The following is a 56,565-nucleotide window of genomic DNA, read 5'->3' on the forward strand; positions in this document are numbered from 1 at the left end:
ACGCGCGCGCCCATCTGGGGCAAGCTGCCATCGGCGGCGCGGCAAAAACGCTGCAGGATGGTTTTGATGATCGACGTGTGATCGTATACCTCGTGGCTGACGCTGCCCGGCGCGATCAGCGGCGACACCAGCAGCATGGGCACGCGTACGCCGTACTGACGAAACGCAGGGTCGTCGTCGACGGCGGGGCCAGGCGGCACATGGTCGAAAAAGCCGCCGTGCTCGTCATAACTGAGGATCAGCAAGGTGCGCGCCCAGGCGGGGCCGCGCGACAGGGCCTGGTAGACCTGCGCCACCAGCGCCTGGCCGGCGCGGATGTCGGCCGGCGGGTGGTCGTCGTTTTCAAAGAAATGCGGATCGATCCAGCTGACCGAGGGCAAGGCGCCCGCCAGCGCATCGCCGATGAAGCCATAGCGGCGCGCGCTCGATCCGAACGGTTCGTACAGCTCGGACGAACGGTAATGGTCGTCCGTCAGCGCCAGGCTCCAGGGCTTCCAGGCGGAATAAAATTTCCAGCTGACCTGGGCGCGGTCGAGGTGGCGCACGAAGGATTTGTTCGTGTACAGGGGCACGCGCTTGCTGTCGCGGCTGCCGGCCGCCTTGCCGCTGACCGCATACAGGCGGTTGGGCCAGGTGGCGCCAGGAACGGAGCTGTAGCAGCGGTCGCAGACGCAGAACTGCTGTGCCAGGAAATCGTACATGGGCAGGTCGGCCCCATTGTAATAGCCCATTACCAGGTCGATGTCGGGGTCGCCCGGATGCGTTTGCGCATAGTCGTCGACAAAGCCGCCATTATTGTTTTGCAATTGCTGCGCCACCGACGTGCCCGTATGCGACGGGTCTTGCTGCGGGCCAAAGGCCGTGCGCCGCAAATGGTGCACGGGATAGCTGACGCCCGCATGCACGTTGGCATGGCTGGCCTGCAAGCCATCGATATCGGCGCGCCCGCCTTCGAGGCTCAGGTAGCCAAGCATGTGATCAAAGGAACGGTTTTCCATCATCAGCACGACGATATGATCGATGCGCGCCAGGTTACCCAGGCCATGCGCATCAAAAGCACCCTCACCAGCTGCGGCAGCAATCATCGGAACTCCCCGGCCGCGCACACGGTCGCAGCGACCCTGGTTCGACCAGGCCAGGCCAGTATGGTTCAGCTATGGGGGCCCGGCCTTGATGCACAACAACTCAATACGGCACGCGGTAGCGGTAACCCTTGAAACTGAAGATGGCCGCTTTCGGCTGCAATTTTTCCAGTACCAGGCCGGGCGCCAGTTCCTCGCCTTCGTGGCGCAGGACCTTGTCGATCAGCAACAGGCGGTCCGCCGGATTCTTCGAATAGATATAGCCGCCGATGGCGACCGGGGGGATTTGCCGCTGTATCGGCTCGGGCAGGTCGCGCATGCCGGGCACGGCATCTTCGGCTGCCGGCGGCGGCACGGACGGAGCCGGAGCCGGGACGACGGGAAGCGCCTGGCCTGGCGTTTCCTGCTTCGGTTCCGCCACAGGCCTGGCATGGTGCACAGGCGCGGCCGTGGCCGCTGGCGGCACGGGCGTGACTTGCGTGACGGGGGCCGGCGCGGATACAGGTACAGGGACAGGGACAGGGACTGCCGGCGGGACGATTGCCGGCAGCGGCGCGGGCACAGCCTGGGCCAGCACCGCAGGAGCGGCCGCAGGTGCAGCCGTGCCTGCCTGCCAGGGCTGCCAGAACAGCAGGGCGGCGGCCACGGCCACCGTCACGCCGCCCAGCGCCAGCCAGACGGGCGCGCGCCGCCCAGCGCCGGACGCGGCCGCATCGTGCAGCTGCACTTGCGGTGCGTGGATCGAGGGCAACTCGCCCAGTTGGCGCTCGGCCTGCGATTTTTTCAGTGCTTCAAGTATGTAGGACATCTTTATTTCCCCGCCACCATCGCCGTCGCAGCGGGCGCCGCCACGGCAGGAGCTGCGCTGCTCAGGCGCGGCTCCGCATTGTCACCCAGCTGCATCAGGCGTATATATGTTTTCGGACCCGCCAGGCCATCGGCCCGCAGGCTCTGGCTTTGCTGGAAAGCGCGCAGCTGGCTTTGCATCTCGGCATCGAGCGGCAGATTGGCGGCCGGCGCCGGCAAGCCCCGCTGTTGCGCCAGCCGCTGCGCCAGCCAATCCACGTCGGCGCCGCGCGCGCCCAACGGGACTTCGTCGCGCCAGCTGCGCGGGGCGCGCCAGAAGGTCGTGAAACTGCCATCGCTGCGCTGCGCCAGCTGAGCCAGCGGCAGGCTTTGCTGTTTGCCATCAAGCATCAAGGTGGCGGTGTCATCCTGCAGACGCGTCAACAGCGCCAGCTGTTCCGTGCCACCCGCATCGCGCAAGGCCAGCATGGCGGGACGGTCCAGCACGCGCAGCTCGGCGATGCCGCCCCGGCTGTGCAGGCAGCGCAGGCCGGCGCGGGCGCCCGCCTGGCAGGCGTCGCCGGCCGGCAATTGCTCGCCCCACAGGCTGGCCAGGTGGCGCAGCACGGCGTTGCGGTCCGGCACGCTGGCGGTCGCGGGCGCGGGAACAGGTGCAGCAGCGGGCACCGCCGGCGCCACCGCGACGGGTGCTTTCGCCACGGCCACTGTGGCAGGCGCGTGCGGCATGAAATGCCAGGCCAGCGCGGCCGTGAACAGCGCACCAGCCAGCACGCCGCCGGCCACGTGCGGCCAGCGCAAGCCCCGTCCGGCAGCCGGCTTGCCCTCTTCCGCAAACACTTCCTCGGCGGCACGGCGCAATATCTGGCGCGTCACCTGCGGCTGGTTTTCCACGTAAGCGCCCAGCAGCGCGCGGTCGCACAGCAGGTTGATGCGGCGCGGCACCCCCTTGCTCAAGGCATGGATGGGCGCCATCAAACGGGGCGCGAACGGCGTCTGCGCAGTGCTGCCCGCCACGGCCAGGCGGTGGCGGACATAGCTGGCCGTCTCGTCCTCCGTCAGCGAACCGAGGTGATAACGGGCGATCACGCGCTGCGCCAGCTGCTCCAGCTCTGGCCGGGCCAGCATGGCGCGCAATTCCGGCTGGCCGATCAGGATGATCTGCAGCAGCTTGCGCTCGCTCGTCTCCAGATTGGTCAGCAAACGCAACTGCTCCAGCACGGCGGCGGACAGGTTTTGCGCTTCATCGATGATCAGCACATTGTTCTTGCCCTGCGCATGGCTGGCCAGCAGGTGCGCATTGATGGCGTCGACATAGCCTTTCACGCTGGCCACGCCGGGCGCCACGGCGATGCGGAATTCCTCGCAGATCGACAGCAGCAATTCCTCGACAGACAGTTTCGGATTGAAGATATACGCGAGCTGGCAGTTTTCCGGAATCTGCTCCATGAAGCAGCGGCACACGGTGGTCTTGCCGGCGCCGATTTCGCCCGTCAGCAGCACGAAGCCGCCGCCGCTGCCCACGCCATACAGCAAATGCGCCAGCGCTTCGCGGTGGCGTTCGCTCATGAACAGGTAGCGCGGATCGGGCGCGATCGAAAACGGCGATTGCTTGAGCTGGAAATAATGCGTGTACATGGAGACCCTGCGGATGAAACGATCAAAATGCGCGGCGGCAAGCCGAGACCCTCAGCGGGTGCGGGCGGGCGGCAACGGCTTGTATTTGGCGCAATAGACTTTCGCCTTGCTACGGAAGTAGACGATTTTACTGCCAGGCATTGAACCACGGACAGGAAAGGCAGAATTGTCGAGTTTATTGAAGCGCAGGCCCGAGGCGCCGCGGATGGCCGGCTCCAGCTTTTCCGGCGTCGCGTCCGCCACCACGCCCATGAAGACGAGGGGACTGGTGTCGTCGCTGACGATCACGTCGGTAATCGGCGCGCCCCACAAGGTGGCGTCCGTGCGGAACCAGTAAGCGCCCCCTTCATGCTTGTAGGCGGGGCCGAAGGCCGTCAGCAAATACGCATAAAAAGCTTTGTTGTCGATCTGGTCGATGCACAGCACGGCATTGCCCACCACCTGCCCGAACGTGGACGGCGCCGGCTTTTGCTGCGCCAGCACGCCGGACACGGGCAGGCCAACGGCCAGCAGGGCGAACGCCGCCAGCAGGGCCGGCGCACGCCACGGGCGCGTCAATGAACGGCGCACGCGCATGATCAGCGCTTGCGCTCTTCTTTCTTGACCTTCTTGGCTTCCTTCTTTTCCTTCATGGTCTTGGCCGGTTCTTTCTTGGCTTCTTTCTTGCTGTCCTGTGCCTTGCTCATCATCTACTCCATGCCTGGGCGGAAATGCCTGGGCCATTATGACACTCCCCCATGAAAATGCCACGTCATTTCCCCAATGCAACAGACAGACCGCACCCGGCAAGCACAGGCAGCGCATGCACTTATTTGCAAAAAGACGTTTGCATTTTTGTTTTATTATGTTTTAATACACGAAATTTATAAATAGATATCATTCCGGTGCACTATAAGCAACGCCGGAAAGCATACAAACTGGGGACAGGACATGGGCCGGCATACGGCGGGACCATGTGTAATCGATTGACAGCCCTCGGCGGAAATAAAGAATATGATGAGAACAATGATCTTGCTGGGCGCGGCCCTGTCGCTCTGGACCGCTGGAAGCACGCATGCGGCGGGCACGGCGCCGGTTCAGAAGGCCAGCTACCAGGCGGCACCCGCCACCCTGGCCACGCGCCTGGCCAGTTTCCAGTCGCAAGACGCCAGCCTGCACGCCCCCGCTTCGCATGAACCGGGCACACATTCGCTGCTGCTGGTCACCATCGTGCTGCTGAGCCTGCGCATGCGCGCCAGGGCCACCACGAGCAGCGAAAAATTCAGTAACTGACGTGAAAACGGCCGCGCAAGGCGGCCGTTCCAGTCACACGTCAGCGTACGATCAGTGCAGGCACAGACGGCGGCGCGTCTTTTCGATCAGCGCCGCATCGTAGGGATACAGGTTCTCGATAAAGAACAATTCCGTTTCCGCCTCATCTTCCAGGCACATTTCGATCATGACCGGGCCATCGCTTTCGCGGCCCAGGAAATCCTTCGGCCAGCGGTTCTTGCGGTGCGTGCGCATCATTTCCATGCCCAGCGCGGCCAGCGGCGCCGACACACCGGCGGCCAGCGCCTCTTGCTGCCAGTCGTCCCAGTACTCGCTCTTTGCTGCCTTGTCGTTCATCATGCTCTTCCAACTCAGGTGTAAAAGCCGGACTTTACTCTTCATGGCGCCCCTTGCCAAGCATGCATGCAAGCAATACCGCATCGCCAACAACAGACCAGTTGGAAAAAATTGGCATTAAACAAGGCCAATTTCAATACCATTCACGAAACACAAAAACTCCTTTATTAACAATCGCTTGCAATCACACCCTCGGGCATGGCGCGTCATCGCGCAACGCATTTATTAATACCACTTAAATACCTGTTGACAAGCCATCGGGGCGACAATATAGTGCCTTCAGCTTTTTCGCCGCCCGACAAATAAAAGAACCGAGACAGGCGCACTCAACCAAATGCGGGACTGCACAACATGATCGAATACATAATCGGCGTCGACGGCGGGGGAAGCGGTACCCGCGTACGCCTGGCGCGCCTCGACGGCCAGGAACTGGCACAGGGTCAAAGCGGCCCATCCGGCCTGGGACTGGGCATCGAACGGGCGTGGACCTCCGTGGCGCATGCCGTCACCCTGGCCTTCCGCACGGCCGGCCTGGAACAACCCTCCTTGCAGCGCATGGCCATCGGCCTGGGCCTGGCCGGCGTGCACAACAAGCAGTGGGCGGCCAGCTTCGTCGAACACAATCCCGGCTATGCCGCAGTCGCACTCGAATCGGATGCCCTGACCACCCTGCTGGGCGCGCATGCGGGCCAGCCGGGCGCCATCGTTGCCATCGGCACCGGCAGCGTGGGCGAAGTGCTGCACGCGGACGGCAGCCGCCATGAAGTGGGCGGCTGGGGCTTTCCTTCCGGCGACGAGGCGGGCGGCGCCTGGATCGGTATGCGCGCCATCAACCATGCGCAGCAAGTGGTTGACGGCCGCGTGCCCGGCAGCGCCTTCGCCACGGCCGTCATCGACGCCTGCGGCGGCCAGCGCGACGCCATGCAAGTGTGGCTGGCCGCCGCCAGCCAGACCAATTTCGCGCAACTGGCGCGGCTGGTGCTCGAACACGCGGCCAGCAACGCCGTGGCGCGCAGCATCCTGACCGACGCGGGCCAGCAGATCGCCCTCATCGCCAGGGCGCTCGATCCGGCCGGCGCCTTGCCCGTGGCACTGTGCGGCGGCCTGGCGGCGCCCTTGTCGAGCTACCTGCCGGCGGAACTGTTGCAACTGGTCGTGCCGGCACAGGGCGACTCGGCCGCAGGCGGTCTGCGCCTGATACGCAAGCACTTGCAGGAGCAATGACCATGCTGGCCAAACTGTCCGCCTTCAAACCGAATCCCGCCAGCGACACGCCGCTCTACATGCAGCTGGCGAACATGCTGTCGGACGGCATCGCCAGCGGCGACTGGCGCGCCAACCAGGCCTTGCCTTCCGAGCGCGTGCTGTCGGAGCTCCTCGAAATTTCGCGCGTGACGGCGCGCAAGGCCATCGACATGCTGTGCGACCGGGGCATGCTGACACGCAAGCGCGGCTCGGGCACCTACATCACGCCCAAGCTGGAGCAGCCGCTGTCGCGCCTGACGAGCTTTTCGGAAGAATTGCGCCAGCGGGGATTTACGGCAGGCTCGCGCTGGCTGCAGCGCGACATCGGCTCGGCCGCGCCGCTGGAACTGCTGTCGCTGGGACTGTCGCCGCACATGCCGGTGGCGCGCCTGCGCCGCCTGCGCACGGCCGACGAAGTGGTGATGGCGATCGAGACGACCACCATCCCCGCACTGTACATGCCGGACCCGCAGCAGGTGACCGATTCGCTGTACGGCTACCTGGAGTCGCGCGGCACCATCCCGATGCGCGCGCTGCAGCATATCCGCGCCGTCAACGCCACGGCGGAACAGGCCAAGCTGGCCAATATCAAGACGGGTGAAGCCATGCTGCACATCACCCGTGTCAGTTATCTCGACAACGGCGCAGCGGTGGAACTGACCCACTCGTATTGCCGCAGTGATTATTATGAATTCGTAGCGGAGTCGCGCAGATGAGCAGCACTATCAAAGGCAATATCCTTACCCCCGGCGGCTGGATCCACGGCGCCATCGCCTTCGGCGAAAAAGTCGACAGCATCACCGGCGATTCCGTCCACCCGTCGGGCAACAGCGACGACTATATTCTGCCCGGCTTCATCGACCTGCACGTGCACGGCGGCGCCGGCAAGGACATCATGGAAGGCGGCGAAGCCGTCTACACCATCGCGGCCATCCATGCGCGCCACGGCACCACCAGCCTGCTGGCCACCACCATGACGGCGCCGCCGGAAGACATCGACATGGCCTTGACGGCCATCGGCATCGCCGCCAGGCACCGCCGCCCGAACACGGCGCGCGTGCTGGGCGCCCACCTGGAAGGCCCGTACATCAATTCCGGCAAGCTCGGGGCGCAGCCGAACTACGCGCGCGCCGCCACGCTGGCGGAAATCGAGCGCCTGCAAACCCTGGCCAAGCTGCGCGTCATCACCGTGGCGCCGGAAATCGCCGGCCACCTGGAGCTGGTGCGCGCCCTGGCCGACGCCGGCGTGCGCGTGCAGATCGGCCACACGCTGGGCTCCTATGAAGACGGCGTGGCCGCACTGGAACACGGCGCCATGGGTTTTACGCACCTGTTCAACGCCATGAGCGGCCTGCATCACCGCGAGCCGGGCATGGTCGGCGCCGCCCTGGCGCACGCCGAATACGCGGAGCTGATCCCCGACCTGCTGCACGTGCATCCGGGCGCCATCAAGGTGGCCCTGCGCGCCATCCCGCGCCTGTACTGCGTCACCGATTCGACGGCCGCCACCGGCATGCCGGACGGCGAATACATGCTGGGCCGCCACGCCGTGCAGAAATGCATGGGCGGCGTGCGCCTGCCCGACGGCACGCTGGCGGGCAGCACCCTGACCCTGGACCAGGCGCTGCGCAACCTGGTGGGACTGGGACTGGACCTGGCCGACGCGTCCAAGCGCGTGTCGACCAACGCCGCCGATTACCTGGGCCTGGAAGAACGCGGCCGGCTGGCCCCCGGCACTTACGCCGATCTGGTGGTACTCGATCGCGATCTCAAACTCAAAGCTGTGTATATAGAAGGAGAAATCTGTGACCTCAATGATGCTTAAAGAAGCCGTTTCCGCCGCCGAATGCGTCGCCCTGCAACTGACCAGCGACACGGAACGCTACGCGGAACTGGGCCGCAAATTGAGGAGCACCTCGTTCTCGACCGCGCTGACCATCGCGCGCGGCAGCTCCGACCACGCCTGCAACTACGTCGCCTACCTGATCATGGCGCGCCTGGGCCGCGTCGTGGCATCCCTGCCGATGTCGCTGGTCACCCTGAACAAATCGCCGCTGGTGACGCGCGATACCCTGGCCATCTCGATCTCGCAATCGGGCCAGAGCCCGGACGTGGTCGAACCGATCCGCTACTTCCGCGATGGCGGCGCCACCACCGTGGCCCTCGTCAACGACATCGATTCGCCGCTGGCGCACGCCGCCGAATGGGCCATGCCCCTGCGCGCCGGCAAGGAACAAAGCGTCGCCGCCACCAAGAGCTTCATCACCAGCCTGGTCGCCGGTGCGCGCATGGTGGCCCAGTGGCAGAACGATCCCGAGCTGTTGGGAGGGCTGGAAGCGCTGCCCGAAGCGCTGCTCGAAGCGACCCGCGTCGACTGGTCGCCCGCCATCGACGTGCTGGCGCCGGCCCGCAACATCATGGTCGTGGGACGCGGCATCAGCTTCCCCGTGGCGCTGGAGTCGGCCCTGAAATTCAAGGAAACCTCGGCCCTGCAGGCCGAAGCCTTCAGCGGCGCCGAAATCAAGCACGGCCCGATGGCCCTGATCGAAGACGGCTACCCGCTGCTGATTTTCGCCACGCGCGGCCCGACCCAGGCCGGCCTGCTGCAGCTGGCCACGGAAATGCGCGGCCGCGGCGCCAAGGTCCTGCTGGCGGCACCCGCCGACGTGGCCGAACGCGACCTGACCCTGCCCGTGGCGGCCACGCCCGATCTCGACCCGATCGTCGCCATCCAGTCCTTCTATGTGATGGCGGCAAAACTGTCGGCCGCGCGCGGCATGGACCCGGATGCGCCGCGTCACTTGAGCAAAGTAACAAAAACAAACTAAGCAATACCCAACCCGAAAGCGAAGACTGGGGTCGGACCCTGAGGGTCCGACCCCGGCACTTGCGGGGCCACTGGCAGGGATAATAATAATGATCAAGAGACTGTTGGCAGTGTTTGTCTGCGCGGGTCTGCTCGCGCCGCAGGCATGGGCTGCCGAGAAAATCGAATTCTGGACCTTCAGCATGAAGCCCAAGTTCACGCCGTATTTCAATGCGGTGGTGGCGCGCTATGAGGCGCAGAATCCCGGTGTCAAAATCGAATGGATCGACTTCCCGTGGGACGTCATCCAGACCAAGCTGGTCACGCGCATCGTGGCCGGCACGCCGCCCGCCCTGGTCAGCCTGAACGTGCCCTGGGCCGACGAATTTGCGCGCGACGGCTTGCTCACACAAGTCGATGGCCTGATCGCGCCTGCGCGCGCCAGCTACATTCCCAGCGCCCTGGACGACTTGCGCTTCAAGGGCCGCACCTACGGTTTTCCCATGTACAGCAATGTCGCGGTGATCGCCTTCAATACCGTCATTTTCAAACAGGCCGGGCTCACGCGCGGCCCCGCCAGCCTCGATGAACAACTGGCGTTCGCGCGCCAGATCGCGCAACGCACGGGCAAGGCCGGCATCGCCCCCGCCCTCTCGAAGATCGACGGCCTGTTCATGCAGCAGGGCCTGGCCGTCATCACCGACAACCGCGCCGTCTTCAATTCGCCGCAGCACGTGGCGCTGGTGCAGAAACTGGCCGACACCTACAAGGTCGGCGGCCTGCTGAAGGAAAGCCTGTTCGCCGAAGACAATTTTCCCGCCGTGATCGACGCCTACAAGGGCGGCCGCCTGGGCATGCTGCTGGCGCCGCCCACGGCCATGCAGCGCATCCGCGGCGACGCGAAAGATATCTACGCCATCACCGACGTGGCGCCCGCGCCGCTGGGTCCCACCGGCATCGCCGACGGCGGCTGGCTCGTGCACTTCGCCATCCCGAAAGGCGTGCCGGCGCGCCAGCTGCCCTCGGTGGGCAAGTTCGCGCGCTTCCTGACGAACGACGAAAACCAGCTGGCCTTCGCGCGCCAGGCCAGCGTCTTCCCCACCACCGTGAAAGCGGCGGCCGACCCGTTTTTTCTGTCCACGCCGCAAAACGCGGGCGCGGCCGAAAAGGCCGTGGCCGCCGGCGCCCTGTCGATGGGCCACTCGCGCACGCTGTACGTGGCCGGCATCGACGACTACGACGAACTGCGCCGCTCGCTGGTGAAGGCCGTCGAGGCGGGCGTGACGGGCAAGCAGGACGTGAAGCAGGCGCTCGACCAGGCCGTCGCCATCTGGAACCGCAAGCTGGCCACCCTGCCGCGCCACTAAGGACACCATGAAACTCGCCCACCGCCATACCGTGCAAGCCTGGTTGTTCCTCGCCCCGGCCCTGCTGCTGCTGGCCGCCTTTTCCTTCTGGCCCGTCGGCTACGGCTCCGTGCTGGCCTTCACCGACTACAGCCTGATACGCGAGACGCGCTTCGTCGGCCTCGATAACTTCCGCTACATTTTCAACAACGAGATGTTCGTCTCGGGCCTGAAAAACTCGCTGATGTTTTTGCTGATGGTGCCCTTCGTGCAGGTGGGCGCCATCACCCTCGCCGTGCTGGTGAACAACCGGCTGCCCGGCATCCGTTTGTTCCGCGCCGCCTTCTACGTGCCCGTGGTGACCACCGTGTCCGTGGTCGGCATCATGTGGGGCTTCATGTTCCACGAACAGGGGGCGCTCAATTACGTGATGATGACGTTAAAACTGGTGAACGCGCCCGTGGGCTGGCTGACGAACGACAGCCTGGCCCTGTTTGCCGTGATGTTCGTCACCCTGTGGCGGGGCCTGGGCTGGTACATGGTGATGTACCTCGCGGCCCTGCAATCGATACCGTCGGACATGCAGGAAGCGGCCATGCTCGACGGCGCCAACCGCTGGCAGCGCTTCTGGAAGATCACGGTGCCGATGCTGCGCCCGACCATCATGCTGTGCTCCATCCTGTCCGTGCTGGCGGCCTTGAAGGCGTACCAGGAAGTCGACGTGCTGACCCAGGGCGGCCCGATGAATTCCACTTTCACGGCGCTGTATTACGCGTATGACCAGGGCTTGAAGCACTTGAAACTGCCGCGCGCGCTGGCGGCCAGCTTCGTCGTCTCGCTGTTTTGCATCGCCATCGCCCTGCTGTGCCTGCGCTACCTCAAACCGAAGCACCGCTGACAGGGCAATGACCATGACAACCCGTTCCCGCCCCCTGAAAAAGCGCCTGCACATACTGGGCCACTATGCCGTGCTGTGCGCGATCGCCCTCGTCTGCGTCTTCCCGTTCTGGTGGACCCTGGTGACGGCCATTTCCACGCAAGGCAATATCTTCGCCTTCCCGCCCACCTTCTGGCCGAAGGCGCCGTCCTTCGAGAACTTCATCGAAGTGTTCAACGCGATTCCCATCTGGTCGTTCTTCAAGAACTCCGTGCTGATCGCCGTGTTCACCGTGTTCTGGAAACTGCTGCTGTGTTCCCTGGCCGCGTATCCGCTGGCGCGCCTGAAATTCCGTGGCCGCAAACTCGTGTTCGGCCTGATCCTGGCCACCCTGGTGCTGCCGTCCGAGGTGAACTTCCTCGTCAACTTCATCACCATCACGCAAATGAGCCTGGTCGACACCTACACGGGCGTGATCCTGCCCAACGTGGTGACGGCCGTGGCCATCTTGCTGCTCAAGCAGGCGTTCGAGGAAGTGCCGCAAGACCTGATCGACGCGGCGAGGGTCGATGGCGCGTCCGAGTGGGTCATCTTCAGCCGCATCATGCTGCCCCTGATTACGCCATGGCTGGCCACCGTCGGCATCCTGACGGCCGTCGAATCGTGGAACGAGTACATCTGGCCTTCCATCGTCATGAGCAAGCCCGATGAATTCCCCCTGTCGGTGGGCGTGCTGTATTTGCGCGGCACCTTCGGCAGCAGCACGCGCGTGATCGCGGCCGGCACATTGATCACCATCGTGCCGACCCTGCTCGCCTTCCTGTTTACCCAACGCTTCTTCATGCGCGGCATGGACGGCGCAGTCAAATGAAAACGTCTCTCGATAAGGAAGCCTCCATGCACGACACGCGCATCAGCACCAACATCAACAAAAAAGTACGCAGCCCGATCAGCTGGGTGCCCACCTTGTACTTCGCCCAGGGCTTGCCGTTCTACGCCGTGGCCCTGGTGGCCGGCCTGATGTTCAAGAGCATGGGCGTGCCGAACGACCAGATCGCCCGCTGGACGGGCCTGATCGGCTTTGCCTGGGTCTTCAAGTCGCTGTGGAGCCCCTTCCTGGAACTGGCGTCGAGCAAGAAGACCATGGTGGTGCTGTTCCAGTTCCTCGGCGGCCTGAGCCTGGGCCTGATCGCGCTGGCCCTGCAGACGCCGCTGTGGTTCGCCGCCTGCGTCGCCGTGCTGTTCGTCGCCGCGCTGGCGTCTTCCACGCACGACATCGTCTGCGACGGCCTGTATATCGCCAGTCTGTCGGACAAGCAGCAGGCGGCCTACGCGGGCTGGCAAGGCGCCTTCTTCAACGCGGGCAAATTCATCTCGCTGGGCGGCCTGGTGATCCTGGCCGGCTACCTGGAGAAAAAAATCGGCATCCAGCCCGCCTGGTCGGTCATCTTCCTGATCATCGGCGCCATGATGCTGTCGCTGGCCGCCTACCACCTGTGGGCGCTGCCGCAGGTGCGCAACGCGGCCGTGGCCGACAAGAGCGTGGCGGGCATCAGCCGCACCCTGTGGGACGTGCTGGTGGACTTCCTGAAAAAGCCCGGCATCTGGGGCATGATCGCCTTCATCATCCTGTTCCGCGCGGGCGAGGCGCAAGTGCAGACCATCGGCCCGCTGTTCCTGCGTGAAGCGCGCGAACTGGGGGGACTCGGCCTGTCGACGACGGAAGTGGGCGCCGTGTACGGCACGGCCGGCACCGTGGCCTTTTTGCTGGGCAGCATAGGCGGCGGCTACTTCACGTCGTGGCTGGGCCTGAAGCGCGCCATGTTTTTCCTGATCCTGGCCATGAACTTGCCGAACCTGGTGTTCTACTACCTGAGCCACAGCATGCCGACCGACCTGACCCTGATCACGGCCGCGCTCAGCGTGGAAATGTTCGGCTATGGCTTCGGCTTCGTCGGCCTGATCCTGTTCATGATGCAGGTGGTTTCTGTCGGCAAGTACCAGACGGCCCACTATGCGTTCGCCACCGGCGTGATGCAGCTGGGCTTCGTGCTGTTCAAGATGATCAGCGGCGACATCCAGACGGCGCTCGGCTACAAGACCTTTTTCCTGTGGGTGCTGGTGTCGGCCGTGCCCGTATTGATCCTGTCGCGCTTCATGCGCATCGGCCCGAAGGATACCTCCGACCCGTCTGACGCCGGCGCCACGTCCGCGCCGGCCAGCGCCAGCTAGGAATCGCACAACCCATGGCACACATCGTTTTAAAGAACATCGTCAAGCTGTACGACGACAAGCACCCCGTCATCCACGGCATCGACCTCGATATCCGCGACGGTGAATTCGTCGTCTTCGTGGGGCCGTCCGGCTGCGGCAAATCGACCCTGCTGCGCATGATCGCCGGGCTGGAAGACATCACGGACGGCGAGCTGCATATCGGCGGCCAGCTGGCCAACGATATCGCGCCGGCCGAGCGGGGCCTGGCCATGGTCTTCCAGAGCTACGCCCTGTATCCGCACATGACGGTGTACGAGAATATGGCCTTCGCCCTCTCCCTGGCCGGACATAAAAAGGCCGAGGTGCGCGCCGCCGTCGAGCGCGCGGCCGACATCCTGCAGATCACGCCACTGTTGAAACGCAAGCCGAAGGACCTGTCGGGCGGCCAGCGCCAGCGCGTGGCCATCGGCCGCGCCATCGTGCGCAAGCCCAAGGTCTTCCTGTTCGACGAACCGCTGTCGAACCTCGATGCCTCGCTGCGCGTACAGATGCGCGTGGAAATTTCGCGCCTGCACCAGGAATTGAAGACGACCATGATCTACGTCACGCACGACCAGGTCGAAGCCATGACCCTGGGCGAGCGCATCGTCGTCTTCAACGGCGGGCGCATCGAGCAGGTGGGCAGTCCGCACGAGTTGTATAACAATCCCGGCAACCTGTTCGTCGCCGGCTTCCTCGGCGCGCCGAAGATGAACTTCATCGCCTGCGAGGCCGTGGCCTGCGGCCCCGGCTCGGTGGCCGTGCGCCTGCCTGGCGGCGCCGTGATCGACATCGAGGCGCAAGGTGACGCTGTGGCGCCGGGCAACCAGCTGACCCTGGGCGTGCGGGCCGAGCATGTCAGCCTGCAGGATGGGGCAATGGCGAACAACAACGTCGTCGACGCCACCGTCAGCCATGTCGAATACCTGGGCGACGTGGCCATCGTTTACGCCAGCATGCGGGGCGTGACCGAGATGCTGGCCGTCAAGCTGCCGGCCGAGGAAGGCTTGCGCCAGGCGGGCGACGCCATGCGCCTGCATCTGCCGCCGCAGCGCTGCCTGCTGTTCGATGCCAAAGGGCAAGCCCTGGCGCGCACGTTTGGCGCTCCAGCCCAGCCGTTTATGTGACAATAGCCGTTGTTTACCATGCTGCCGCCCTTTGACTTGTGCGGTCAGGATGGCAGAATACGTGTTTTTTTAGATTCCCTGCCCCCGGCAAATGCCGCCGCACCCTGTTGCGGCAACCAGTACCGGAGCGTATTTTTGTTATTGATTGAAGGATAACCCATGTCCCAATTCCGTCTTGCCCGTCTTAGCTTGCTCCTGGCCGCCATCGGCCTCAATGTCCTGCCAGCCCTGTCGCACGCGCAGGATGCCAAGCCAGCCGCCGCCGCTGCCGCGCCAGCCGATTCGGTACGTCCCGAAGTGTTCAAGCTGCTCGATCCGGTTGCCGTGAAGGCATCGATGGATGCGAAAAACTACGCCGACGTACAAAGCCGCATCGACCAGGCTGCCGCCATTCCCGCCCTGACGCCGTATGAAACGTTCGTGCTGAACCGCCTGCGCGTGGCGCTGGCGTCGACCACCAACAATGCACCGATGGCCATGACGGCGCTGGAAGCGGTCATCGAATCAGGCAAACTGGACAAGAAAGCCCAGGGCGACTTCATCCAGGCGCTGGCCAACTACCACTACAACGCCAAGGATTATCCGAACGCCATCAAGTGGTTCACCCGTTACCAAACGGAAACAGGCGACGTGACCACCATGCGCCCGTACATCATCCGCGCCTACTACTTCAGCAATGATTTCGCGCGCGCGAAACAGGAACTGATGGCCGACCTGACAGCCAAGCAGCAAGCGGGCAAGACGCCGACCATCGAAGAATTGCAATTGCTGGCCAACACGGGTTCGAAAAGCAAGGACCCGGCCACCTACCTGGTCGCCATGGAAAACCTGGTGCGCTACTACCCGTCGGATGACTACTGGAGCGATCTGCTGAGCCGCACGCAAGGCAAGGCCGGCTATTCCGACCGCTTCGCGCTCGACGTGCTGCGCCTGCAATTCAAGGCCGTGGGCACCATGCCGCCGCAAGATTACAGCGACATGGCTGAAATCGCTCTGCAGAACGCCTTCCCGACGGAAGCGAAAAAAGTGCTGGACGCGGGCTTTGCCAAAGGCGTACTGGGCACGGGCGCGAATGCCGCCAAGCACAAGAAACTGCGCGACCAGGCCAACAAGGCTGCCGCCGACGATGCGAAGAACATCGCCAGCGGCGAAGCGTCGGCCATGAAGAGCAAGGATGGCACGGGCTTGATCAACCTCGGCTACGCCTTCGTGACGATGGACCAGTTCGACAAAGGTATCGACCTGATCCAGAAAGGCATCGCCAAGGGCGGCCTGAAGCGTCCTGAAGACGCCAAGCTGCGCCTCGGTTATTCCTACGCCATGGCTGGCAAGAAAGATGACGCCATCAAGGTCCTGGAAACGGTCAAGGGCGGCGACGGCGTGGGCGACCTGGCACGCTACTGGATCCTGTGGCTGAACCGTCCTGCCACGGCAACGGCGGCACCGGCAGCAGCGGCACAGTAATTCCCGTTCCCGCCAGCATGCGCAAGGCAGTTCCCGGCTCACGCCGGGGCTGCTTTTTTTTCGACCTTTTTCACTCCCCCATGCCGCCAGCCACCGCCTCCGCACCTGTACCTGAACGATTGACCAGCCTGGACGCGTTCCGCGGCTGCGTGATCGTCGTCATGATCTGGGTCAACTATCTGGCCGGCATGCCCGGCATCGCCTGGTGGCTCGAGCATGCGGGTCCTCGCGCCGACGGCATCACCTTGCCCGACCTGGTCTTTCCCGGCTTCCTGTTCATGGTCGGCATGGCCATACCGCTGGCCTTGCAGCGCCATTGCGGCCACGTCACGCCCGCCCTGCTGGGACGCCTGCTGTGGCGCTCCGCCAGTCTGATGCTGGCCGGCGTGGTACTGGCGAATGCCTACCGCTACGATGCGCAGGCGGCGCCGCTGCCGCACGCCCTGTATTTCCTGCTGTTTTACGTCGCCATGATGCTGCTGTGGCGCCAGGGCGCGTGCAAGCTGGCGCTAGCCGTGGGCGGCGCGCTGATGCTGTTCCTGCTGGCGACGTTCCGCGGAGAGCTGAACAGCGAATTTTCCAGCACCTGGCTGCAGCCGTCGTGGTGGGGCATCCTCGGCATGATAGGCTGGTCCTACCTGCTGTGCAGCCTGCTGTACCTGGCGTGCCGGGGCAGCGGCACGGCGCTGATGGGCGTGTTTTCCCTGCTGATCGTGCTGTACATGGGGGGCACGGCGGGCAGCCTCGATTTCCTGCCGGCAGGCGTCAACGCCTTCGTCAACGTGCCGCAGGTGCTCGGTTCGACGGCCGCCAATGTGCTGGCCGGCACCCTGGTGGGCCAGCTGTTCCTGCGCGGTGCCGCCCTGCGCCATGGGCAGCGCATCCGTTTCATGGCGTGGTTCGCGCTGGGCTTGCTGGCGGCCGGCCTGCTGCTGCGGCCGTATCACCACATCAACAAGATCGCGGCCACGGAATCGTACACACTCGTGTGCAGCGCCCTCATCCTGGCCCTGTTCCTCATGTTTTATGTCGTCATCGACGTGTGGCGCTGGCGCGCCTGGGCCGTGGTGCTCGTGCCTGCCGGCACCAACGCCCTGTTCGCCTACATCGTGCCCGACCTGTGGCAGCAGCTGGCGGCCGTGCTGCACCTGCCGCGCTTCTGGTGGCCCTGGCTGGAAACGGGCGGCGCGGCCGGCCTGTGGAATGCCGCCGCCGTCACCGCCCTGATGCTGGCCTTCACCGCGCTGGCCACGCGCTACGGATTAAAACTGAAGTTCTAGACCTTGATATAGATCTTGCACTTGTCCATGGCATAGGCGATCAGCCAGCACAGCAGCATGAAGCTGACGGCAAACAGCAAGGAAGCCATGCGCGCCGGCGCCCAGCCCGTGAACCAGTGCTGGTACAGCCACTGGTACAGGTTGCCGCCGCCGATGCGCACGGTAAACGCGATGATCACCAGCACTTCCGACACCAGGTAGATGAACAGGGTGTTCTTGCCGAAGACTTCAAAAAAATACGTCCAGCCCGTGCTCTTGCGCACGTCGATGACGAACATCAGCAGCGCCAGCAGCAGCAAGTCCAGGCCGATGCCGAGCATCACATAAGAGCTGCTCCACAGCTTCTTATTGATCGGAAACACTTCATTCCAGCACAGGGCCACGGCCACGCAGATGACGCCGGCCACGGCCAGTTGATACAAGCTGGAGCGCAGCCGTGCCGGCGCCGCCTGGCGCACGAAGCTGCCCGCCAGGTAGCCGGCAATCACATTGACGATGGACGGCAAGGTGCCGAGGATACCTTCCGGGTCGAAGGCGATGCCTTCGCCGTGGTACAAATGGCTGTCGCCCAGCAGGATCAGGTCCAGCTTGGCCGGCGCATTGCCGTGCAGGCTGTAGTCGCCAAAACAGGCCAGGATGGCCCAGTAGCCGAGCAAGGCGCAGGCGCTGAAGACGAGCGCGCCGCGCGTCTTCCCGTAATGCAGGATCAGGGCGGCGGCCAGATAGCACACGGCGATACGCTGCAGCACACCGGGAATACGCGTGTGCGACAACGGCGACCAGGCGAACTGGCCCGCGTCGTCGATCTTGAAGAAGGGAAACCAGTACAGCAAAAAGCCCAATAGAAAGATCAGCGCGCTGCGCTTGCACAGCCGGGCCAGCACGGCGCCGTGTCCCAGGTGTTCATACTTGCCCAGCGCAAAGGCCAGCGCATTGCCGACGACAAACAAAAAGCTGGGAAAGACCAGGTCCGTGAGGGTAAATCCATGCCATTCGGCATGCAGGAAAGGCGCATACACGGCGCCCCAGTCGCCAGGCGTATTGACGACGATCATCAGGGCGACGGTCAGGCCGCGCAGGACGTCGAGGGCGAGGTAGCGTTGAGAAGCAATAGTCATGGTCAAACAATTCAAAAAGATAAAAACCAGCTTCCCGCTTGTGGCGGAAAGCCGGTAAAAAAAACTACAACTTGGCGCGCAGGCCAAAGTAAAACTGGCGGCCATTCGAATACAGGGCCGTCGGCTGGTCCTGGTTGGCGCCGTAATACTTGAGCACCGGATTGTTCAGGTTCAGCACATCGAAGGTCAGCGAATAGCGCTCGTCGATCTTGTAGTTGAGCGATGCGGCCAGGTTGCCCACGCCATGCACATACTGGGGCGAGCTGCTGAACAGGCCGGCCAGGAAGCTGGAGCGGTAGGTATAGGCCAGGCGCGCGCTCAGCCGCTCGTCCTCGTAATAGCCTTCCAGGTTGTAGGTGCCGCGCGAGCTGCCGACCACGGCGGCGCCATCGTCGGCCTTGCCATTCGTATAGGTGTAATTGCCCACCACGCCGAAACCGCCCCACAAGCCCTGCTGGTAACTGAGTTCCACACCCTTGTTCTTGGCGCCGATATTCGTCGGCGACTGGATCACATAGGTGTTGAATTTCTTGAAGGTATTATTGTAGTAGCTCACGGGCGCCGTACCAAACGTCACGTACGATTTCATGTCCATGTAGAAGGCCCCCACGGACAGCATGGCTTTCGGCGCGAAGTACCATTCCAGGGTGGCGTCGTAGTTGGTCGAGCGTATCGGTTTCAAATCCGGATTGCCGCCCGTTCCCGTCAGCAACTGGTCGTTCAGGTTGACGGCGCCCACCAGGGCGCTGTAGTCGGCGCGCGCCATGGTTTTCGCCACCGCCGCGCGGGCCACCAGGTCCTTGCTGAGGTCAAACTTGATGTTCGCGCTCGGCAGCACATCCGTGTAGCTGTGCTTGACGACGGTGGGCGTGTAGGTGCCAAAGATGTTTTCCTGGCCGATCGGGTTCTCGCCGCCCGGCACGTTCGTCACCGTCGTCTGCTGCGTGCGTACCACGCGTACGCCCACGTTGCCGCGCCACTTGTTGCCTGCCAGGTTGGCCATGATGTAGGCCGCGCTATCCTTTTCCTTCACGTCCAGTTCAGCCGGCCAGTTGCGCGAATTCGGGCCGCCCGTATTGTCATACTTGTTGGCCCACGCCACCAGGTCGGCCGGATCGAGCTGCCAGTAGCGTCCCTGCGCATTGCCGCCCAGGCCCTTGCCATAGTCGCCCGGGTAGGTGCCGCCATTCCATGTCGGCAAGGGCGCATTCGTCGTGCCGTCGCACACGGCGCAGCTGCGGTTTTCCGGCCATGACACATTGCGGTGGTGTTCCGCGTAGCGCGCGCCGAACTTCAGCGATTCCAGCACGCCGTAATCCATGCTCAGCTCGCCATCGGCCTGGCCGTATTTTTCCGTGTCCAGGGTTTCCACATGCGAACCCCAGGCCGATGCCGTTACCGCATTCGATAACTTTGAAACATCGAGACCGGGGAAATTCAGCCTGGCCGGCGACAGGCCGTTCAGCTGGTACGACACGCCCACACCGGTCAAGCCCGCCTCATAGCCGAGGTCGACGGGTGTTTCGCCTATGCCGCGCGTGTAGCCGAGGCTGCCCGTGATGCGCAGGCGCTCGCTGGCGCGGTAGCTGCCGTTGAAGTCGATGTAGGCGGTGGACGAGTTCGAGCCAGGGCGGTAGATTTGGTCCACCAGGGCCGGATACAGCTGACCGTTGTACGGCGTGGTGGCATTCGCGGCAGGAAATTGCGACGCGGGAAAATCGGCTGCCACCAGGGTGTTGTTCTTGACCGTAAACGCGCTGGGAATCACGCCCACATGCTTGCCGTCATTATCGACGGCATTCAGATTGGCGCCCGGCTGGTTATAAAAGCTGCGGTTGTAATTGGCCGCGTCCAGCTTGGAATAGAAGCCATTGACGTCCAGCATCAAATCAGACGTCGGCTTGAATTGCAGGTCGAGGCTGCCCCCCTGGCGCTTGCGTACCTGTTCGAACAGGGCCGAGTTGATGCCCAGCGGTGCCAGCACACCGGCCAGTTCCGGATGTTTCTGCGCGGCAGGGCTGTCGGCGTCGATGGCGCCATACCCGAAGAATTCCTGCCCGTCACGGCGTTCGTGGCGCTTCTCGGAAAACACCTGGAACAGCACGCCCATAGTCTTCGCTTCGTTCTTCCAGTTAAACAGGGCGTTCATCTGAGGGTCGGTCTTGCCCGGCAAGTCCGCATAGATGGCTTGCACGGCCAATTCCGCCGTGAACGGCTGCTTGAAACTGAGGGGCTTGCGCGTCTCGATATTGATGGAGCCGGCCACGCCGCCTTCCACCAGGTCCGCCTGCGCGCTCTTTTGCACGGTGACGCGGCTGACAATTTCCGACGGCAGCAAGGCAAAGCTGACGCTGCGCCCCACGGTGCCCACCTGGTCCGTGACAAACCAGTCGCCCGTACCCACGGCGTGGCCGTTGATCAGGGTTTGCGTCAGGCTGGGACTGGTGCCGCGGATGCTGACCCGGTCATTTTCCGAGAAGCCGCCCTCACCGCCGGCCGACGAGGAAATGTTGACGCCAGGCACACGCTGCACGGCGTCAGCCACGTTCTTGTCGGGCAACTTGCCGATGTCTTCCGCGCTGACGACGTCGATCACTGAATCGCTGTTGCGCTTCTGGCTCAGCGATTGCTCCAGCGAGGCGCGGATGCCGGTCACGACCACTTCCTGCATGGGGGCTTGCTGCGCCTGGGCAGCCATGCTCATGGACAGCAAGGCTGCGGCGGCGGCGATGGGATGTAATACGGGATGCAAACGGCTGTTCATAGACTCCTCGTTATGGATGCCCGCCGCGCTGGCGGGACGGTTTTATGGATGAGTACAGACGGCAAACGACGGGGTGCAGCAGAAAGCGACAAAGATCAGCGGGAGCGCCGAAAAAAAAGGCAAGCCCCTGAAACAGGAACTTGCCTTGAAAGACCGAGGAAGACCGGGCCTGACGCGGGTGCATCAGGCCGGATCGTCTTGCTTACAGCTTGCCGCGCAGGCCCAGATAGAAGGTACGGCCATTGCTGTAGAACGCGCGTGGCTGATCCTTGTTTTCGGCGTACATCTTGATGGTTTCGTTGGTCAGGTTAAGCGCATCGAACGTGATCGTGAAGTGCTCGTTGATCTTGTAGTTGAGCGAACCTGCCAGCGTGCTGCTGTCGTCGACGTGCTGGCTGGCGCCACGGTCCACGCCGGCCTTGTAGGCCGAGCGATAGTTGTAGGCCAGGCGCGCGCTAAAACCGTGTGCTTCGTAGAAAGCGGTCAGGTTATAGGTGTTTTTCGACGCGTTCAGCAATTCGCTGCCATCGTTCAGCTTGCCGTCGGCGTAGGTGTAGTTGGCCAGCACGCCGAAATCACCGAACACCGGTTGCTGATAGCTCAACTCGACGCCCTTGTTCTTGCCCTTGGTGTTGTAGGACTCGGTCACCTGGAACACCCTGTCAGCACCAACCTTGGTATTGAAATAGGTGGCGTTGACGTTACGTTGCGCCACGATCGAATTCAAATCCATGTAGAAGATGCCGGCCGAGACCGCCGATTTTGGCGCGAAATACCACTCGGCGCTGACTTCGGCATTGTTCGAACGCACAGGATTGAGGTTAATGTTGCCCTTGGTACCACTCAGGGAATCCTCATTCAGCGATACGGCGCCGCCCAACGCGCTATAGTCAGGGCGCGCAATGGTCTTGGCCAATGCCGCGCGCACAACGAGATCGTTGCGGACATCAAACTTGATGTTGGCGCTAGGCAGGAAGTCGTTATAGCTGCGATCATAAGTGTTTTGCGAGTAGGCGCCAAATGCGGAACCTGTGATCGGACCGCCGCTGGCATTCACCGTCGTGGACTGCTTGGTATGGACGGCGCGCACGCCGAAGTTACCGCTCCAGTTATCGCCGGTCAGATTGGCCATACCGTAGACTGCCTGGGTTTTTTCCTGCAGCTTGAATTCATCGCGCCAGTTGTGGCGAGCGACGCGGTCAGGATTGCGGTTGCCCGGAATCGCCGCCCATTTTGCCAGGGCATCGCCGTCATAGCGGAAATAGTTGGTAGGCAAATTGCCGCCCAGGTTGGAAGCGAAATTACCCGGATACAGCGTACCGTTCCAGATGGGGCCGGCACTGTCCAGACCTGTCGCGCCAGGACCCGTTTCAAATGGGTGCTCGGCGGTACGTTTATGGTCGGTGAAGCGCGCGCCAAACTTGATGGAATCCCAAATGCCGCTCGACAGGCGCAATTCGCCATCGATCTGGGTATACAGTTCCTTGTCGACCGACTGCGATTCCCCGCCACCGATCCACGCCGTGCCCAATGGCGCCGTGGTCGTGCCGCCCGGATAGGAAACGGTAGCCGGACTCATGCCATTGAGCGCATAGTTCATGCCGCCATCGACCTTGTTTTGGTAGTACACATCATCACGGTCGTAGCCCACGCCGTGGGTCTTGCCCAGCTTGCCGGTGAAGGTCAGGTCCTTGCTGGCGCGGTACTTGAAGTTGAAGTCCAGATAGTACGTTTCACCGCCTGCGTCCGGACGATAAATATTGTCGACCTCGCCGGCATTCTTCGTGAAGTTCGCCGCCACGAGCGTATTATTGCGCACCGTGTAGGACGTCGGCACCATCCCCGCATTGATCGAGCCACTCGGCGCGGCCAGGTGGTTGGTATTCGAATGCGGCGCCTTCAATTGCGAATAGAATCCATTCAAATCCAGCGTCAGATCCTTGTTCGGCTTGAACTCGATATCAAACGCACCACCCTCACGGGTTTTCTTTTGCTGGAAGAAACTCGCGCCTATGAAGGTAGGGGCCAGTACGCCCACCAGATCAGGATGCGCCTGCGCAGCAGCCTTGTCGGCAGAAATCGCCGTGTAACCGAGGATTTCCTGGCCATCACGACGCACTTCCGACTTTTGCGAGAAACCCTGCACCATGATCCCCAGCGTATTGTCGTCGTTTTTCCAGTTCACCATACCGGAGAATTGGGGCTGGGTTTTCTCCGACAGGTCATTGTAGTTGGCCTGAATCGAGCCTTCGGCCGTAAACTTGTTCTTGAACTCCAGCGGGCGGCGCGTGATCACGTCGATCGCACCGGACACGCCGCCTTCCACCAGATCAGCGGTGGCGCTCTTTCTCACCACTACCGAGCTCACCAGCTCGGATGGCAGCAAGGAAAAACTGCTGCTGCGGCCCACGTTGCCGCCGAATTGGTTCAGCACGAACCAGTCGCCGGTGCTGATGGCGTGGCCGTTGAACAGGGTTTGCTGCAAGCTGGGGCTGGTGCCGCGCAGGCTGACGCGGTCGTTTTCGCCGAAGCCGCCTTCGCCGCCGGCCGACGATTGGGTATTCACACCTGGCAGGCGCTGGATCGCGTCAGCCACGTTACGGTCTGGCATCTTGCCGATATCTTCGGCGGTGACTACTTCCACCACGGAATCCGCATTACGTTTTTGCTTCAGCGATTTTTCCAGCGAGGCACGCACGCCGGTCACCGTCACCACGGTGGCCACGTCTTCGGCGGGCGCTTCCTGCGCCTGCGCCGAAAAGGACAGACCGGCGACCATCACGGCAACGGCCGCAGCGATCGGCGTACGGCTACGCGAACCGGATTTCACGACGGCAGCTGCAGGTGTCAAATTGCGTTTCATGTACTCCCCCTTGATTTAGGCTCCAGGATTGGAACCTTTTCATTTTTAACGTAGGTCTTCTTTCCAGCCCGCCTACTACTGCGGCATGCTGCAGACCCTTCGGCACAACCACTTACAAAACCAATTCAACGCCAATATACTACTATCCAATACCAGAACACTACCAGTTGCAACTTTTTTTTTATAACGTTGTTTGAATCACACAGACCACTTCAGCGAAATCAATTTGTAGCCCGTATGAGCGGGGTAAATACCAGCGAGGGCAGGCATAAATTGCCGCCCTGATAATTCAAATTGGTTTTATAACGGTCTTTTTTGGTATTATCCAGCGACATAAAACAGATACAGAGCGCGTCTGCAACGCGCCGTAACGGAGACCTTCAGCGTATGACAACCCTGGCTCACATCATGCAAGGCCTGGGGCAGACGAGTAGCCTGCCCCTGTACCAGCAACTGCAGCGCGCGCTGCGCGAAGCGATCGACAAGCGCATCCTCGGCCCCGACGAAGCCCTGCCGGCCGAGCGCCAGCTGGCCAGCGACCTGGCCGTCTCGCGCATCACCGTGCGCAAGGCCATCGATGGCCTCGTCAACGAAGGCTTGCTGGTGCGGCGCCCCGGCTCGGGCAATTTCATCAATACGCGCATCGAGAAAAACTTCGCCAAGCTGACCTCGTTTTCCGAGGACATGCGGGCGCGCGGACGCACGCCGCGCAGTGTGTGGCTCAAGCGCGCAGAGGGCACCGTGACGCCGGAAGAGGCCTTGCGCCTGCGGCTGTCGCCGGGCGCGCCCGTGTACCGCTTCCACCGCATCCGCTATGCGGACGAAATACCGATGTGCCTGGAATACGCGACCATCGTCGCCAGTTGCCTGCCGGCGCTCGACGCCGTCGACGTATCGATGTACGACGCGCTGGAACAGGCGGGCAACCGGCCCGTGCGCGCCCTGCAGCGCCTCAGCGCGCTGTTGCTGACGGGCGAGCAGGCCAGCCTGCTGCAGGCGGAGGAAGGCGACGCGGGCTTGTCGGTGGAAAGGCTGGGCTTTTTGCGCGATGGCCGCGCCGTGGAGTTTTGCCGCTCCTACTTCCGCGGCGATATGTATGACTTCGTGGCTGAATTAAGTACCAATTAATACCAATCGCCGCATTTCACGAATACCAGATAACACCATTTATTGCAGTGCAATATATATGCCGCCATCACGCCTATTATATGCACGGCCATGGCGAATGAATCGGCGGCGATTATGTGACCTGCGTACGGAGAATATAAAAAGGGCTGCGCAACGCGTTTTTGCGCATTGCAGCAAAATCTGACTTTTCCCATCACGCAGAAGGCATGGCGCGGCGTCCCGCGCACAGCAACATTACGCCCAGCGCCACGCAGAGCCAGCCGAACAGCGGCCCCAGCCAGCCAGCCCAGGTGGCGACGGGCGAGTGCGCCGGCAGCGGCGCCAGCAAGGTGCTGCCCGGCATGGCGCTGCTGGCCCGTTCCGCCAGCACGCGGCCATACGCGTCGCTGACCGTCAGTACCCCCTCGCGCGCCGCGCGCAGCACGGCATAACCGTTTTCCACGCCGCGCACCACCGTCATGCGCGCGCCCATCCAGCCGTCCAGCTGAAAATCCCAGGCCGGCACCAGCATCGCCTGCACCCCGGCCGCGCCATACGCCTGCCCCAGGGGCGCGAAATGCATGTCCTTGCAGATGGCCAGGCCCATGGCTTGCCCCGCCACCGGCTGCACGGCATACGCGCTGCCGGCAAGAAAATCGCGCTCGGGCGGCGCCAGATGATGTTTTTGATAGCTGACGGGCGCGGCGCCATCGGGCGCGAACAGCCAGGCCAGGTTGCGCCGGCCGGCAGCATCCTGCACGCCGATGCCCAGGGTAATCCACGCACCCGTCCCGCGCGCCAGCGCCTGGAAACGCTGCCGCACGGCATCCGCCTGCGCGGGCGCCAGCACGGCTATCTTTTCCGGCAACAGCACCAGCCTGGCGCCCTGCCCGGCCAGTTGCACCACGTGGCGCGCGTACTGGTCCCAGACGGCTTGCGCGCGTGCCGGCGGCGTGGCCGGGCCGATGAAGTCGTCGATGGCCACCAGTCCCGCCAGTGGCCCGCTTGCTGCCGGTGCGCCCTGCACGCGCCAGGCGCCACCGCCAAACGCAGCCGCCAGCAGCAGCAACGTCGCCCCCGCCGCTGGTGCATACGCACGTCCGCCGGCCAGCAGCAAGGCCAGCGCGGACGGCGCCAGGCACAGCAGAAACAGCAGGCCAGGCACGCCGGCCAGGGCCGCTACCTGCAATATGGCAACATTGTCCGCTTGCGAATACGCAAGGCTGCCCCAGTTACCATCGGGCAGCAAGGCCGCCATCAGGGTATCGATAGCCACCCACAGCACGGGGTACGCCAGCACCGTCCACGACGCCCGGTAACGCAGCACGAGGCGCCGCGTGGCCAGCACTACCAGCAGCCACAGCAGTGCCTTGACGGTGATCACGGCCAGCACGGCCGGCAAGGGCATGAGCAGGCGAAAATAACTGAAGTTGGATGACAGACCCAGCACGGTGGCCAGGAAGGTCATCCAGGCCGCATCGCGGCGCGACGAGCGCAGGGCCAGCCACAGCACGGGCAACGGCGCGCACCAGGCCAGCGGGCCCAGCGGCTGTGGCCCAAGCACCCAGTACAGGGGCAGGCCCGCCGCCAGCGCGGCGGCGGTTTGCGACAGGCGACGGCGCAGCGCGGTGGTGCCGGCGAACAGGATGGGCGCAGACAAGGTATCGGGCATGCTCATGCTTTCAGGGGAAGCCAGATTTCCACGCCACCGACGCCGCTGGCGGGATCGAATTGCCGGTCGTAGCGTTCAAAGTCGGGCGCGTCGGCCACTTCCAGCCCCGACTGCGGCAGCCACTCGTTCCACACGGTATGCCAGGTGGCGCGGATGGTGGAAATGTGGCCGCGGTGATGAAACACGGCGTAGCGCTGCGGCGCGATGCGCAGCCGCGCCCAGCCGTCGGGAGCCTGGGAAAAGTCGGCCACCGGCATGGCGCACAGGTAGTCGAAATTGCCCGCGTCGTCATTGTTGCAGCACACGCCATACACGAGCTGACCGGGCGCCACATGGGGCAGGAAGCGCTGCCACAGGGCGGGAATGCCGGCAGACGATTCCGCGCAATACCGCTCAACGAGGCCCGCCACCAGCAAGGCGGGGCCCTGCTCGAAACGGGGCGGCGCCAAAGGCACGCCCGGCGCCACATCCATTTTGATGGCGTCCACCAGCGCCAGGTTGGCGACGTGGCGCTGGGCCCGCACCGTTTCCGGCGTGACGTGGAACTGGTCGCGGAAGGCCCGCGTAAAGGCTTCATGGGAACCGTAGCCGGCCTCCAGGGCGACGGCAAGGATGTCTTGCGCGCCCTGGGCCAGCGCGCGCGCCGCCTCGCTGAGCCGGCGCGCCCGCACATAGCGCATCACGGAGTGGCCCGTGGCCAGGCCGAACGCGCGCGTCAGATGGCAGGGCGAGGCGCCGCCCACGTGGGCGATATCGCCGAGCGAGAGATCGTCCGCATAATGCGATTCGATATACCAGAGTGCCTTGGCCAGATAGTGCATGAACGCTTCCCGTTGAACGAGCAGCGACTGTAGCATTTTCAGCAAGCCGTGGCTTGACCGGAATTGCGCAATACGCGCTTACTTTCTGGTGCGCTTTTCGTGGACCAGCTGGCCGCTGCTGATGCGCGCCAGCTCGGCCATTTCCTGGGCCAGGAAGGCCAGCAAGTCGTCGATGCTGACAACGCCGGAAAGCGCGCCCAGGCTGTTGACCACGGGCAGGCGGCGGATGCCGTTGACGCGCATGCGTTCGATGATGTCGTAGACGTCTTCGTCTTCGCTGGCGGTGAGCAGCTGCGCGCTCATGATGTCGCCCACCAGCAGGCTGGCGGGGTCGAGACCGAGGGCGATGACGGAAATGACGATGTCGCGGTCGGTGAGGATGCCGATGGGGACGCGCTCGCCGTTCGGCTGTTCGGCCACGATCAGGTCGCCCACGTGGTGCTGGCGCATCAGCAGCGCGGCGTCTTGCACGCTGGTGTCACGCTGGCAATGGATGGTATGCAGGGTACAGATGTCGCCGATGCGCATGTCGCCGCTCCGTTTGAGGCAGAGTGTCCACGCTACGCCAGCCCGCCGTGGCGGGTTTGAGGCAAATCAATTGAAACGGTCTTACTTTTCTTCTGGGGGCGGCAAGAAGCAGGCTTCGACGATCTGCAGGTCGTTATCCTTGGCAAATTCGCGCACGAAGTGAAACGCCATCGGCTCGATCTCGCGCAGCTTGGTGTTGACCACCACCGACTTGACGCCATTGACGACGGTCGGGCGCACGTAGGGCGAATACTGGAGGTGCGCATTGCGCCCGCCGCCGTCGGGATTGAAACAGGACATCACTCCGCAAAGGCGCTCGGCCCAATCGCTGGGTCGGAATTGCTTGCCATTGCTGGTGAGACCAAGGATGAAGAACTCGTCTGAGAGTTCCCCTGTTTTTTGAGATAACTCGGCCATGTGGCTTGTCGGGACTGGATTGCGTGAATGGCCCCGGCGGGTAAGCCGGGCTGGTAGTCAACTACGTTTGCTGCGGTAAGCCAGTATTATATCTTATAGAAGACTTGGGTTCTACCTCCATCTGCCCTGGCGATGCAAACAGGGGCCGGCACGCCTTGCGCGCCAGCCCCTATTTTAACCTTGTTCCACGCGCAAGGCGCATGGATGGCGCATGTGCGCCCGCGTCAGCCGAGGAAAACGGCGCCCGACATCAACAGCAGCAACAGCATCCACAGCAGCAAGGCGCGCCAGACGAGGCCCACCGTGCTCTGCAAGGCGCGCGCGCCCGGCTCTTCGCCCGGCAGGATATCGCTTTCGCTGTCGCTGTCGTCGACGGCCATGTCGGGCGTGACGAGCACGCGCGCGGCCGTTTCCGCTGGCGTGCCCAGGCGTACGCCCATGGCGCCGCCGCCGGCCGTCAGGATGATGCCGATGGACTCGTCCTGCCAGCGCTGGGCGAAATTGCGCCAGGCGTAGATGGCGTCCTCGAAATTGCCGACCACGGCAAACGCCACGGCCGTCAGGCGCACGGGGATCCAGTCGATCCAGTAAAAGGCGCGCGCGGCGAACTGGCCGAACGCTTCATTGCGCATGTGCTCGGGCTCGTTCCAGGCGCGCGCCAGGTATTCGGCCACGCGGTACATCACGGCGCAGGCAGGACCCAGCGGCATGAGGAACCAGAAGAACACGCCAAACACATTGCGGTGCGTGGTGATCAGGGCTTTTTCCACGGCGATGCGGGCGATCTCGCTCGCTTCCATGCCCACCGTGTCGAGCTTGGTCCAGTCGGCCAGCAAGGTGCGCGCGGTCGCTTCGTCGCCGGCGCTCAGGGCCAGCTGGATCGAGGTGAAGTAATGGCTGTAATGACGGAAGCCCAGGGTCAGGTAGACGATGAGGACGTTCCAGGCAAAGGCCAGCAGGGTCAGCTGATAGTGGAGCAAGATCCAGTACACGCCCGCCGTCGGCACCATCAGCGCACCGATCATGAGGAACCAGCCCATGCGGCCGTGGCTGGCGTGGCCGGCATTGAACCAGGTCTCCATGCGCATCGCCAGGCTCTTGATTTCGGCGTAGATCGGATTGTCCGCGCGCAAAGGTTTGAGCTGCTCGATCAGCAATGCGCAAAGTATGGAGAGAAATGTCATCAAACGTCCTTTTTGTCTTTTTCAGCAATACCGCAATGCCCGCTACGATAGCGCAGTGCCGTGCTGGAATCAAACTTATTACGTGCGCGGCGCCATTTTACGCGCGCAGCAGGTGAAACAGATTGCGCAGCATGCCGGCCGTGGCGCCCCAAATGTAGAAACGCTCGTACGGCATGGCGTAGAACGAGCGCCGTCCGCCCGGCAATTCCACCGACAGGCGCTGATGGTTGATGCCATCCATGAGGAAGGCCAGCGGCACTTCGAAGATTTCCGCCACCTCGGACGGGTCGGCGCGCAGTTCGAACGGCGGCGTTACCAGGCCCACCACGGGCGTGACCTGGTAGCCCGTGCCCGTCAGGTAGTCGGGCAGGCAGCCCAGCACTTCGATGTGCTCGCGCGCCAGGCCCACTTCTTCTTCCGTTTCGCGCAAGGCCGTGGCCACGGGCGAGCCATCGAACGGCTCGCTGCGACCGCCGGGAAAGCTGACCTGGCCCGCATGACTGCTCAGATGGTCCGTGCGCATGGTCAGCAAAATGGTCAAGCCCTGCGGCCGCTGCACCAGGGGAATGAGGACGGCGGCGCGCACGGGCACGGCGCGGGCGGAGAGGAAATCCTGGGTGATCTCGGGCTGCCAGTCAGGCTGTTCGGCCAGGCGCTGGCGCAGCCAGTCCGGCGTCAGGCGCACGGCGTCCAGCGCCGCCTCGCCGGCGATCGAATCGATGGCGAGTTGTTTTGGATCAAATGCGATGGTGGCCATGGCAGCTTGTCCCATTAGCAATTCAGAATAAAAAAAGGGGCACCAATACGGTACCCCTTTTCCCAACGCAGACGCTGATATTACGCGCTTGCTTTCGCCACAACGCGGCGGTTTGGCAATTTTTCTTTGATACGCGCCGATTTACCCGAACGCTCACGCAGATAGTACAGCTTGGCGCGGCGAACATCACCACGGCGTTTCACTTCGATCGAAGCGATCAGCGGCGAGTACAGTTGGAACGTACGCTCAACGCCTTCGCCGGACGAGATCTTGCGAACGATGAAGTTCGAGTTCAGGCCACGGTTACGACGGGAGATAACGACGCCTTCGTAAGCCTGGGCGCGCTTGCGCGTACCTTCGACTACGTTGACGCTGACGATAACGGTATCGCCTGGTGCGAATTCAGGAATGGTTTTACCCAGACGAGCAATTTCTTCCTGCTCTAATTGTTGAATCAAGTCCATTTTTATAACTCCGAAAACCATCATGCCGGCGCACTGTGGATAGCAAGTATCCGCCCGGTAGAGGATGGGTAACACAATATGGGCAACATGCCCGGCACTACTGGCCACCCTGCCGGCCGTCCGGAGACGGCTTACAGGCTGGCCAAGAATTTTTCGTCGGTCTTGCTGAGCAAGCCGGCGGCGCGCGCACTGACCAGCAGGTCAGGCCGCTTTGTCGCGGTCGCTTCCAGCATGCGCTGGCGGCGCCACTTGACGATCTCGGCATGATTGCCACCCATCAAGACGGGCGGCACGGCCATGCCTTCGTATGTTTCCGGCCGCGTGTAGTGCGGCGAATCGAGCAAGCCATTGACGAAGCTGTCCTCGATGGCCGATGCCTCCGTGTTCAAGACACCGGGCAACAGGCGGATCACCGCATCCATCAGCGCCATGGCGGGCAATTCACCGCCCGACAGGACGAAGTCGCCGACGCTGATTTCCTCGTCGACGCACCGGTCCAGCAAACGCTGGTCCACGGCTTCATAGCGGCCACACAGGATCACCAGGCCAGGCTCGGCTTTCAACTGCATGACGCGCGCGTGCGTCAGCGGACGGCCTTGCGGCGACATGAACACCACGCGGGGCGCCGCCAGTCCCAATTCGGCCTGGCGTTGCTTGGCGGCATTAATTGTCGCTTCGAGGGGACGGGCCATCATCACCATGCCGGGGCCGCCGCCATACGGGCGGTCATCCACGGTGCGGTGATTGTCGGTCGTGAAATCACGGGGATTCCACAAGGACAAGCCACATTTCCCCTGCTCGAAGGCGCGCCGGGTCACACCCGACTGCGTCAGCGCGGCAAACATTTCCGGGAACAGGGTCACGACATCAAATTGCATCGCTCGCCATCCTGAAAACATTGCCCGGCGCAAAGTTATGCGCAGGCGGTTTAATAATCGAGGCCCCAGTCGACCGTGATCTTGCTGGCAGCCTTGTCAACGTTAATGACAAACTGGCCAACAAACGGGATCAGGCGCTCAGGCGCCTTTTCAACGGTCTCATCGGCACTGGCGACGGGCGTAACGCGCAAGATTGACTGCGGACCATTGCTCATCATGTCGTGCACTGTGCCGAGGCACTCGCCTTGCAAATTCTCGACTGTCAGTCCGATCAGATCGGACCAATAAAACTCATCGGCCGACAGCGTCGGGAAATGGCTACGCGGAATTTGCACAGACACGCCTTTCAGCGCTTCTGCGGCATCCCGCCCGACCACACCCACCAGCTGGGCCACGACGTCGCCGCCGTGTAACTTCGCTTGCCTGACTTGAACATCATGCAAGGTCGGTTTATCAAACCACCAGGTTTTGACGCTTAATAATGCATCCGCATCGTCGGAGAAAGGAGTGATCCTGACCCCGCCAGCAATGCCATAAGCACCGGAGACATAGCCTACCTGTACCAGGTCATCGGGGACTTTCACCCCGGATGCAGTCTTGACCGTCAAACCAGTGATCTAATTAAGCTGCTGCTTTGTTGTTGCTGGCTACCAGGCGAGCAACGGTTGGCGACAATTGTGCGCCAACGCCTTGCCAGTAGGCCAGACGGTCTGCGGTGATACGCAGTGGAACTTCGCCACCTTGCGCCATCGGGTTGTAAAAACCGATACGCTCAATGAAGCGACCATCGCGGCGATTGCGCGAATCAGTAGCGACGATGTTGAAGAACGGGCGCTTCTTGGCGCCTCCACGAGCTAAACGAATAACGACCATAATATTTCCAAAAAGTGTGCTGAGGCGGAAAAAGCCGCAAATTATAGCGCGCTTTACCGCCAGGCAGCAAGCGTTATGATGACGGGCGTGTAATTTGGGCTAATCAAACATTATGACCAGTCAGGGCCGAAGACGCAATAGGCGTCTGCGTCTATCGTGCCGGCCATGGCTTGAACTCAGGCGAAATCATTGCATAAACGCCACAGGAAAGTGCTATCGTTGTGCGAGGCAATGACCGATACTGGCAATCTTTACTGATGAGCAATTCTGGAGTCCCATGACCACCGCTACCATTTTGCAACAGTCGCACAAGAACAAGGCATTCACCACCCTGCTGGCCTTTTTGCTGGGCACGCTGGGCGCACACCGCTTCTACCTGCACGGCGCCAAAGACCGCTGGGGCTGGCTACACCTGGCCGCCCTGCCCGCCAGCGCACTGCTGCATCAGCTGTTTCCCGAGGCGGACTGGTTTTATCAGATATTGCCGCTGACCCTGTCCGCGCTGGGCGGCTTCCTGGAAGCGCTGATCCTGGGCTTGATGCCGGACGACAAGTGGGACGCCCGCTACAATGCCGCATCAAGCCGCCTGTCGGACACGGGCTGGCCCCTGGCCGTGGTGCTGGTCGCTACCTTGATGCTAGGCGCGGGCGTGCTGATCGCCACCATGGCGCGCCTGTTCGACTTGCTGTACACAGGCGGCGCCTACGGTTAATTTCCGCATGGAAATGACATCTATCCGTCGCCCCGCACGCACATGTAAGTGTTGGTAAGCAATCATGATTTTCCTCTATACTGCATTCACAATGCCAACATTACCGGCACATTCAACACACCCCAGGAGAAGATCATGATTCGTCGCCCACTCATCCTCGCAGTCGCCGTCACGGCCCTGTTCAGCACATCCGCCTTCGCGCAAAACCTGTCGCCGAAGGCGCAATACGCGTACGACACGAAGCAAGCCAACACGCGCTATGCGGACGACAAGAAATTGTGCGCAGAAGAAAGCAGCTCGAAAGCCCGCATGCAATGCCTGCGCGACGCCAAGGGCGAATACGACCAGGCCATCATCAATGCCAAGGCCGCGCAAAAGGCGGGCAACTCCTACGCCAGCCAGCCTTCCAAGCAGCCGCAGCATCAGATTTGCGCCGATTGCGGCAAGGTGCTGGCAGTCAACGTCACTGAAAAAGCCGGTGAAGGCGGCGCACTGGGCATGATCGGCGGCGGCGTGGCCGGCGCCCTGCTGGGCCGCCAGGTCGGCGGCGGACGCGGCAAGGATCTGGCCACCCTGGCCGGCGCCGCTGGCGGCGCCTACGCGGGCAAGCAAGTCGAAGGCCACATGAAGAACGCCAAGACCTGGACCGTCACCGTGCAATACGAAACGGGCGCCAAGGCCGATTTCGCGTTTGACCAGGATCCTGGCCTCGCGGCTGGCGACTTGGTACGCAATTCGGGCAACGGCATCGCCCGCCGCTAAGAACGCAGAGTAAATCCGGGGTCAGTCCCTGTGGGATCGGAATGCGCGCCATTGGCGCACATTCCCCCGGCGGGTCTGACCCCGGCATTTGTCTTTGTGGTTTAAAAAAGCGCTGGAGAGCGATCTCCAGCGCTTTTTTTGCCTTCTGCGGGTCTTCAGCACACTGCTGGGGTCAGACCCTCAACAATGCCAACGCCAAACTCGGCGTTAGCGGACGAGGGGGTCTGACCCCGCTTAAAACTGCTCTTCCGACAAGGCCATCACGCCGGCGCTGCCGTCGATGATGGTGGCGCGTAAGCCCGGTGCCTGCGACAGGATGTGGTCAGCAAAGAAGCGGGCTGTGGCGATTTTTGCCTTGTAGAACGATGCGTCGCCGCTGCCCTCTCCCAGCTTTTGCTGCGCCACGATGGCCGCGCGGGCCATTTGCCAGCCGCCCAGCACGATGCCGGCCAGCTTCAGGTAGGGCACGCTGCCCGCGAACACGGCCTTGATGTCCGTCTTCATGTTCGCCACCACATACTCGACCACGGCTTCCAGCGCGGCGCTGCCTTCGGCCAGGTGGCGCTGCATGGCCTGGAAGTCGGCGCCGGTCAGTTCGCCCAGCTGGGCTTCCGTAGCGCGCACCTGGGCGATGATGGCTTTTGCCACGGCGCCGCCGTCGCGCACCGTCTTGCGGCCCACGAGGTCGTTCGCCTGGATGGCCGTCGTGCCTTCGTAGATCGTCAGGATCTTGGCGTCACGGTAATGCTGGGCGGCTCCCGTCTCTTCGATGAAACCCATGCCGCCGTGCACTTGCACGCCGTCGCGCGTGACGTCCTGCGACATTTCCGTGGCCCAGCCCTTGATCACGGGCACCAGGTATTCATACGTCGCCAGACTTTCCGCGCGCACGTCGGCGTCCGGATGGTGGTGCGCCACGTCGCTGATGGCCGCGCCCACGTAGGCCAGCGCGCGCGCCGCCTCCGTCTGCGAGCGCATCGACATCAGCATGCGGCGCACGTCCGGGTGGTGGATGATGGAGACCGGACCGGGCGAGCCGGCCAGGTCGCGCGACTGCACGCGGTCCTTGGCGAACGCCACGGCCTGCTGGTAGGCGCGCTCGGCCAGGCCGATGCCTTGCAGGCCCACGCCGAAGCGGGCCGCGTTCATCATGATGAACATGTATTCGAGACCGCGGTTTTCCTCGCCCACCAGGGTGCCGATGGCGCCGCCATGGTCGCCGAACTGCAGCACGGCCGTGGGGCTGGCCTTGATGCCGAGTTTGTGCTCGATGGACACGCAGTGCGCGTCGTTGCGCGCACCGAGGCTGCCGTCCGCGTTGACGAGGAATTTTGGCACGATGAACAGCGAAATGCCTTTTACGCCGGCCGGTGCGTCCGGCGTGCGGGCCAGCACCAGATGGACGATGTTTTCTGCCATGTCGTGTTCGCCGTACGTGATGAAAATCTTCGTGCCAAAGACTTTATAGGTGCCATCGTCCTGCGGCACGGCGCGCGTGCGCACGGCGGCCAGGTCGGACCCCGCCTGCGGCTCCGTCAGGTTCATGGTGCCCGTCCACGTGCCGGAGACCAGGTTTTCCAGGTAGGTGGCTTTCTGCTCGTCGCTGCCGGCCGTCAGCAGCGCTTCGATGGCGCCGTCCGACAGCAGGGCGACCAGGGCAAACGAGATGCTGGCCGAATTGAGCATTTCGATGCAGGGCGTGGCCAAAAGCTTGGGCAAGCCCTGGCCGCCAAATTCCGTCGGATGCTGCACGCCCTGCCAGCCCGCTTCGCCGTAGGCCTTGAACGCTTCCTTGAAGCCTTTCGAGGTCGTGACCTGGCCGTCGTGCCAGAAGCTCGGTTCCTTGTCGCTGGGCCAGTTCAGGGGGGCCACCACGCCGCCGCAGAACTTGGCGTTTTCTTCCAGCACGGCTTCGGCCGTGTCGGGTGTCGCGTCTTCGCAGCCAGGCAAAGTATGGATTTCGGCCAGGCCGGCCAGTTCGTTCATGACGAACAACATGTCTTTCAGCGGGGCTTGATAGCTCATCTATTTCTCCAAGAAAAAAGCCACGCGCGGCTCGCCGTGTGGGGCGGGCCGGCGTGGCTTCGTGATATACAAAACCTGATGGGTTTAAATTAACCCAGTTCTTTGACCAGTTGCGGCACGATCTCGAACAGATCGCCCACGATGCCGTAGTCGGCCACGGCAAAGATCGGCGCTTCCGGATCCTTGTTGATGGCGACGATGGTCTTCGAGTCTTTCATGCCGGCCAGATGCTGGATCGCGCCCGAGATACCGACGGCGATGTACAGCGATGGCGCGACGATCTTGCCCGTCTGGCCCACTTGCCAGTCGTTCGGCACGAAGCCGGCGTCGACGGCGGCGCGCGAAGCACCCATGGCGGCGCCCAGCTTGTCGGCCAGCGGTTCCAGGATGTGGAAGTTCTCGGCCGAACCCATGCCACGGCCGCCCGACACGATGATTTTCGCGGCGGTCAGTTCAGGACGGTCGGACTTGGCCAGTTCGCGGCCCACGAAGGCGGACTTGCCATTGTCGCCAACGGCGGCGACGGTTTCGGTGGCAGCCGAACCGCCGGTGGCGGCAGCAGCGTCGAAGCCGGTGGTGCGCACGGTGATGACCTTGACCTTGTCGCCAGATTGCACGGTGGCAATGGCGTTACCGGCGTAGATCGGGCGCTCGAAGGTGTCAGGCGAGTCGACCTTGGTGATTTCCGAGATTTGCGCCACGTCAAGCTTGGCGGCCACGCGCGGCAGGATGTTCTTGCCGTAGGCGGTGGCTGGCGCCAGGATGTGGCTGTAGTTGCCGGCGATGGCCAGCACTTGCTCGGCCACGTTTTCGGCCAGGCCGTCGGCAAAGTATGGCGCGTCGGCCACGATGACTTTCGTCACGCCGGCGATTTGCGCGGCGGCAGCGGCGGCAGCCGAGGCGTTCGAACCTGCGACCAGTACGTGCACGTCGCCGCCGCACTGGGCAGCCGCGGTCACGGTGTGGTGGGTGCTGCCCTTTAAGGTAGCGTTGTCGTGTTCAGCAATAACTAATGCGACCATGATATGTCCTGTAATTGTTCTGGATAGACGGCAAAGCCGCTTAGATGACTTTGGCTTCGGTACGCAGCTTGGCGACCAGGGTGGCGACGTCCGGCACCTTGATGCCGGCCGAGCGCTTGGCTGGCTCGACGACTTTGAGGGTCTTCAGGCGTGGCGCAACGTCGACGCCCAGGTCTTCCGGCTTGACGGTCTCGAGCGGCTTTTTCTTTGCCTTCATGATGTTCGGCAAGGTCACATAGCGTGGCTCGTTCAAACGCAGGTCGGTGGTGATGATCGCTGGCAAGGTCAATGCCAGGGTTTCCAGGCCGCCGTCGACTTCGCGCGTGACGGTGACTTTGCCGTCTTCCAGCACGACTTTCGAAGCGAACGTGGCTTGCGGCCAACCCAGCAGGGCAGCGAGCATCTGGCCCGTCTGGTTGCTGTCGTCATCGATCGCCTGCTTGCCCAGGATGATCAGTTGCGGCTGTTCTTTCTCGGCCAGGGACTTGACCAGCTTGGCCACGGCCAGCGGTTCCAGGTCGGTCGTCGTTTCCACCAGGATGCCGCGGTCGGCGCCGATGGCCATGGCCGTGCGCAGGGTTTCCTGGCACTGCGTCACGCCGCAGGAGATGGCGACCACTTCAGTGACCTTGCCGGCTTCTTTCAGGCGCATCGCTTCTTCCAGCGCGATCTCATCGAAAGGGTTCATCGACATTTTGACGTTGGCGGTATCGACGCCAGTGCCGTCACTCTTGACGCGGACTTTGACGTTATAGTCGACCACGCGTTTGACGGGTACCAAGACTTTCATAGCTATGCCTTTGGGAAATTATAAAAATGACGGATCAAGTGCTGATTGTGCGTTCGATTATAAGAGAAATTTGAATCCTGAACCGAATTTAAGCACGATCGTGCGATTTTTTGTTAGAGCAATCCATCTAAACTGTCCAGCTTCGGGAATTTCAAGGGGGTCCGCCGCTACGCTGCAGGGCAGCAAAAGGGCTGGTTCGGGAAGGAAAACCAGGCCGCGCCACGGCGGCCCCGGCTGGCAGAATTATTTGCGTTGCATCAGGAAGACGAATTCGGTACCCGTCTGCACGTGCGACAGCAGGGCATTGCCCGTTTGCTTGGCGAAAGCCTGGAAGTCGCGCACGGAACCGGGATCGGTTGCCATGATGCGCAGCACTTCCCCGCTCTGCAGCTCTGACAAAGCCTTTTTCGCCTTCAGAATCGGCAACGGGCAATTCAAGCCCCGCGCGTCGAGTTCTTTGTGAAATTCCATAATCTCGGTATCAAGTAGTGTGTCGCTCATCATCAATATCCCACCATTGTTTTGTTGTACTGATTTTCGACATACTACTCTAAATCAGGGGCATTGACGCGCTGCACCAAAATAGTTCATCGGCTGTTGTGGTGTCACAACGAGATTCCACACGGCAAAACGGCCCGCAAACACCGTCTGCGGGCCGTTTTCAAGGGGCTGTGGGGCGAAAACCCCGCATGCCTTCTAGCTTACGCCTTATTTTGCGCGTTCGCCGACCCAGGCCGGCACGCCGGCCAGGGCGTTCGCCAGGCCGCTCGGATCGGTGCCGCCAGCCTGCGCCATATCGGGGCGTCCGCCGCCTTTTCCGCCCACTTGCTGTGCAACGAAGTTCACCAGCTCGCCCGCTTTGACCTTGGAAGTCGCGTCCGCCGTCACGCCGGCGATCAGGCTGACCTTGCCGTCGGCCACGCTGGCCAGCACGATGGCGGCCGTTTTCAGCTTGTCCTTCAGCTTGTCCATGGTTTCGCGCAGACGGGCCACGTCGGCGCCTTCCAGCACGGCCGCCAGCACCTTGATGCCGTTGACATCGACGGCTTGCGTGACCAGCTCATCGCCCTGGCCCGACGCCAGTTTCGATTTCAGCGCGGCCAGTTCCTTTTCCAGCGCCTTCACGTGGTCCTGCACCTGGACGATGCGGGCCGTCAGTTCTTCCGGCTGCGCCTTCAGGGCGCTGGCTGCTTCGACGAGGCGGCGGTTGATGGTTTGCACCAGCGCCAGCGCGCCCTCGCCCGTCACCGCTTCCACGCGGCGGATGCCAGCGGCTACGCCGCTTTCGCCGATGATCTTGAACAGGCCGATGTCGCCCGTGCGCTGCACGTGGACGCCGCCGCACAGCTCTTTCGAGCTGCCGATGTCGAGCACGCGCACTTCGTCGCCGTACTTCTCGCCAAACAGTGCCATTGCGCCATGCTTGACGGCATCGTCAAACGACATCAAATGGGCTTGCGTGGCGCGGTTTTCCAGGATTTCCTTGTTGACGATCGTTTCCACGGCGGCGATCTGCTCGGCCGTCATCGGCGCATTGTGGCTGAAGTCGAAGCGGGTCTTGTCCGGGTCGACCAGCGAACCCTTTTGCGCCACGTGGCTGCCCAGCACTTCGCGCAAGGCCTTGTGCATCAAATGCGTGGCCGAGTGGTTGCGGATCGTGCGCGCGCGCTTGGCGGTGTCGACTTCGGCCGAGACGGCATCGCCCACCTTCAGCACGCCCGATTCCAGCACGCCGTGATGGCCGAATACGTCGGCCTGGATTTTCAGGGTGTCGCTGACGGCAAAGCTGCCGGCGCCCGAGGCGATCACGCCCTGGTCGCCCACCTGGCCGCCCGATTCCGCGTAGAACGGCGTGGTGTCGAGCACGACGATACCGTCCTGGCCCGCCTTCAGTTCAGCTACCTGCGTGCCGGCCGCGTACAGCGCGACGACCTTGCTGCTGAACGTCAACTGGTCGTAGCCGACGAATTTGTTTTTCTCACCCGTGTACTCGACCTTGCTGTCCTTGTGCGTCTTGCCGCCCTTGCGCGACAGTTCCTGGCTTTCCTTCAGGGCCGCATCGTAGCCAGCCTGGTCGAAACTGATATTGCGTTCGCGGCAGATGTCGGCCGTCAGGTCCGGCGGGAAGCCGTAGGTTTCGTACAAAGTAAAAGCGGTGGCGCCGTCGATGCCCGTGGCATCCTTGGCCAGCTGCGCTTCCAGCACTTTCATGCCCGTTTCCAGGGTTTCGCCGAAACGCTCTTCCTCGGCCTTGAGCATGTTGGCGACGTTGTCTTTCGCTTCTTCCAGCTCCGGATAGGCGCCGCCCATCTCGATGGCCAGATCGGCCACCAGCTTGTAGAAGAACGGTTTCGTCTGGCCCAGCTTGTGGCCATGGCGCAGGGCGCGGCGGATGATGCGGCGCAAGACATACGCGCGGCCTTCGCTGCCCGGAATGATGCCGTCGACGATCATGAAGGCGGCGGCGCGGATGTGGTCGGCAATCACGCGCAGCGACTTGTTTTCCAGGTCCGTGGCGCCCGTTTCGCGCGCGGCAGCCTTGATCAGGTGCTGGAACAGGTCGATTTCATAGTTCGAATGCACGTGCTGCAGCACGGCGGCCAGGCGCTCCATGCCCATGCCCGTGTCGACGCACGGCTTCGGCAGCTTGTGCATGACGCCCGCTTCGTCGCGGTTGAACTGCATGAACACCAGGTTCCAGATTTCAATGAAGCGGTCGCCATCTTCGTCAGGCGAGCCCGGCGGGCCGCCAGGAATGTCGGCGCCGTGGTCGTAGAAGATTTCCGTACATGGACCGCATGGGCCCGTGTCAGCCATCTGCCAGAAATTGTCCGAAGCGTAGCGCGAACCCTTGTTGTCGCCGATGCGGATGATGCGCTCGACGGGCACGCCGATTTCCTTGGCCCAGATGTCGTACGCTTCGTCATCTTCGATGTACACGGTGACGGTCAGCTTGTCAGCCGGCAAGCCGTACACTTTGGTCAGCAGTTCCCATGCGTACTGGATCGCGTCGCGCTTGAAATAGTCGCCGAAGCTGAAATTGCCCAGCATTTCAAAGAACGTATGGTGGCGCGCCGTATAGCCGACGTTTTCCAGATCGTTGTGCTTGCCGCCGGCGCGCACGCAGCGCTGCACGGAGGTGGCGCGCGTGTACGGACGGCTGTCCGTGCCCGTAAACACATCCTTGAACTGCACCATGCCGCTGTTCGTCAACAGCAAGGTCGGATCGTTGCCTGGCACCAGGGAGCTGGAACGGACGATGGAATGGCCCTTGGACTCGAAAAATTTGAGGAACTTGTCGCGGATTTCAGTTGATTTCATGTTTTTTTGGCAAAGAGTGGCGGCAGCTTTAAAGGGAAGATTATACGTGATATGGGGTGCGGCATTGACGGCCGGCACGGGCATTGTTGCGCACGTGCCAACATCGACAGCCTGCCCGCTCAGGCCGGGTCGTGGCCGCTGGCGCAGGCGTGCGGGGCGGCACCGGCGGCGACCGCACTGGCGCCGGCGGCCGCATTGCAATCGGCGCAGCGGCCGTACAGGGTCAGTTCGTGGCGCTCGACAATAAAGCCTTGCGGCGCCATGCGCTTCAAGTCGCCCGGGCAATCATGCACATCGAACACGCGCTGACACGTGGTGCACTGGAAATGGTGATGGTGGTGATTGGCGGCCGTGTTCGACTCGTAGCGCGGGTTTTCGCCCGGCAAGGTCACCACGTGCACCTTTTCCTCCAACACCAGCGATTTCAGGTTGCGGTAAACGGTGGCGATGCCCAGCTGCGTCACCTGCAAGCTGGCCTGTTCGAGGATTTCCTGCGCCGACAGGGGGCGCTGGGCCGACTCGATGGCGGCTTGAATAGCGGTTTTTTGACGTGTTGTGCGTTCCATAGCCGACAGAATACACCATCCGCCTGTATCTACTGCCCGGAAAACTGCCACACATTAATGATAATGGGTTATCATTATCATCTTAGGGCAGGCTATTTCCTGTTCATGCGCTGCCCCAACCCTGCCAACACCGATAGCTGATAAAGGAATTCTTGCCCATGTCCGTCCGTCCTCACCAACCAACTCCCCTCGCGCTGGCCATCATGCTGGCCTTTGCCGCCCCCGCCAGCGCCCTGGCGCAACAGGCCGCCACCTTGCCTGCCGTCACCGTTTCGGCCAGCGCACTGGCCCTGGGCAGCGACGATATGAGCACGCCCGTGACCGTGCTGGAAGGCGAGGCACTGGTGCTGGCAAGGTCAGCGACCCTGGGCGAAACCCTGGCCGGCCAGCCCGGCATCACGTCCAGCCATTTCGGCGCCGGCGCCAGCCGCCCCATCATCCGCGGCATGGATGGTCCCCGTGTGAAGATCCTGTCCGATGGCGCCGAAGTGCAGGATGCGTCGACCATCAGCCCCGACCATGCCGTCGCGGCCGAACCGATGCTGTCGGAACAGATTGAAGTCTTGCGCGGCCCGTCCGCGCTGGCCTACGGCGGCGGTGCCGTCGGCGGCGTCGTCAATGTGATCGACAAGAAAATCCCCACCCGCGTGCCGGCCAAGGGCTTCGAAGGCAGCGCGGAAGTACGCGCCAACTCGGCAGCGCGCGACAAGGCGGGCGCCTTTGAAGTGACTGGCGGCTCCGGCAACATCGCCTTCCACGCGGAAGGCGTCAAGCGCGATGCGAAGGAATACAAGGTCGGTAGCGGCTGGGAAGGCGGCTCCAAAGTGGCCGGCAGCTACAACAAGACGGACACGGGCAGCGTGGGCGTGTCGTGGGTGGGTGAACGCGGCTTCCTGGGCCTGGCCTTCACCAGCCAGCATGCGGAATACGGCTTGCCTGGCCACAACCATGAATTCGAGAGCTGCCACCCGCATGGCACCCACCTGCACTGCGGCGGTCATGAAGGCCACGGCCACGGCGACGAAGAGGAACATGACCACGATCACGAGCATGAAAGCGTGCCCTACGTGAAACTGAAGAGCGAGCGCTGGGATGTGCGCGGCGAATTGCGCGACCCCGTGCCCGGCTTCGCCAAGCTGCGCCTGCGCGCGTCGTTTACCGATTACAAGCACGATGAAATCGAAGGCACGGAAATCGCCACCACGTTTAAAAACAAGGGCCACGACGCGCGCCTGGAAATGGAACACCATCCCGTCTTCGGCTGGCGCGGCGTCGTCGGCCTGCAAACGTCGAAGCGCGATTTCTCCGCCCTGGGCGAGGAAGCCTACGTGGCGCCGACGGTCACGAAGAAACACGCGGCCTTCCTGGTGGAAGAATACAAGCTCGACCAATGGCGCTTCGAAGCGGGCTTGCGCCACGAGTGGCAAGACATCGCGGTCGATAGCGCCACCCTGCAAGACCGCAGCGCCAAGGGCACGTCGGTCTCGCTGGGCGCCGTGTGGAAATTCGCGCCCCAGTATTCGCTCGGCTCGACCATCTCGCGCACGCACCGTTTGCCCAGCGCCGAGGAACTGTATGCGCACGGCGTGCACATGGCCACGGCCACGTATGAACTGGGCAATCAAAACCTGGGCAAGGAAACGTCGAACAATATCGACTTGACCCTGCGCAAATATGCGGGCGCCACGACCTTCTCGGCCAGCGCCTACCGCAACAAGGTCGACAACTACATCTTCGGCAGCACGCTGGACAGCCACGAAGGCTTCCAGCTGATCCAGTACGCCCAGCGCGACGCCACGTTCACGGGCGTGGAAGGGCAAGTGCGCCAGCAACTGAACCCCATGTTCGGCGCCAGCGTGTTCGGCGACTACGTGCGGGCCAAGCTGGCCAACGATGGTGGCAACTTGCCGCGCATTCCGGCCCAGCGTTTTGGCGTGAAGGTCGATGCCAACTGGCAGGCATGGAGCGGCGTGGCCGAGTTCTACCGCGTGGGCAAGCAAGACAAGGTGGCCGCGTTCGAAACGGCAACCCCGGGCTACAACATGCTGAACCTGTCCGCCAACTACGACACGCGCATCGGCACGACGCCGGCCCAGTTCTACATCAAGGCGAACAACCTGACGAATGAGCTGGCGTACAGCCACACTTCATTCATCAAGAATGCGGCGCCTTTGACGGGGCGCAATGTCACCGTCGGCATGCGCGTGACTTTCTAAGCTGCTTGAAACGTAGGTCGGCTTAGCGCGCAAGCGCGTAAGCCGACAACACCATGGTCCGGACAACTGCCGGGGTCAGACCCGTCCGGGGGAATTTTTTCCAATGGGGAAAATTCCACTCCCGAAGGGACTGACCCCGGATCTCCGCTGAGTATGCATCGCATTATTCCGTCGCTCCGATCAAATCTATCCTGTCCGTGCAAAACCCATCCACGCCCCAGGCCAGCAGCTCGCTGGCCCGTTCGGGCGTGTTGACGGTGTAGCAGAACAGCCCCAATCCCTCCTCTTTGACTGCCAGCGCCAGCGCGCGCGTCAGTTGCGTGTGGTCGCAATGGATCGCCACCACATCCAGTTCCTTCGCCGTGTTCGCCCAGTCGTCCGGTATCCGTTCGACCAGCCAGCCGCGCGCCAGTTCCGGGGCCGCCTGGCGCGCCGCTTCCAGGGCGGCGATGCTGAACGACGAGAGCAAGGGCAATAACTCTCCTTCAGCAATTTCCTTTGCAAAATAATCGCGCGTGGCCTGCGCCACCGTCTCGCCCGTCGGCACGTCGAAGCCGGGCGCCGGCTTGATCTCGATATTCATCCAGATGTGCTGCGCCTTGCAATACGCCGCCACGGCCTCGAACGTGGGCACGCCCTCGCCCGCAAACTGCGGGCCGAACCAGGCGCCCGCCTCCATCGTTCCCAGCTGTGCGGCCGTGTAATCGTTGACGTGGCCGCTGCCGGCCACCGTGCGGCCCAGCTCGGGGTCGTGCACGACGACGGGCACGCCGTCGGACGCCAGCATGACGTCGAATTCCACGGCGCGGTAGCCGTAAGCCAGGCCGCAGCGCAGAGCAGCCAGGGTGTTTTCAGGCGCCAGGGTGCCGCCGCCGCGGTGCGCCAGGGTGCGTGGGTAGGGCCACATGAGGTTTCCTTTATAGCAAAGACTGTCTTGCCATACTATCCCGCGCCCATCGTGAAAAGTAAAGCGGCCCCGTTTGGCGGCGCGACGCTGCGAATGGCGACGCGCCGGCACCGTTTCGTCGCAGCCCTGTTGCGCCCTGGCCTGCGCTGGCACACAATGCCCCATCGCTACCAGCAGACACTTCCATGAACTCAGACGCCCCTTCCGCCGACGCCCCCGCCAGACGCCGCTTTCCCTACTACCGCATGCTGCTCGACTCTCGCTATGCGCTGGTGCTGAACGCGATCTGCGCGCTGGTCATTACCTTCATCCTCAATCCGGGCAGCCATTTCGGACAAAACCTGATCGCCTCGATGTGCATCGGCACGATCGCCTTCCTGCTGATCGACGGCATGCGCCTGACTTTATGGGGTGCGGACCAGCGGCCCAGACTCCTGCCCTTCATGCTCATCATCCTGCTATCCGTGCCCGTGGCGCAAATGCTGGGCCTGGTTCTGTTCGGCTGGCTGACGGGCGTGGACGTGGGCGGCTTCGACAAGCTGTTGCCCACGCAAATGATGGGCACGCTCGTGTTCACCCTGCTGGCCACGGGCGGCGCCGTGCTGTTTTTCTCCAGCCGCGAAAAGATTGCCCGCCTGCAAATGATCGCCGCCGAGGAAAAGGCCCGCGCCGAATCCGTGGCGCGCCAGGCCATGCAGGCGCAGCTGCAATTGCTGCAGGCGCAGATCGAACCGCACATGCTGTTCAACACCCTGGCCAACCTGCAGGGCCTGATCAGCTTTGATCCGGACCGCGCCCAGCTGCTGCTCGACCAGCTGATCCAGTACCTGCGCGCCACCTTGAGTTCCTCGCGCGCCGGGTCCACCACCCTCGCGCAGGAGTTTTCCCTGATGCAAGCCTACCTGGGCCTGATGTCGATACGCATGGGTGCGCGCCTGAGCTATGCGCTGGACTTGCCCGAGGCCTTGCGCGATATCAAGGTGCCGCCCATGCTGCTGCAGCCGCTGGTGGAAAACGCCATCCAGCACGGCCTGGAACCGAAGATCGAAGGCGGCCATATCCACGTGCAGGCATCCACGGACGGCAGCGTGCTGATCCTGACGGTTGCGGACGATGGTCTGGGCCTCGACCATCCGGGCCAGACCAAGGGCACGCAGCTGGGCGTGGCGAATATCCGCGAACGGCTGCACGGCATGCATGGCGAAGCCGCCAGCCTATCGCTGGCCCCCAACACACCGGCAGGCGTCATCGCCCGCCTTCAATTACCGATACACTCCACCACCACGAGCCCCACGCCATGACAAGTTCCCCCCCGCGCGCCCTGATCGCCGAAGACGAACCCATACTCGCCGCCGCCCTCGCGCATGCCCTGCGCCGGCTATGGCCGGAACTCGACATCGTTGCCACCTGCGCCAATGGCGTGGAAGCCTTGCAGCAAGGCCTGGCGCTGCAGCCCGACATACTATTTCTCGACATCAAGATGCCGGGCAAGACAGGCCTGGAAGCGGCCGAAGAGCTGGCCGAACAGTGGCCGGACGGCATCGCGTTCCCTCACATCGTGTTTGTTACCGCCTACGACGAATATGCGCTGGCCGCCTTCGAGCACGCGGCCGCCGATTACGTCTTAAAACCCGTCAACGATGCGCGCCTGGGCAAGACGGTGGAACGCTTGCAGCAACGCCTGCGCGACAGCGCCGGCGCCAGCGGGAGAGCAACGCCAGCGGCGGCAGCCACTGCGGCGGCGCCGGTGGCGGCAACCGTCACAGCGGCCCCCAGCGACGACAACCTGGCCCGCCTGCTGGCCCAGTTGCAGGCCATGGTGCCGCCCGCGCCGCGCCTGCAAATGATACGGGCGGCCGTGGGCAACAGCGTGCGCATGATCGCGCTGGCCGACGTCGTGTATTTCGAGGCGCTGGACAAATACATCAACGTCGTGTGCCAGGACAGCGAAGCGCTGATACGCACGAGCCTGAAGGAACTTTTGCCCCAGCTGGACCCGCAACAATTCTGGCAAATCCACCGGGGCACCATCGTCAATGCCAGCGCCATCGCCACGGCCGTGCGCGACGAGGCGGGCAAGCTGTCGCTGACCCTGCGCCAGCATCCGGCGCAACTGCGTGTCAGCCCTTTATATGCCCATCTGTTCCGGCAGATGTAGGGCGCACAAGAGCCAGGTTCTAGTGGAGCTGATGCTTCAGGTCCGATAGTTCATCGTGGACCTTGAGCACGGCGCTCTTCATTTCCGGCGTCACGCTGGTCGCCGTGCCGCACGCCCGTTTGGCGCGGTCGCCCAGCGACTCCATCTGGTCGACGGCTTGGCGGATGCGCGCATCGTCCTGCGTGTCGATGGCTTGCCGCACGGCGCTCTTTTGCTGGTCCAGCTGATCGATGCAATCCTTCAAGTCCATCGGCATGCCCTGCTGCTTGCCGCACAACTGGGCCGCCTGGCCGATCGCGTGTTCGATGGCGCCAAAGCGCCGTGCCACTTCCTTTACCTGCATCATGATCTGTCCTCCCATGGTATCGAGAGTTGGATCGTCAGGCCGGCCCAAGGTTCCCCGCCACGCGCCATGGCATTGAAATTTCCATGGGGCATTTCTTTGTAAGCGCTTGTGACATTCTAGATAATTATCAAATCCTTCAGATACATTGGCGTACCTGAACCACCATGCCCTCCATGACCTCGCTGCCACCCCTGCCCCGCCGCGCTCCCGGCCTGCTGCTGATCGTCCTGCTGCACGCGGGGCTGGCCTATGTGATCCTGCAGTCGCGCCCCCGCCTTGCCGTTGACGAGCACTTGCCGCAGGGCCCGGCCATCGCCTGGCTGCGCTACACGCCCCCTGCGCCGCCCAAGCCGATAGCCTTGCGCAGCACAAAACCGGCCGCTGAACGTGTGCCGCGCCGAACCATACCGGCGCCCGTCAGCCGCCCCCTGCCCGCGCCCGCCGCCGAGCCCGCGCCAGCACCGGCAATGCAGGAAGCGATCACGGCGCCGCCAGCGCCCAGCGCCGCCGACATCCTGGCGCAAGCCAAGCGCGACGTGGGCAAGATCGACAAGGATTTGCGCAAGGAATTCCCCCAGCGGGGAGAACAAAAACTGGAGGACACGGGCTTCAAGCGCATGCAGCAAGGCTTTGCCGAAGCCTACGCAGCCGTGCCGCCGAAATGGTACGAGGCATCGAAAATCGAGGAAGTGGGCGCGAATGAGGCCAGGGGCAGCCGCACGTATAAAATCACCAGCGCGCTGGGCACCTTGTGCGTGACCACGCGCGCGGGCAAGCAGGGGGAAACGATGATCGGCAACTGCCCCAAATAGCCGGGCTCAGCCCACCGCTTCGCGCGCCCCCAGCGGCTGCAGATGGCGCAGGCGCAAGGCGATCAGCACGCCGCCGCCCAGGCATACGCCCAGCATGATGATGACGCCCGTCCAGCCGTCGAAGCCCCACATCATGCCCGAGGCGGAACCGATCAGGCTTGACCCCAAATAATAGAACAGCAGATAGAAGGCCGAGGCCAGCGCCTGCGGCGCGCGGGCGCGGCGGCTAACCCAGCTGCTGGCGATCGAGTGCGAGGCAAAGAAACCGAAGGTAGCCAGCGCCATGCCGATGACGATCAGCGGCAGCGAGTCGAACAGGGTCAATACTATGCCGGACAGCATCACCGACAGCATGATCCACAGCACGCCCCGGCGCCCCAGCCGGTCCACCAGGCGGCCCGCCCAGACGGAACTGAAGATGCCGATCAGGTACAGAAAGGCCAGCAAACCGACGGTGCTCTGGCGCAAGCCAAATGGTGCGGCCAGCAAGCGGTAGCCGATGTAGTTATACAGGCTGACAAAACAGCCCATCAGCACGAACGCCAGACAGAACAGCCACGGCAAGCCCTGGTCGGAAAAATGTTGCTTGATCGCGTGCGGCAGCGCATTCCAGCCTTTGGTGCTGGGCACGAAGTTCTTCGACGCGGGCAGGCTGCGCCAGAATTCCGCCGCCGCCAACACGCCGGCCACGCCCAGCACGCCCAGGGCCCAGCGCCACGACAGGAAATCGCTGAGCATGGAAGCGATCAAGCGTCCCGACATGCCGCCAAACGCGCTGCCTGCAATATACAAGCCCATCGACAGGCCCAGCGACGGCCCCTCGATTTCCTCGCCCAGGTAAGCCATGGCCACGGCCGGCATGCCGCCCAAGGCAATGCCCAGCGCCGCGCGGATGGCCAGCAGTTGCGCATAATCCTGGGCGAAGGCGGACAAGATCGTCAATATCGCGGCGGAAAACATCGACGCCACCATCAGCGGCTTGCGGCCGACCCGGTCCGAGACGGCACTGAGCAGCACCAGCGAGATGGCCAGCAAGCCGCTCGACACGGACAGCGACCAGCTGCTTTGCGCGGGCGTCAGATGAAACTGGTGCGACAGCAGCGGGAACAGGGGCTGGATGCAATACAGCAAGCTGAAGGTGGAAAAGCCGCCGAAGAACAGGGCGCGGTTGCTGCGCTTGAATTCGATCGAGCCCTTGGCGATGGCCGTGCGGGGCGCGGGTGCGGCGGGAGAAACCGGGATGGCAGACGAGGTGGCGGGGGCAAAGGCAAGCGATGAATCAGACATGGCCGTGTTTCGGAAAGGAAGCGAGTCTTCATCTTAGGATTGCCAACTCATATCGTCCAATATATATTCAAGGCCCAACTCATACTTTTAAAATATTACTTATATGGAACTGCGCCACCTCCGTTACTTTGTCGCCGTTGCCGAAGAGCTGCATTTCACGCGCGCGGCCGAGCGCCTGCACATCGGCCAGCCGCCGCTGAGCCAGCAAATCCAGGCGCTGGAAGCGGAACTCGGTGCGCAGTTGTTCGAGCGCAACAAGCGCTCCGTGCGGCTGACGCAGGCAGGCGCGCTGTTTCTCGACGATGCGCGGCGCATCCTGGCCCTGTCGGAACAGGCGGCCGTCACGGCGCGCCGGGCACAGCGGGGCGAAGCGGGCGAATTGCGCATCGGTTTTACCTTTTCCACGCCGTTCACACCCTACTTCGCGACCGTCATCAACCGCTACCGCCAGCAATTCCCGCACGTCACCTTGACCTTGCATGAAATGGCGACATTGCATCAACTGGAAGCGATCTCGGGCAGGACGATGGACCTGGGTTTCGTGCGCCCGCCGGAAACGACGTACCCGGACGACATCCGCCTGACCGAATTGCGCCAGGACCCGCTGTTCCTCGTGCTGCCCGTCGCCCACGCGCTGGCGGCCAAGGACAGCATCGCGATTGCCGACATGGCGGGCGAAGGCTTTGTCATGTATCCCAAGGATGCGGGCACCGGGATTTATCCGCAGATTTTTCGACTGTGCAAGGCCGCCGGCTTCGTGCCCCAGGTCACGCAGGAAGCGGGCGAAGCATCGACCATCATCGGCCTGGTGGCGGCCGGCTGCGGCATTTCCGTGCTGCCCGCCTCGTTCGACCGCATCCGCATGGATGGCGTGTGCTACCGCCCCATCGCCGACCCGCAGGCGACCACCAGTTTATTACTTGCACAACGAGAAGAAGAGACGTCGCCGCTGGTAGCGGCATTCGTCAAGCTGGCCGAGGAAGCGGCCATGGAAGGGGGAGCGTAGGCCGGCGTGTCGGCTTACGCTGCGGCTGTGCCGCAGCTAAGCCTACCTACGGCACGCGCGCCGGCGTAGGTCGGATTAGCGGTGGCGAAGCCGCCGCGTAATCCGACACCAGCGATCACGAATAATCCGCGTCAAGCTCGGAACCCGCGTAATTCTCCAGGTCCTCGAACAGGCTCTTCATGCTGGCCCGCGTGAGGATTTTCTGCACGACGGTGCAGCTGCGGCGGTAGGAAGCGATGCGGTCGAGCAACACCGGATGGTGCTGCACGGGCACCTTGGCCACCAGGGCGGCCCAGCCTTCCTCGAAGTCGGGCTTGTTCTTGCGCACGGAACGCACGAAACGTTCAAACTCCTTTTGCCCCGTGCGCGCCACGATGCGCCCGCCGCCTTCGATGGCGAAGATGATGGCCAGGGCGATGACGCCCTCGGCATTCAAATCGCTGTCGCTGACGGGGCCGTTGTCGTGGTGACGGCGCAGCCAGCCGGCCAGGCGCACGACGGCTTGCACTTCCTTGCGCTGTTGCAACTGCAACGCATACTTTTCATAGCCGGCCCAGTTCTGGTTCGGATCGGCCTGGCAAATATCGATGAACAGCTCGCGCAAACGGCGCTGCAGGTAGACGGGATCCTGGTCGTATTCGCCGACGAGGGCGTCTTCCGGCAGCTGCGACAGGTCCTTGATCAGGCGAAAGCCGACCTGGAACGCGTGTTCGGCGCCGTGCTCGACAAGGAAGTCGAGGGCGGCCTGGTCGCCCTCATGCGTGACGGCCTGCTCCAGGCCCAGCGACACGCCGCCCACAGTCAGGTACAGCGCCTTCTGGATGCCGTCGGCCGTGCGTTCATTCGTGAACTTCTCGGCCACCATGGCCGTGATGCCCGTCAATTCGTCGGCCAGGTTCAGCGCCGCGTCTTCGCGCGGGTCGCCCGGCAACAGCTTGATGGCGCGCACCAGGCGCGGAAGATTCTCTACAACAATTGCTGGCAGCATTAGTGATTCCCTGCTTTCATTACGAGAAGATGCCCGTGCCCAGGCTGCGGCGCGTGCTGGAACGCGGCGCGCTGCGCGTGCTCGGCACTTGCTTGCGCAGACGGTACAGCAATTCCTTGGTACTGCGCTGCAACATGGTCGGTTCTTCATCCGGGTCGTCCGAGTATTCCGCGTCGGCCAGGTCGGCGCTGTGGCGGAAGTCGGGGAACAGTTCGAACAGCGAGCGGTCCCAGCCGTCTTCATTCGCTTGCGCCAGTTCGATGGCCAGCGGCACGATGTCATTGTCGGACGAAGTCACGCCCGTCACGTACGGTCCCTTGATGACGATCTCTCCCGCCACTTCGAGGATTTCCTTCGGCGCCATCGAGAACAAAATGGCGAACGCCGTGGCGCCCCAGTCGGTGGCGGATGCTTCGAGCAGCAGCTCGCGGCGGCGCTCGGCGTCGTCGGTGGAAAACACCACGCCGTGGATGTGCGCGAACAGCGCTTCGGCGATGCGTTCCGGATCATCCTCGATCTGGTCATCGCTCCAGGTGGCGGCGATGAAGGCCAGGCTGTCGGCCCAGGCTTTCGGCGGCACCAGCAAGGTGGCCAGCGACATCTTGCCGCCGTCGAAGCCGGCCAGGTGCAGGGCCGTCACTTGCGGCGGGATGGCGCTCAGCACTTCCACCACGGCCAGGTCGCCGTACTGGTCGGCCGCGTCCGCAAACGCCTGCTCGGCGTGGCCCAGCGAACCGGATAGCACCAGTTCCGTGACCTGCTTCGTCAGCGCGGGCAGGTTGCTTTTTTGTTCATTATCGGCCATGGTCATCTCCATCCTGGTCAAACATCTGGGCGAAATCGTCGGTGGCTTCGTCTTCATCGTGCTCGTCGTCGCCGTCGTCATTGGCAGCCAGCTGGTCGAGCGACTGGTCGTCGTCGTCCCACAGGCGCGGATTCTTGTGCAGGAAGGCCGTGATGATGGCCTGGCGCGCCAGGTCGGGGAAGCTCTCTTCGATGGCGGCGTACATCTTCGCCGCTTCCGGCGCGGCGCACGCGGCCATGGAAAACACGCGGGACGGGTCGCCGAACTCGTAGTCTTCGCTTTCGGCCAGCAAGCCCTTCGGGTCGCTGAAGGTGATGTGATCGACCAGCGCGAAGGCCAGCATGTTCACGTCTTCGATGCCGCCGCCGCTCGCGTACTCGCTCACCAGCGCGTCGACCATGCTTTTGTAGTTCTTGCGGTTCGGCGGGTCGCCAAGGATGCCGTCGATCTGGCCTTCCAGCTCGCGCGACTGGTACGCGAATTCAGGGTGTACTCTTCTCATGCTGTGCTTTCCAATGTGATGCGCGGCGCTGTTACATTAAAAGCGCCGTTGTTGTTGTTTTTAAAATCATCCGGACTGTACCGCGTCTCACACAACCGTAGCGAGCGGCAGTGAGGCTCGGCGCCCCCGTTGGCCTAAGAAGCGCAACCGTACTTTAGTACGGTGAGCATCGCAGGCCGCAAATCACGACGCGCAGTAGGTTATGTGAGACGCCCTCAGTCCGCAGGAAGGACGGTGCCGTGAAGGCGGAACACGCCGCACCACAGGGCATAGGCTTCCGCTTCCGGATCGATGATGATGCGGTGGTTCACGCTCTGGTCGTATTCGGCGCGCTTGGCCGGGTCGGCCAGGATTTCATACGCCTTGGTGACGCTCTTGAAGCGCGCCTCGGCGCCGGGGGCCTGGTTGCGGTCGGGGTGGAAGCGCATGGCCAGCGAACGGTAAACCTTCTTGATTTCATCGTCGCTGGCATTGGGCGCGACACCGAGGACGTTATACAAATTTTCCATAAATGGCTCCGGGGTCACGTTTTGTTTGCTAATTAAAGGCGAATTATCCTATAGAACGGCGCCCGCGTCGCTTGCATGCTGGGATATGGGGCCAAATACGTGCTTATAAAGCGCTTGCGGTACGGTAAAATGCTTTTTACTGTCACTCTTCCGCATTGATCAATGAGCAACGATAAACCGAATACCGCCGCGCCAGCGCTGGCGCCCAATTTCTTGCGTAACATCATCGAAGCCGACCTGGCTGCCGGCGCGCACGTGCGTCCCGGCCTGCCCCAGGTGATCACGCGTTTCCCGCCGGAGCCGAACGGCTACCTGCACGTGGGCCACGCCAAGTCGATCTGCGTCAACTTCGGCCTGGCGCGCGATTACGCCGGCCAGTGCAACTTGCGCTTCGACGACACCAATCCGGCCAAGGAAGAGCAGGAATACGTCGACACCATCATGGACAGCGTGAAATGGCTGGGCTTTGACTGGGAGCCGAAGACTGCCGATGGCCAGAGCCACCTGCACTACGCGAGCGATTATTTCGACCAGCTGTACGCGATGGCCGAGTACCTGATCACGGCCGGCTTTGCCTACGTGGACAGCCAGAGCGCCGAAGACATGGCCGCCAACCGGGGCAATTTCGGCCAGGCCGGCAAGAATTCGCCGTTCCGCGACCGTCCGCGCGACGAATCGCTGGCCCTGTTCCGCGCCATGAAGGCGGGCCAGTTCAAGGATGGCGAGCACATCCTGCGCGCGAAGATGAGCGAAGATGCCATGAGTTCGCCGAACATGAACTTGCGCGACCCGGCCATCTACCGCATCCGCCACGCGCATCACCACCGCACGGGCGACGCCTGGTGCATCTATCCGATGTACGACTACACGCACCCGATCTCGGACGCGCTGGAAAACATCACGCATTCGATCTGCACGCTGGAATTCCAGGACCACCGTCCGTTCTACGACTGGCTGCTGGAAACCCTGTCGGCCGGCGGCTTCTTCCAGCAACCGGTGCCGCGCCAGTTCGAGTTCTCGCGCCTGAACCTGACGTACATCGTCACCAGCAAGCGCAAGCTGCGCCAGCTGGTGGAAGAACACATCGTCGACGGCTGGGACGACCCCCGCATGCCGACCCTGGTGGGCATGCGCCGCCGCGGCTACACGCCGGAAGCGATCCAATTGATGTGCGAACGCACGGGGGTGACGAAATCCGACGGCTGGATCGACTATAGCGTGCTCGAAGGCTGTTTACGCGAAGACCTGGACCCGAAGGCGCCGCGCACGGTGGCCGTGCTGCGTCCGCTGAAGTTGATTATTGACAACTTCCCCGAAAACGAGAGCGTCGAGTGCACGGCGCCCGTGCACCCGCACTTCCCGGAACGGGGCTTGCGCACCTTCCCCATCTCGCGCGAGCTGTGGATCGAGGAAGACGACTTCATGGAAGTGCCGAACAAGGGCTATTTCCGCCTGTATCCGCCCATCGACGACAAGCCGGGCAGCAAGGTTCGCCTGCGCTACGGCTATGTGATCGAGTGCACGGGCTTTGACAAGGATGCCGAAGGCAAGGTCATCGCCGTGCATTGCAACTATTTCCCGGACAGCAAGTCTGGCACGGAAGGCAGCGCCAACTACAAGGTCAAGGGCAATATGCACTGGGTCAGCGCGCCGACGGCGATTCCCGCCGAAGTACGCCTGTACGACCGCCTGTTTACGGACCCGCAGCCGGACGCGGGCGGCAAGGACTTCAAGCTGGCCCTGAACCCGCTGGCCAAGGAAGTGGTGCAGGCGTGGCTGGAACCGGGCGCGGAACTGGCCCAGCCGGAACAGCGCTTCCAGTTCGAGCGCCACGGCTACTTCGCGGCCGACCGGGTCGATAGCCAGCCTGGCAAGCCCGTCTTCAACCGCATCGTCACCCTGAAAGACAGCTGGCAGCCCGCAAAATAAGGCGCCGGACGACCCACAAAAAAACCGCTGCGGCGGTTTTTTTTCGTTTCAAGAACATATGTCACCCCAGAATATTGCCTGTTGACTACATTCACGATAATTTTGTATATTAGGCAGCTATTGAGCAATTTGCAATTTCAATAGCGCTTGTATAACACAGTCGCCCAGGCGGCCCCCGATTCCTCTTCCTGATGCGGATGGCGATGTCTTCTACTGCCAGCGAACACCCCTTATCTGCTGAAAAAAGACCGCTCTGGCTGCTCGGCTTCGTGATGTCGATGGTGGTGGGCTTGCTGTTCTACATGGCTGCCTCGCTGTCGATCGAAAACGACGCCAGCGAGCTGTTCGACAATCTGGCCCGCAATACGCGGAAAAACATCGAATCGCGCGTCAAGTCGTATGCCAACCTGCTGCGCGGCACGGCCAGCCTGTTCCACGCCAACGCACACGTGAGCCGGGAGCAATTCCACCGCTATGTGGCAAACATTGCCCTGCAACAGAACTACCCGGGCGTGATGAATCTCAATTACAGCCAGGAACTCGACGACGCGCAGCGCAGCGCCTTCGAAGCGGCCATGCAGCGCGACTATCCGCCCGGGCGCGACGGCTATCCGGCGTTTGCCATCCATCCACCCGCCCCGCGCGCCCGTTATTCCGTGCTGGTGTACATCGAGCCGATTGCCAGCGCCCCGGAAAAGTATGGCAATGACATCGCCGCGCGCCCCCTGATCGCGGAAATGCTGGCGCAGTCGCGCGATTCCGGGCAGGTCAGCAATTCCGGCGTGCCCGTGCCGATGGAAGGCCGGCCCCAATTGACAGGCATGGCCATGCGCCTGCCCGTGTACCGCTACGGCATGCCGGTCGATACGGTGGAGCAGCGGCGCGCCGCTTACCAGGGTTCCGTCGGCATCGGCTACGACCTGGTG

The 56,565-nt window shown here is 62.9% G+C and carries 53 protein-coding genes (2 of these 53 running past the window's edge); 22 read left to right on the plus strand and 31 right to left on the minus strand.

The features are described from left to right. The 4 genes from OX462_RS21940 to OX462_RS21955 all read right to left on the minus strand — a co-directional run. Nucleotides 1-1,085 carry the 5' portion of an alkaline phosphatase family protein gene (locus OX462_RS21940; protein WP_409027041.1) on the minus strand. The gene continues 424 nt to the left of window position 1, outside the view, so the window shows 1,085 of its 1,509 coding nt (coding positions 1-1,085); the start codon lies at nt 1,083-1,085; the stop codon falls past the left edge of the window. Nucleotides 1,086-1,185: 100 nt separating this feature from the next. Next, on the minus strand, nt 1,186-1,890 hold the full coding sequence (locus OX462_RS21945) for a general secretion pathway protein GspB (RefSeq protein WP_409027042.1): 705 nt from the start codon (nt 1,888-1,890) through the stop codon (nt 1,186-1,188). Nucleotides 1,891-1,892: 2 nt separating this feature from the next. Beyond that, nucleotides 1,893-3,524, minus strand: coding sequence for an ExeA family protein (locus OX462_RS21950; RefSeq protein ID WP_409027043.1), 1,632 nt, complete (start codon nt 3,522-3,524; stop codon nt 1,893-1,895). A 51-nt stretch (nt 3,525-3,575) separates the two neighbouring features. Beyond that, nucleotides 3,576-4,100, minus strand: a complete 525-nt coding sequence (locus OX462_RS21955) for a hypothetical protein (RefSeq protein ID WP_070313696.1) — start codon at nt 4,098-4,100, stop codon at nt 3,576-3,578. 417 nt (nt 4,101-4,517) lie between these two features. Between OX462_RS21955 and OX462_RS21960 the strand changes: the two genes are divergently transcribed. After that, nucleotides 4,518-4,796, plus strand: a complete 279-nt coding sequence (locus tag OX462_RS21960; RefSeq protein ID WP_139143662.1) for a hypothetical protein — start codon at nt 4,518-4,520, stop codon at nt 4,794-4,796. 51 nt (nt 4,797-4,847) lie between these two features. On the opposite strand, the gene OX462_RS21965 is transcribed toward OX462_RS21960, so the two are convergent. Further along, nucleotides 4,848-5,135, minus strand: a complete 288-nt coding sequence (locus tag OX462_RS21965) for a hypothetical protein (protein ID WP_034759823.1) — start codon at nt 5,133-5,135, stop codon at nt 4,848-4,850. Between the two features lie 348 nt (nt 5,136-5,483). On the opposite strand from OX462_RS21965, the gene OX462_RS21970 reads away from it, so the two are divergent. From OX462_RS21970 to OX462_RS22020, 11 genes are all read left to right on the plus strand, one after another. Continuing rightward, nucleotides 5,484-6,356 carry a glucosamine kinase nucleotide-binding domain-containing protein gene (locus OX462_RS21970; protein ID WP_070292152.1) on the plus strand — a complete coding sequence of 291 codons (873 nt, stop codon included), beginning with the start codon at nt 5,484-5,486 and terminating at the stop codon, nt 6,354-6,356. A gap of 2 nt (nt 6,357-6,358) precedes the next feature. Then, the gene (locus tag OX462_RS21975; RefSeq protein ID WP_070221876.1) at nt 6,359-7,093 is read left to right on the plus strand and encodes a GntR family transcriptional regulator; all 735 of its coding nucleotides are present in this window, start codon (nt 6,359-6,361) and stop codon (nt 7,091-7,093) included. Next, nucleotides 7,090-8,202, plus strand: coding sequence for an N-acetylglucosamine-6-phosphate deacetylase (gene nagA / locus OX462_RS21980; protein WP_070221836.1), 1,113 nt, complete (start codon nt 7,090-7,092; stop codon nt 8,200-8,202). The genes OX462_RS21975 and nagA overlap by 4 nt, the downstream gene beginning before the upstream one ends. Next, entirely contained in the window at nt 8,192-9,205 is a 1,014-nt protein-coding gene (locus OX462_RS21985) for an SIS domain-containing protein (protein WP_409027044.1), read from the plus strand. Before nagA ends, OX462_RS21985 begins: the two co-directional genes overlap by 11 nt. Before the next feature lie 88 nt (nt 9,206-9,293). Further along, nucleotides 9,294-10,550, plus strand: coding sequence for an ABC transporter substrate-binding protein (locus tag OX462_RS21990; RefSeq protein WP_409027045.1), 1,257 nt, complete (start codon nt 9,294-9,296; stop codon nt 10,548-10,550). A gap of 7 nt (nt 10,551-10,557) precedes the next feature. Then, the gene (locus OX462_RS21995; RefSeq protein ID WP_409027046.1) at nt 10,558-11,427 is read left to right on the plus strand and encodes a carbohydrate ABC transporter permease; all 870 of its coding nucleotides are present in this window, start codon (nt 10,558-10,560) and stop codon (nt 11,425-11,427) included. Nucleotides 11,428-11,440: 13 nt separating this feature from the next. Then, nucleotides 11,441-12,277, plus strand: coding sequence for a carbohydrate ABC transporter permease (locus OX462_RS22000; RefSeq protein ID WP_409027047.1), 837 nt, complete (start codon nt 11,441-11,443; stop codon nt 12,275-12,277). A gap of 26 nt (nt 12,278-12,303) precedes the next feature. Continuing rightward, nucleotides 12,304-13,638 (plus strand): MFS transporter, encoded by a 1,335-nt coding sequence (locus tag OX462_RS22005; RefSeq protein WP_409027048.1) that lies wholly within the window; start codon nt 12,304-12,306, stop codon nt 13,636-13,638. Between the two features lie 14 nt (nt 13,639-13,652). After that, entirely contained in the window at nt 13,653-14,786 is a 1,134-nt protein-coding gene (locus tag OX462_RS22010) for an ABC transporter ATP-binding protein (protein ID WP_070313690.1), read from the plus strand. A gap of 159 nt (nt 14,787-14,945) precedes the next feature. Continuing rightward, nucleotides 14,946-16,250, plus strand: a complete 1,305-nt coding sequence (locus OX462_RS22015; protein WP_070313689.1) for a tetratricopeptide repeat protein — start codon at nt 14,946-14,948, stop codon at nt 16,248-16,250. 80 nt (nt 16,251-16,330) lie between these two features. Then, nucleotides 16,331-17,530 (plus strand): DUF5009 domain-containing protein, encoded by a 1,200-nt coding sequence (locus OX462_RS22020; protein WP_409027049.1) that lies wholly within the window; start codon nt 16,331-16,333, stop codon nt 17,528-17,530. Here the strand turns inward: OX462_RS22020 and OX462_RS22025 are convergent. The 3 genes from OX462_RS22025 to OX462_RS22035 all read right to left on the minus strand — a co-directional run bounded on the left by OX462_RS22025 (nt 17,527) and on the right by OX462_RS22035 (nt 24,275). Further along, the gene (locus OX462_RS22025) at nt 17,527-18,648 is read right to left on the minus strand and encodes an acyltransferase family protein (protein WP_409027050.1); all 1,122 of its coding nucleotides are present in this window, start codon (nt 18,646-18,648) and stop codon (nt 17,527-17,529) included. The genes OX462_RS22020 and OX462_RS22025 overlap by 4 nt on opposite strands. A 64-nt stretch (nt 18,649-18,712) precedes the next feature. Continuing rightward, complete coding sequence (locus OX462_RS22030; RefSeq protein ID WP_409027051.1) at nt 18,713-21,412, minus strand: TonB-dependent receptor; 2,700 nt, start codon at nt 21,410-21,412, stop codon at nt 18,713-18,715. 202 nt (nt 21,413-21,614) lie between these two features. Continuing rightward, a complete protein-coding gene (locus OX462_RS22035) occupies nt 21,615-24,275 on the minus strand; it encodes a TonB-dependent receptor (RefSeq protein ID WP_409027052.1) in 2,661 nt (886 codons plus the stop codon). A 387-nt stretch (nt 24,276-24,662) separates the two neighbouring features. Here OX462_RS22035 and OX462_RS22040 point away from each other — a divergent pair, with 387 nt between their 5' ends. Beyond that, a complete protein-coding gene (locus OX462_RS22040) occupies nt 24,663-25,403 on the plus strand; it encodes a GntR family transcriptional regulator (protein WP_070221847.1) in 741 nt (246 codons plus the stop codon). 193 nt (nt 25,404-25,596) lie between these two features. Here the strand turns inward: OX462_RS22040 and OX462_RS22045 are convergent, their stop codons facing one another. From OX462_RS22045 to rpsP, 10 genes are all read right to left on the minus strand, one after another. After that, nucleotides 25,597-27,060 (minus strand): nitrilase-related carbon-nitrogen hydrolase, encoded by a 1,464-nt coding sequence (locus OX462_RS22045; protein ID WP_409027053.1) that lies wholly within the window; start codon nt 27,058-27,060, stop codon nt 25,597-25,599. Then, nucleotides 27,057-27,875: a GyrI-like domain-containing protein gene (locus OX462_RS22050; protein ID WP_409027054.1), complete on the minus strand. Its 819-nt coding sequence runs from the start codon at nt 27,873-27,875 to the stop codon at nt 27,057-27,059. Before OX462_RS22050 ends, OX462_RS22045 begins: the two co-directional genes overlap by 4 nt. Nucleotides 27,876-27,953: 78 nt before the next feature. Continuing rightward, the gene (locus OX462_RS22055; protein ID WP_070221849.1) at nt 27,954-28,403 is read right to left on the minus strand and encodes a CBS domain-containing protein; all 450 of its coding nucleotides are present in this window, start codon (nt 28,401-28,403) and stop codon (nt 27,954-27,956) included. Between the two features lie 81 nt (nt 28,404-28,484). Further along, nucleotides 28,485-28,820, minus strand: a complete 336-nt coding sequence (locus OX462_RS22060) for a DUF3579 domain-containing protein (protein WP_070221850.1) — start codon at nt 28,818-28,820, stop codon at nt 28,485-28,487. A 224-nt stretch (nt 28,821-29,044) separates the two neighbouring features. Continuing rightward, entirely contained in the window at nt 29,045-30,004 is a 960-nt protein-coding gene (locus tag OX462_RS22065; RefSeq protein ID WP_070221851.1) for a CobD/CbiB family protein, read from the minus strand. A gap of 97 nt (nt 30,005-30,101) precedes the next feature. Further along, nucleotides 30,102-30,761, minus strand: coding sequence for a CoA pyrophosphatase (locus tag OX462_RS22070; RefSeq protein ID WP_070313791.1), 660 nt, complete (start codon nt 30,759-30,761; stop codon nt 30,102-30,104). Between the two features lie 80 nt (nt 30,762-30,841). Continuing rightward, nucleotides 30,842-31,225 (minus strand): 50S ribosomal protein L19, encoded by a 384-nt coding sequence (gene rplS, locus OX462_RS22075; RefSeq protein WP_010395528.1) that lies wholly within the window; start codon nt 31,223-31,225, stop codon nt 30,842-30,844. 131 nt (nt 31,226-31,356) lie between these two features. Then, on the minus strand, nt 31,357-32,103 hold the full coding sequence (gene trmD / locus OX462_RS22080; RefSeq protein WP_409027055.1) for a tRNA (guanosine(37)-N1)-methyltransferase TrmD: 747 nt from the start codon (nt 32,101-32,103) through the stop codon (nt 31,357-31,359). A gap of 50 nt (nt 32,104-32,153) precedes the next feature. Further along, entirely contained in the window at nt 32,154-32,711 is a 558-nt protein-coding gene (gene rimM, locus OX462_RS22085) for a ribosome maturation factor RimM (RefSeq protein ID WP_070221854.1), read from the minus strand. Nucleotides 32,712-32,724: 13 nt separating this feature from the next. Then, nucleotides 32,725-32,976: a 30S ribosomal protein S16 gene (gene rpsP, locus OX462_RS22090; RefSeq protein WP_010395524.1), complete on the minus strand. Its 252-nt coding sequence runs from the start codon at nt 32,974-32,976 to the stop codon at nt 32,725-32,727. Nucleotides 32,977-33,253: 277 nt separating this feature from the next. Here rpsP and OX462_RS22095 point away from each other — a divergent pair, with 277 nt between their 5' ends. Together OX462_RS22095 and OX462_RS22100 are read left to right on the plus strand one after the other, a co-directional pair. Further along, on the plus strand, nt 33,254-33,688 hold the full coding sequence (locus OX462_RS22095) for an NINE protein (RefSeq protein ID WP_409027056.1): 435 nt from the start codon (nt 33,254-33,256) through the stop codon (nt 33,686-33,688). Between the two features lie 135 nt (nt 33,689-33,823). Further along, nucleotides 33,824-34,450 carry a glycine zipper 2TM domain-containing protein gene (locus OX462_RS22100; RefSeq protein WP_070221856.1) on the plus strand — a complete coding sequence of 209 codons (627 nt, stop codon included), beginning with the start codon at nt 33,824-33,826 and terminating at the stop codon, nt 34,448-34,450. 234 nt (nt 34,451-34,684) lie between these two features. Here OX462_RS22100 and OX462_RS22105 read toward each other — a convergent pair whose 3' ends face one another. The 6 genes from OX462_RS22105 to OX462_RS22130 all read right to left on the minus strand — a co-directional run bounded on the left by OX462_RS22105 (nt 34,685) and on the right by OX462_RS22130 (nt 42,174). Further along, entirely contained in the window at nt 34,685-36,475 is a 1,791-nt protein-coding gene (locus OX462_RS22105; protein ID WP_409027057.1) for an acyl-CoA dehydrogenase, read from the minus strand. 89 nt (nt 36,476-36,564) lie between these two features. Then, nucleotides 36,565-37,497 (minus strand): electron transfer flavoprotein subunit alpha/FixB family protein, encoded by a 933-nt coding sequence (locus OX462_RS22110; protein WP_070221858.1) that lies wholly within the window; start codon nt 37,495-37,497, stop codon nt 36,565-36,567. Between the two features lie 40 nt (nt 37,498-37,537). Continuing rightward, a complete protein-coding gene (locus tag OX462_RS22115; protein ID WP_070221859.1) occupies nt 37,538-38,287 on the minus strand; it encodes an electron transfer flavoprotein subunit beta/FixA family protein in 750 nt (249 codons plus the stop codon). Nucleotides 38,288-38,530: 243 nt separating this feature from the next. After that, complete coding sequence (locus OX462_RS22120; protein WP_010395510.1) at nt 38,531-38,758, minus strand: sulfurtransferase TusA family protein; 228 nt, start codon at nt 38,756-38,758, stop codon at nt 38,531-38,533. Nucleotides 38,759-38,995: 237 nt separating this feature from the next. Then, complete coding sequence (gene alaS, locus OX462_RS22125) at nt 38,996-41,608, minus strand: alanine--tRNA ligase (protein ID WP_409027058.1); 2,613 nt, start codon at nt 41,606-41,608, stop codon at nt 38,996-38,998. 119 nt (nt 41,609-41,727) lie between these two features. Continuing rightward, nucleotides 41,728-42,174, minus strand: coding sequence for a Fur family transcriptional regulator (locus OX462_RS22130; protein ID WP_070221861.1), 447 nt, complete (start codon nt 42,172-42,174; stop codon nt 41,728-41,730). Between the two features lie 158 nt (nt 42,175-42,332). Between OX462_RS22130 and OX462_RS22135 the strand changes: the two genes are divergently transcribed. Next, on the plus strand, nt 42,333-44,390 hold the full coding sequence (locus OX462_RS22135; protein ID WP_409027059.1) for a TonB-dependent receptor domain-containing protein: 2,058 nt from the start codon (nt 42,333-42,335) through the stop codon (nt 44,388-44,390). Between the two features lie 163 nt (nt 44,391-44,553). On the opposite strand, the gene ugpQ is transcribed toward OX462_RS22135, so the two are convergent. Then, a complete protein-coding gene (ugpQ, locus tag OX462_RS22140; RefSeq protein WP_409027060.1) occupies nt 44,554-45,297 on the minus strand; it encodes a glycerophosphodiester phosphodiesterase in 744 nt (247 codons plus the stop codon). Between the two features lie 185 nt (nt 45,298-45,482). On the opposite strand from ugpQ, the gene OX462_RS22145 reads away from it, so the two are divergent. Together OX462_RS22145 and OX462_RS22150 are read left to right on the plus strand one after the other, a co-directional pair. Then, nucleotides 45,483-46,598 carry a sensor histidine kinase gene (locus OX462_RS22145; RefSeq protein ID WP_409027061.1) on the plus strand — a complete coding sequence of 372 codons (1,116 nt, stop codon included), beginning with the start codon at nt 45,483-45,485 and terminating at the stop codon, nt 46,596-46,598. Continuing rightward, on the plus strand, nt 46,595-47,455 hold the full coding sequence (locus OX462_RS22150; RefSeq protein ID WP_409027062.1) for a LytR/AlgR family response regulator transcription factor: 861 nt from the start codon (nt 46,595-46,597) through the stop codon (nt 47,453-47,455). The genes OX462_RS22145 and OX462_RS22150 overlap by 4 nt, the downstream gene beginning before the upstream one ends. 19 nt (nt 47,456-47,474) lie before the next feature. Here the strand turns inward: OX462_RS22150 and OX462_RS22155 are convergent, their stop codons facing one another. Beyond that, nucleotides 47,475-47,801: a hypothetical protein gene (locus OX462_RS22155; protein ID WP_409027063.1), complete on the minus strand. Its 327-nt coding sequence runs from the start codon at nt 47,799-47,801 to the stop codon at nt 47,475-47,477. Nucleotides 47,802-47,965: 164 nt separating this feature from the next. Between OX462_RS22155 and OX462_RS22160 the strand changes: the two genes are divergently transcribed. Then, the gene (locus tag OX462_RS22160) at nt 47,966-48,613 is read left to right on the plus strand and encodes a hypothetical protein (RefSeq protein WP_409027064.1); all 648 of its coding nucleotides are present in this window, start codon (nt 47,966-47,968) and stop codon (nt 48,611-48,613) included. Between the two features lie 6 nt (nt 48,614-48,619). Here the strand turns inward: OX462_RS22160 and OX462_RS22165 are convergent, their stop codons facing one another. Next, a complete protein-coding gene (locus OX462_RS22165; protein ID WP_254679441.1) occupies nt 48,620-49,900 on the minus strand; it encodes an MFS transporter in 1,281 nt (426 codons plus the stop codon). A 103-nt stretch (nt 49,901-50,003) separates the two neighbouring features. On the opposite strand from OX462_RS22165, the gene OX462_RS22170 reads away from it, so the two are divergent. After that, nucleotides 50,004-50,906, plus strand: a complete 903-nt coding sequence (locus OX462_RS22170; protein WP_099410540.1) for a LysR family transcriptional regulator — start codon at nt 50,004-50,006, stop codon at nt 50,904-50,906. Nucleotides 50,907-51,021: 115 nt separating this feature from the next. Here the strand turns inward: OX462_RS22170 and OX462_RS22175 are convergent, their stop codons facing one another. The 4 genes from OX462_RS22175 to OX462_RS22190 all read right to left on the minus strand — a co-directional run bounded on the left by OX462_RS22175 (nt 51,022) and on the right by OX462_RS22190 (nt 53,710). Beyond that, a complete protein-coding gene (locus OX462_RS22175) occupies nt 51,022-51,894 on the minus strand; it encodes a hypothetical protein (protein ID WP_070288596.1) in 873 nt (290 codons plus the stop codon). Between the two features lie 19 nt (nt 51,895-51,913). Beyond that, nucleotides 51,914-52,699: a hypothetical protein gene (locus OX462_RS22180; RefSeq protein WP_099410539.1), complete on the minus strand. Its 786-nt coding sequence runs from the start codon at nt 52,697-52,699 to the stop codon at nt 51,914-51,916. Next, nucleotides 52,689-53,201: a hypothetical protein gene (locus OX462_RS22185; protein ID WP_230538626.1), complete on the minus strand. Its 513-nt coding sequence runs from the start codon at nt 53,199-53,201 to the stop codon at nt 52,689-52,691. The genes OX462_RS22180 and OX462_RS22185 overlap by 11 nt, the downstream gene beginning before the upstream one ends. Before the next feature lie 215 nt (nt 53,202-53,416). Next, on the minus strand, nt 53,417-53,710 hold the full coding sequence (locus tag OX462_RS22190) for a DnaJ domain-containing protein (RefSeq protein ID WP_010395442.1): 294 nt from the start codon (nt 53,708-53,710) through the stop codon (nt 53,417-53,419). 162 nt (nt 53,711-53,872) lie between these two features. Between OX462_RS22190 and OX462_RS22195 the strand changes: the two genes are divergently transcribed. Continuing rightward, a complete protein-coding gene (locus OX462_RS22195; protein ID WP_070221375.1) occupies nt 53,873-55,639 on the plus strand; it encodes a glutamine--tRNA ligase/YqeY domain fusion protein in 1,767 nt (588 codons plus the stop codon). Nucleotides 55,640-55,842: 203 nt separating this feature from the next. Continuing rightward, a protein-coding gene (locus tag OX462_RS22200; RefSeq protein WP_409027065.1) for a CHASE domain-containing protein crosses the window boundary here: on the plus strand, nt 55,843-56,565 show its 5' portion. The gene runs 1,125 nt beyond the window's last position; only the first 723 of its 1,848 coding nucleotides appear in the window; its start codon is at nt 55,843-55,845; its stop codon lies beyond the right edge, outside the window.

The sequence above is a fragment of the Janthinobacterium aestuarii genome (genome assembly GCF_046113285.1).
In the GTDB taxonomy this organism is placed as follows: domain Bacteria; phylum Pseudomonadota; class Gammaproteobacteria; order Burkholderiales; family Burkholderiaceae_D; genus Janthinobacterium.

Bases quoted from the DNA above. Each gene is read 5' to 3' on its own strand.
- OX462_RS21945 (WP_409027042.1), bottom strand. From the start codon at position 1,890: ATGTCCTACATACTTGAAGCACTGAAAAAATCGCAGGCCGAGCGCCAA.
- OX462_RS21950 (WP_409027043.1), bottom strand. From the start codon at position 3,524: ATGTACACGCATTATTTCCAGCTCAAGCAATCGCCGTTTTCGATCGCG.
- OX462_RS21955 (WP_070313696.1), bottom strand. From the start codon at position 4,100: ATGCGCGTGCGCCGTTCATTGACGCGCCCGTGGCGTGCGCCGGCCCTG.
- OX462_RS21960 (WP_139143662.1), top strand. From the start codon at position 4,518: ATGATGAGAACAATGATCTTGCTGGGCGCGGCCCTGTCGCTCTGGACC.
- OX462_RS21965 (WP_034759823.1), bottom strand. From the start codon at position 5,135: ATGATGAACGACAAGGCAGCAAAGAGCGAGTACTGGGACGACTGGCAG.
- OX462_RS21970 (WP_070292152.1), top strand. From the start codon at position 5,484: ATGATCGAATACATAATCGGCGTCGACGGCGGGGGAAGCGGTACCCGC.
- OX462_RS21975 (WP_070221876.1), top strand. From the start codon at position 6,359: ATGCTGGCCAAACTGTCCGCCTTCAAACCGAATCCCGCCAGCGACACG.
- nagA (WP_070221836.1), top strand. From the start codon at position 7,090: ATGAGCAGCACTATCAAAGGCAATATCCTTACCCCCGGCGGCTGGATC.
- OX462_RS21985 (WP_409027044.1), top strand. From the start codon at position 8,192: ATGATGCTTAAAGAAGCCGTTTCCGCCGCCGAATGCGTCGCCCTGCAA.
- OX462_RS21990 (WP_409027045.1), top strand. From the start codon at position 9,294: ATGATCAAGAGACTGTTGGCAGTGTTTGTCTGCGCGGGTCTGCTCGCG.
- OX462_RS21995 (WP_409027046.1), top strand. From the start codon at position 10,558: ATGAAACTCGCCCACCGCCATACCGTGCAAGCCTGGTTGTTCCTCGCC.
- OX462_RS22000 (WP_409027047.1), top strand. From the start codon at position 11,441: ATGACAACCCGTTCCCGCCCCCTGAAAAAGCGCCTGCACATACTGGGC.
- OX462_RS22005 (WP_409027048.1), top strand. From the start codon at position 12,304: ATGCACGACACGCGCATCAGCACCAACATCAACAAAAAAGTACGCAGC.
- OX462_RS22010 (WP_070313690.1), top strand. From the start codon at position 13,653: ATGGCACACATCGTTTTAAAGAACATCGTCAAGCTGTACGACGACAAG.
- OX462_RS22015 (WP_070313689.1), top strand. From the start codon at position 14,946: ATGTCCCAATTCCGTCTTGCCCGTCTTAGCTTGCTCCTGGCCGCCATC.
- OX462_RS22020 (WP_409027049.1), top strand. From the start codon at position 16,331: ATGCCGCCAGCCACCGCCTCCGCACCTGTACCTGAACGATTGACCAGC.
- OX462_RS22025 (WP_409027050.1), bottom strand. From the start codon at position 18,648: ATGACTATTGCTTCTCAACGCTACCTCGCCCTCGACGTCCTGCGCGGC.
- OX462_RS22030 (WP_409027051.1), bottom strand. From the start codon at position 21,412: ATGAACAGCCGTTTGCATCCCGTATTACATCCCATCGCCGCCGCCGCA.
- OX462_RS22035 (WP_409027052.1), bottom strand. From the start codon at position 24,275: ATGAAACGCAATTTGACACCTGCAGCTGCCGTCGTGAAATCCGGTTCG.
- OX462_RS22040 (WP_070221847.1), top strand. From the start codon at position 24,663: ATGACAACCCTGGCTCACATCATGCAAGGCCTGGGGCAGACGAGTAGC.
- OX462_RS22045 (WP_409027053.1), bottom strand. From the start codon at position 27,060: ATGAGCATGCCCGATACCTTGTCTGCGCCCATCCTGTTCGCCGGCACC.
- OX462_RS22050 (WP_409027054.1), bottom strand. From the start codon at position 27,875: ATGCACTATCTGGCCAAGGCACTCTGGTATATCGAATCGCATTATGCG.
- OX462_RS22055 (WP_070221849.1), bottom strand. From the start codon at position 28,403: ATGCGCATCGGCGACATCTGTACCCTGCATACCATCCATTGCCAGCGT.
- OX462_RS22060 (WP_070221850.1), bottom strand. From the start codon at position 28,820: ATGGCCGAGTTATCTCAAAAAACAGGGGAACTCTCAGACGAGTTCTTC.
- OX462_RS22065 (WP_070221851.1), bottom strand. From the start codon at position 30,004: ATGACATTTCTCTCCATACTTTGCGCATTGCTGATCGAGCAGCTCAAA.
- OX462_RS22070 (WP_070313791.1), bottom strand. From the start codon at position 30,761: ATGGCCACCATCGCATTTGATCCAAAACAACTCGCCATCGATTCGATC.
- rplS (WP_010395528.1), bottom strand. From the start codon at position 31,225: ATGGACTTGATTCAACAATTAGAGCAGGAAGAAATTGCTCGTCTGGGT.
- trmD (WP_409027055.1), bottom strand. From the start codon at position 32,103: ATGCAATTTGATGTCGTGACCCTGTTCCCGGAAATGTTTGCCGCGCTG.
- rpsP (WP_010395524.1), bottom strand. From the start codon at position 32,976: ATGGTCGTTATTCGTTTAGCTCGTGGAGGCGCCAAGAAGCGCCCGTTC.
- OX462_RS22095 (WP_409027056.1), top strand. From the start codon at position 33,254: ATGACCACCGCTACCATTTTGCAACAGTCGCACAAGAACAAGGCATTC.
- OX462_RS22100 (WP_070221856.1), top strand. From the start codon at position 33,824: ATGATTCGTCGCCCACTCATCCTCGCAGTCGCCGTCACGGCCCTGTTC.
- OX462_RS22105 (WP_409027057.1), bottom strand. From the start codon at position 36,475: ATGAGCTATCAAGCCCCGCTGAAAGACATGTTGTTCGTCATGAACGAA.
- OX462_RS22110 (WP_070221858.1), bottom strand. From the start codon at position 37,497: ATGGTCGCATTAGTTATTGCTGAACACGACAACGCTACCTTAAAGGGC.
- OX462_RS22115 (WP_070221859.1), bottom strand. From the start codon at position 38,287: ATGAAAGTCTTGGTACCCGTCAAACGCGTGGTCGACTATAACGTCAAA.
- OX462_RS22120 (WP_010395510.1), bottom strand. From the start codon at position 38,758: ATGGAATTTCACAAAGAACTCGACGCGCGGGGCTTGAATTGCCCGTTG.
- alaS (WP_409027058.1), bottom strand. From the start codon at position 41,608: ATGAAATCAACTGAAATCCGCGACAAGTTCCTCAAATTTTTCGAGTCC.
- OX462_RS22130 (WP_070221861.1), bottom strand. From the start codon at position 42,174: ATGGAACGCACAACACGTCAAAAAACCGCTATTCAAGCCGCCATCGAG.
- OX462_RS22135 (WP_409027059.1), top strand. From the start codon at position 42,333: ATGTCCGTCCGTCCTCACCAACCAACTCCCCTCGCGCTGGCCATCATG.
- ugpQ (WP_409027060.1), bottom strand. From the start codon at position 45,297: ATGTGGCCCTACCCACGCACCCTGGCGCACCGCGGCGGCGGCACCCTG.
- OX462_RS22145 (WP_409027061.1), top strand. From the start codon at position 45,483: ATGAACTCAGACGCCCCTTCCGCCGACGCCCCCGCCAGACGCCGCTTT.
- OX462_RS22150 (WP_409027062.1), top strand. From the start codon at position 46,595: ATGACAAGTTCCCCCCCGCGCGCCCTGATCGCCGAAGACGAACCCATA.
- OX462_RS22155 (WP_409027063.1), bottom strand. From the start codon at position 47,801: ATGATGCAGGTAAAGGAAGTGGCACGGCGCTTTGGCGCCATCGAACAC.
- OX462_RS22160 (WP_409027064.1), top strand. From the start codon at position 47,966: ATGCCCTCCATGACCTCGCTGCCACCCCTGCCCCGCCGCGCTCCCGGC.
- OX462_RS22165 (WP_254679441.1), bottom strand. From the start codon at position 49,900: ATGTCTGATTCATCGCTTGCCTTTGCCCCCGCCACCTCGTCTGCCATC.
- OX462_RS22170 (WP_099410540.1), top strand. From the start codon at position 50,004: ATGGAACTGCGCCACCTCCGTTACTTTGTCGCCGTTGCCGAAGAGCTG.
- OX462_RS22175 (WP_070288596.1), bottom strand. From the start codon at position 51,894: ATGCTGCCAGCAATTGTTGTAGAGAATCTTCCGCGCCTGGTGCGCGCC.
- OX462_RS22180 (WP_099410539.1), bottom strand. From the start codon at position 52,699: ATGGCCGATAATGAACAAAAAAGCAACCTGCCCGCGCTGACGAAGCAG.
- OX462_RS22185 (WP_230538626.1), bottom strand. From the start codon at position 53,201: ATGAGAAGAGTACACCCTGAATTCGCGTACCAGTCGCGCGAGCTGGAA.
- OX462_RS22190 (WP_010395442.1), bottom strand. From the start codon at position 53,710: ATGGAAAATTTGTATAACGTCCTCGGTGTCGCGCCCAATGCCAGCGAC.
- OX462_RS22195 (WP_070221375.1), top strand. From the start codon at position 53,873: ATGAGCAACGATAAACCGAATACCGCCGCGCCAGCGCTGGCGCCCAAT.